Annotated in this window: 49 protein-coding genes (1 of these 49 only partly in view); 21 read left to right on the top strand and 28 right to left on the bottom strand. The window is 65.5% G+C overall.

Features of this window, described 5'->3' with window-relative positions:
• A protein-coding gene (locus ACQE2J_RS09185) for a M24 family metallopeptidase (RefSeq protein ID WP_205683369.1) crosses the window boundary here: on the bottom strand, window positions 1–454 show its 5' portion. The gene continues 875 nt to the left of window position 1, outside the view; the window shows 454 of its 1329 coding nt (coding positions 1–454); it begins with the start codon at window positions 452–454; its stop codon lies beyond the left edge, outside the window.
• Window positions 455–672: 218 nt separating this feature from the next.
• Between ACQE2J_RS09185 and ACQE2J_RS09180 the strand changes: the two genes are divergently transcribed.
• Together ACQE2J_RS09180 and ACQE2J_RS09175 are read left to right on the top strand one after the other, a co-directional pair.
• Complete coding sequence (locus ACQE2J_RS09180; protein ID WP_135541194.1) at window positions 673–1158, top strand: Lrp/AsnC family transcriptional regulator; 486 nt, start codon at window positions 673–675, stop codon at window positions 1156–1158.
• A complete protein-coding gene (locus ACQE2J_RS09175; protein WP_135541196.1) occupies window positions 1155–2546 on the top strand; it encodes an aspartate aminotransferase family protein in 1392 nt (463 codons plus the stop codon). Before ACQE2J_RS09180 ends, ACQE2J_RS09175 begins: the two co-directional genes overlap by 4 nt.
• A gap of 79 nt (window positions 2547–2625) precedes the next feature.
• On the opposite strand, the gene ACQE2J_RS09170 is transcribed toward ACQE2J_RS09175, so the two are convergent.
• The 3 genes from ACQE2J_RS09170 to ACQE2J_RS09160 all read right to left on the bottom strand — a co-directional run bounded on the left by ACQE2J_RS09170 (window position 2626) and on the right by ACQE2J_RS09160 (window position 6832).
• Window positions 2626–3693, bottom strand: a complete 1068-nt coding sequence (locus ACQE2J_RS09170) for an IS110 family transposase (protein WP_426937298.1) — start codon at window positions 3691–3693, stop codon at window positions 2626–2628.
• Window positions 3694–4024: 331 nt separating this feature from the next.
• A complete protein-coding gene (locus ACQE2J_RS09165) occupies window positions 4025–5314 on the bottom strand; it encodes a YibE/F family protein (protein ID WP_426937477.1) in 1290 nt (429 codons plus the stop codon).
• Window positions 5315–5446: 132 nt separating this feature from the next.
• Window positions 5447–6832, bottom strand: a complete 1386-nt coding sequence (locus tag ACQE2J_RS09160) for a glycine--tRNA ligase (protein ID WP_135541199.1) — start codon at window positions 6830–6832, stop codon at window positions 5447–5449.
• 360 nt (window positions 6833–7192) lie between these two features.
• Here ACQE2J_RS09160 and ACQE2J_RS09155 point away from each other — a divergent pair, with 360 nt between their 5' ends.
• Window positions 7193–8995 carry a DEAD/DEAH box helicase gene (locus tag ACQE2J_RS09155; protein WP_425119576.1) on the top strand — a complete coding sequence of 601 codons (1803 nt, stop codon included), beginning with the start codon at window positions 7193–7195 and terminating at the stop codon, window positions 8993–8995.
• Window positions 8996–9103: 108 nt separating this feature from the next.
• Here the strand turns inward: ACQE2J_RS09155 and ACQE2J_RS09150 are convergent, their stop codons facing one another.
• From ACQE2J_RS09150 to ACQE2J_RS09135, 4 genes are all read right to left on the bottom strand, one after another.
• Window positions 9104–9880, bottom strand: coding sequence for an isoprenyl transferase (locus ACQE2J_RS09150; RefSeq protein WP_426937476.1), 777 nt, complete (start codon window positions 9878–9880; stop codon window positions 9104–9106).
• Entirely contained in the window at window positions 9877–10605 is a 729-nt protein-coding gene (gene recO / locus ACQE2J_RS09145; RefSeq protein ID WP_135541205.1) for a DNA repair protein RecO, read from the bottom strand. Before recO ends, ACQE2J_RS09150 begins: the two co-directional genes overlap by 4 nt.
• A gap of 137 nt (window positions 10606–10742) precedes the next feature.
• Complete coding sequence (gene leuA, locus ACQE2J_RS09140; RefSeq protein ID WP_135541207.1) at window positions 10743–12503, bottom strand: 2-isopropylmalate synthase; 1761 nt, start codon at window positions 12501–12503, stop codon at window positions 10743–10745.
• A gap of 245 nt (window positions 12504–12748) precedes the next feature.
• On the bottom strand, window positions 12749–13963 hold the full coding sequence (locus ACQE2J_RS09135; RefSeq protein ID WP_426937475.1) for a DUF6636 domain-containing protein: 1215 nt from the start codon (window positions 13961–13963) through the stop codon (window positions 12749–12751).
• A 60-nt stretch (window positions 13964–14023) separates the two neighbouring features.
• Between ACQE2J_RS09135 and ACQE2J_RS09130 the strand changes: the two genes are divergently transcribed.
• Window positions 14024–14890: a L,D-transpeptidase family protein gene (locus tag ACQE2J_RS09130; RefSeq protein ID WP_426937474.1), complete on the top strand. Its 867-nt coding sequence runs from the start codon at window positions 14024–14026 to the stop codon at window positions 14888–14890.
• A 6-nt stretch (window positions 14891–14896) separates the two neighbouring features.
• Window positions 14897–15463, top strand: coding sequence for a hypothetical protein (locus tag ACQE2J_RS09125; RefSeq protein ID WP_135541213.1), 567 nt, complete (start codon window positions 14897–14899; stop codon window positions 15461–15463).
• A 56-nt stretch (window positions 15464–15519) separates the two neighbouring features.
• Here ACQE2J_RS09125 and ACQE2J_RS09120 read toward each other — a convergent pair whose 3' ends face one another.
• On the bottom strand, window positions 15520–16188 hold the full coding sequence (locus ACQE2J_RS09120) for an NAD(P)-dependent oxidoreductase (protein WP_135541215.1): 669 nt from the start codon (window positions 16186–16188) through the stop codon (window positions 15520–15522).
• A gap of 146 nt (window positions 16189–16334) precedes the next feature.
• On the opposite strand from ACQE2J_RS09120, the gene ACQE2J_RS09115 reads away from it, so the two are divergent.
• Together ACQE2J_RS09115 and ACQE2J_RS09110 are read left to right on the top strand one after the other, a co-directional pair.
• On the top strand, window positions 16335–17201 hold the full coding sequence (locus ACQE2J_RS09115) for a DUF817 domain-containing protein (RefSeq protein WP_135541217.1): 867 nt from the start codon (window positions 16335–16337) through the stop codon (window positions 17199–17201).
• 104 nt (window positions 17202–17305) lie between these two features.
• Complete coding sequence (locus ACQE2J_RS09110) at window positions 17306–19999, top strand: penicillin acylase family protein (protein WP_135541219.1); 2694 nt, start codon at window positions 17306–17308, stop codon at window positions 19997–19999.
• 49 nt (window positions 20000–20048) lie between these two features.
• Here the strand turns inward: ACQE2J_RS09110 and ACQE2J_RS09105 are convergent, their stop codons facing one another.
• Window positions 20049–21248 (bottom strand): alpha/beta hydrolase family protein, encoded by a 1200-nt coding sequence (locus ACQE2J_RS09105; RefSeq protein ID WP_426937473.1) that lies wholly within the window; start codon window positions 21246–21248, stop codon window positions 20049–20051.
• A 125-nt stretch (window positions 21249–21373) separates the two neighbouring features.
• On the opposite strand from ACQE2J_RS09105, the gene msrB reads away from it, so the two are divergent.
• Window positions 21374–21805 carry a peptide-methionine (R)-S-oxide reductase MsrB gene (gene msrB, locus ACQE2J_RS09100; protein ID WP_426937504.1) on the top strand — a complete coding sequence of 144 codons (432 nt, stop codon included), beginning with the start codon at window positions 21374–21376 and terminating at the stop codon, window positions 21803–21805.
• Entirely contained in the window at window positions 21798–22388 is a 591-nt protein-coding gene (locus ACQE2J_RS09095; protein WP_426937472.1) for a GNAT family N-acetyltransferase, read from the top strand. Before msrB ends, ACQE2J_RS09095 begins: the two co-directional genes overlap by 8 nt.
• A 2-nt stretch (window positions 22389–22390) precedes the next feature.
• Here ACQE2J_RS09095 and ACQE2J_RS09090 read toward each other — a convergent pair whose 3' ends face one another.
• Complete coding sequence (locus tag ACQE2J_RS09090; RefSeq protein WP_426937471.1) at window positions 22391–22867, bottom strand: MarR family winged helix-turn-helix transcriptional regulator; 477 nt, start codon at window positions 22865–22867, stop codon at window positions 22391–22393.
• A 135-nt stretch (window positions 22868–23002) separates the two neighbouring features.
• Here ACQE2J_RS09090 and ACQE2J_RS09085 point away from each other — a divergent pair, with 135 nt between their 5' ends.
• Entirely contained in the window at window positions 23003–23260 is a 258-nt protein-coding gene (locus ACQE2J_RS09085; protein WP_426937470.1) for a hypothetical protein, read from the top strand.
• 139 nt (window positions 23261–23399) lie between these two features.
• On the opposite strand, the gene hemQ is transcribed toward ACQE2J_RS09085, so the two are convergent.
• From hemQ to hemE, 3 genes are all read right to left on the bottom strand, one after another.
• Complete coding sequence (hemQ, locus tag ACQE2J_RS09080; RefSeq protein WP_135541226.1) at window positions 23400–24110, bottom strand: hydrogen peroxide-dependent heme synthase; 711 nt, start codon at window positions 24108–24110, stop codon at window positions 23400–23402.
• Window positions 24111–24191: 81 nt separating this feature from the next.
• Complete coding sequence (gene hemG / locus ACQE2J_RS09075) at window positions 24192–25595, bottom strand: protoporphyrinogen oxidase (RefSeq protein WP_426937469.1); 1404 nt, start codon at window positions 25593–25595, stop codon at window positions 24192–24194.
• 4 nt (window positions 25596–25599) lie between these two features.
• Window positions 25600–26646: a uroporphyrinogen decarboxylase gene (gene hemE / locus ACQE2J_RS09070; protein ID WP_426937468.1), complete on the bottom strand. Its 1047-nt coding sequence runs from the start codon at window positions 26644–26646 to the stop codon at window positions 25600–25602.
• A gap of 160 nt (window positions 26647–26806) precedes the next feature.
• Between hemE and ACQE2J_RS09065 the strand changes: the two genes are divergently transcribed.
• Window positions 26807–27421, top strand: a complete 615-nt coding sequence (locus ACQE2J_RS09065) for a DUF3000 domain-containing protein (protein ID WP_135541232.1) — start codon at window positions 26807–26809, stop codon at window positions 27419–27421.
• A 17-nt stretch (window positions 27422–27438) separates the two neighbouring features.
• Window positions 27439–28590, top strand: a complete 1152-nt coding sequence (locus ACQE2J_RS09060; protein WP_240689975.1) for a ribonuclease D — start codon at window positions 27439–27441, stop codon at window positions 28588–28590.
• A gap of 104 nt (window positions 28591–28694) precedes the next feature.
• On the opposite strand, the gene dxs is transcribed toward ACQE2J_RS09060, so the two are convergent.
• Window positions 28695–30635, bottom strand: a complete 1941-nt coding sequence (dxs, locus tag ACQE2J_RS09055) for a 1-deoxy-D-xylulose-5-phosphate synthase (RefSeq protein ID WP_425119591.1) — start codon at window positions 30633–30635, stop codon at window positions 28695–28697.
• Window positions 30636–31025: 390 nt separating this feature from the next.
• Window positions 31026–33710, bottom strand: coding sequence for an aconitate hydratase AcnA (gene acnA / locus ACQE2J_RS09050; protein WP_135541238.1), 2685 nt, complete (start codon window positions 33708–33710; stop codon window positions 31026–31028).
• A 310-nt stretch (window positions 33711–34020) separates the two neighbouring features.
• Here acnA and ACQE2J_RS09045 point away from each other — a divergent pair, with 310 nt between their 5' ends.
• Window positions 34021–34215 carry a hypothetical protein gene (locus tag ACQE2J_RS09045; RefSeq protein WP_135541240.1) on the top strand — a complete coding sequence of 65 codons (195 nt, stop codon included), beginning with the start codon at window positions 34021–34023 and terminating at the stop codon, window positions 34213–34215.
• Window positions 34216–34284: 69 nt separating this feature from the next.
• Here the strand turns inward: ACQE2J_RS09045 and ACQE2J_RS09040 are convergent, their stop codons facing one another.
• Entirely contained in the window at window positions 34285–35628 is a 1344-nt protein-coding gene (locus ACQE2J_RS09040; protein WP_135541242.1) for a class I SAM-dependent RNA methyltransferase, read from the bottom strand.
• Window positions 35629–35635: 7 nt separating this feature from the next.
• Window positions 35636–37540: an APC family permease gene (locus ACQE2J_RS09035; RefSeq protein ID WP_425119592.1), complete on the bottom strand. Its 1905-nt coding sequence runs from the start codon at window positions 37538–37540 to the stop codon at window positions 35636–35638.
• A 136-nt stretch (window positions 37541–37676) separates the two neighbouring features.
• Here ACQE2J_RS09035 and ACQE2J_RS09030 point away from each other — a divergent pair, with 136 nt between their 5' ends.
• Together ACQE2J_RS09030 and ACQE2J_RS09025 are read left to right on the top strand one after the other, a co-directional pair.
• The gene (locus tag ACQE2J_RS09030; RefSeq protein WP_425119593.1) at window positions 37677–38351 is read left to right on the top strand and encodes a potassium channel family protein; all 675 of its coding nucleotides are present in this window, start codon (window positions 37677–37679) and stop codon (window positions 38349–38351) included.
• Complete coding sequence (locus tag ACQE2J_RS09025; RefSeq protein ID WP_425119594.1) at window positions 38348–39025, top strand: potassium channel family protein; 678 nt, start codon at window positions 38348–38350, stop codon at window positions 39023–39025. Before ACQE2J_RS09030 ends, ACQE2J_RS09025 begins: the two co-directional genes overlap by 4 nt.
• A gap of 74 nt (window positions 39026–39099) precedes the next feature.
• On the opposite strand, the gene ACQE2J_RS09020 is transcribed toward ACQE2J_RS09025, so the two are convergent.
• Genes ACQE2J_RS09020 through dut form a run of 3 tightly spaced genes read right to left on the bottom strand, consistent with a single transcriptional unit; the run spans window position 39100 to window position 40776 of the window.
• The gene (locus ACQE2J_RS09020) at window positions 39100–39477 is read right to left on the bottom strand and encodes an OB-fold nucleic acid binding domain-containing protein (RefSeq protein ID WP_425119595.1); all 378 of its coding nucleotides are present in this window, start codon (window positions 39475–39477) and stop codon (window positions 39100–39102) included.
• A gap of 6 nt (window positions 39478–39483) precedes the next feature.
• The gene (locus ACQE2J_RS09015) at window positions 39484–40296 is read right to left on the bottom strand and encodes a DUF3710 domain-containing protein (RefSeq protein WP_425119596.1); all 813 of its coding nucleotides are present in this window, start codon (window positions 40294–40296) and stop codon (window positions 39484–39486) included.
• 6 nt (window positions 40297–40302) lie between these two features.
• A complete protein-coding gene (gene dut / locus ACQE2J_RS09010; RefSeq protein WP_425119597.1) occupies window positions 40303–40776 on the bottom strand; it encodes a dUTP diphosphatase in 474 nt (157 codons plus the stop codon).
• Window positions 40777–40840: 64 nt separating this feature from the next.
• Here dut and ACQE2J_RS09005 point away from each other — a divergent pair, with 64 nt between their 5' ends.
• Window positions 40841–41296 (top strand): DUF3093 domain-containing protein, encoded by a 456-nt coding sequence (locus ACQE2J_RS09005; protein WP_135541256.1) that lies wholly within the window; start codon window positions 40841–40843, stop codon window positions 41294–41296.
• Between the two features lie 95 nt (window positions 41297–41391).
• On the opposite strand, the gene ACQE2J_RS09000 is transcribed toward ACQE2J_RS09005, so the two are convergent.
• A complete protein-coding gene (locus ACQE2J_RS09000) occupies window positions 41392–41691 on the bottom strand; it encodes a DUF4193 domain-containing protein (RefSeq protein ID WP_135541258.1) in 300 nt (99 codons plus the stop codon).
• A gap of 284 nt (window positions 41692–41975) precedes the next feature.
• On the opposite strand from ACQE2J_RS09000, the gene ACQE2J_RS08995 reads away from it, so the two are divergent.
• On the top strand, window positions 41976–42203 hold the full coding sequence (locus ACQE2J_RS08995) for a hypothetical protein (RefSeq protein ID WP_135541260.1): 228 nt from the start codon (window positions 41976–41978) through the stop codon (window positions 42201–42203).
• A 64-nt stretch (window positions 42204–42267) separates the two neighbouring features.
• Here the strand turns inward: ACQE2J_RS08995 and ACQE2J_RS08990 are convergent, their stop codons facing one another.
• Window positions 42268–43380 (bottom strand): ferrochelatase, encoded by a 1113-nt coding sequence (locus tag ACQE2J_RS08990; protein WP_425119598.1) that lies wholly within the window; start codon window positions 43378–43380, stop codon window positions 42268–42270.
• A gap of 258 nt (window positions 43381–43638) precedes the next feature.
• On the opposite strand from ACQE2J_RS08990, the gene sepH reads away from it, so the two are divergent.
• A complete protein-coding gene (sepH, locus tag ACQE2J_RS08985; RefSeq protein WP_425119599.1) occupies window positions 43639–44763 on the top strand; it encodes a septation protein SepH in 1125 nt (374 codons plus the stop codon).
• Here sepH and cydC read toward each other — a convergent pair.
• The 3 genes from cydC to ACQE2J_RS08970 are packed head-to-tail and all read right to left on the bottom strand — an operon-like array spanning window position 44738 to window position 50895.
• Window positions 44738–48298, bottom strand: coding sequence for a thiol reductant ABC exporter subunit CydC (cydC, locus tag ACQE2J_RS08980; protein ID WP_426937467.1), 3561 nt, complete (start codon window positions 48296–48298; stop codon window positions 44738–44740). The two genes, sepH and cydC, sit on opposite strands and share 26 nt — an antisense overlap.
• A complete protein-coding gene (gene cydB / locus ACQE2J_RS08975; RefSeq protein WP_135541268.1) occupies window positions 48295–49317 on the bottom strand; it encodes a cytochrome d ubiquinol oxidase subunit II in 1023 nt (340 codons plus the stop codon). Before cydB ends, cydC begins: the two co-directional genes overlap by 4 nt.
• A gap of 12 nt (window positions 49318–49329) precedes the next feature.
• The gene (locus ACQE2J_RS08970; protein WP_425119631.1) at window positions 49330–50895 is read right to left on the bottom strand and encodes a cytochrome ubiquinol oxidase subunit I; all 1566 of its coding nucleotides are present in this window, start codon (window positions 50893–50895) and stop codon (window positions 49330–49332) included.
• Between the two features lie 245 nt (window positions 50896–51140).
• Here ACQE2J_RS08970 and ACQE2J_RS08965 point away from each other — a divergent pair, with 245 nt between their 5' ends.
• Together ACQE2J_RS08965 and ACQE2J_RS08960 are read left to right on the top strand one after the other, a co-directional pair.
• The gene (locus tag ACQE2J_RS08965; RefSeq protein ID WP_135541270.1) at window positions 51141–51503 is read left to right on the top strand and encodes a BlaI/MecI/CopY family transcriptional regulator; all 363 of its coding nucleotides are present in this window, start codon (window positions 51141–51143) and stop codon (window positions 51501–51503) included.
• Between the two features lie 18 nt (window positions 51504–51521).
• On the top strand, window positions 51522–52415 hold the full coding sequence (locus ACQE2J_RS08960; protein WP_425119601.1) for a M56 family metallopeptidase: 894 nt from the start codon (window positions 51522–51524) through the stop codon (window positions 52413–52415).
• Window positions 52416–52462: 47 nt separating this feature from the next.
• On the opposite strand, the gene ACQE2J_RS08955 is transcribed toward ACQE2J_RS08960, so the two are convergent.
• Window positions 52463–54574, bottom strand: coding sequence for a DNA gyrase/topoisomerase IV subunit B (locus ACQE2J_RS08955; protein WP_135541274.1), 2112 nt, complete (start codon window positions 54572–54574; stop codon window positions 52463–52465).
• Window positions 54575–54701: 127 nt separating this feature from the next.
• Here ACQE2J_RS08955 and ACQE2J_RS08950 point away from each other — a divergent pair, with 127 nt between their 5' ends.
• Window positions 54702–55547, top strand: coding sequence for an N-acetylmuramoyl-L-alanine amidase (locus tag ACQE2J_RS08950; RefSeq protein ID WP_425119602.1), 846 nt, complete (start codon window positions 54702–54704; stop codon window positions 55545–55547).
• Window positions 55548–55690: 143 nt separating this feature from the next.
• Here the strand turns inward: ACQE2J_RS08950 and ACQE2J_RS08945 are convergent, their stop codons facing one another.
• Window positions 55691–57199: an RNA polymerase sigma factor gene (locus ACQE2J_RS08945; protein WP_426937466.1), complete on the bottom strand. Its 1509-nt coding sequence runs from the start codon at window positions 57197–57199 to the stop codon at window positions 55691–55693.
• Window positions 57200–57270: the final 71 nt, after the last annotated feature.

Below are 57270 nucleotides of genomic sequence, written 5' to 3'. Positions count from 1 at the left end.
AGTCGAAGGGGTGGATATGGGGGCGCTGCACATAGCGCTCGGGGTAGCCGACGATGTCCTCCGGCGGAAGCCAGGAGGTGTGTGAGGCCCCGCGCGCGTCCATGTCGCGCATGAACAGCGTCATCGGACCCGACGAGGGCACGAAGAGCAGCTGCGGGGTATAGAAGGACCAGGCGTTGTAACCGGTGAGGTAATAGATGTTCGCAGGGTCGGTGACGATGAGTGCGGCCAGGCCCTGATCGACCATCCGGTTGCGCACCGACGCGATCCGGCCGAGGTACTCCTCGGGACTGAACGACAGCTCGTCGGCCCCGATCGTATCGACCTCGCCGGGAACCGGCTGCGGGCGAGCTCTGACCTCCTGGCCTGCCTGCCCCTGTTCGGCACCGGGCCGCATACCGTAGACATCCGGGCGATTCTCTTCGCCGCCGTAGAACAGCTCACCCTCATTCATGACACCAGTGTGGTGACCTGTCTCACAGCCTGTCAATCACTGTCGACGCGCGTGTTGTCGGCATCGATCGAGCTGCGGGTGGTCGATGGCGATTTTCGACATTTCTGACGAATCGAGAATCAATCTTTTTCACTTTCGACGAAATTCGCATCTCGCACGGCGCATTTCAGTCGAATCGGTGATAGATTGGGCTGAGACACACATCACGGAGGTGAAGAATGGACCAGTTCCTGCCGAACGGCAGCGGTTCCCGACTGGGAAATCTCGACGAGAAATCTAAGGCGATCATCGTCGAACTGCAGCACGACGGAAGGAAATCGTATTCGGCCATCGGCAAATCCGTGGGATTGTCCGAGGCCGCTGTGCGTCAGCGGGTCTCAAGGCTCATCGACTCCGGAGTCATGGAGATCGTCGCCGTGACCGACCCGCTGAGTCTCGGTTTCGCCCGGCAGGCGATGGTGGGGCTGAAGATCCGCGGAGACATCACTGCGGTCGCCGATCGGCTCCACGACTACGACGAGATCGACTATCTCGTCGTGACTGCGGGGTCGTTCGACCTCCTCGTCGAGATCGTGTGTGAGTCGGATCGGCATCTGATCGAATTCGTCAACGAAGAGCTCCGCTCGATCGATGCCGTCGTGGATACGGAGCTCTTCATGTACCTCTCACTGGAGAAGCAGAAATACAATTGGGGGACACGATGACAGAGAATGTCACCAGGGCTGGCACTCCTTATCAGGAGGCCATCCGCAACAACGTGTGGATGCATATGTCACCACACCAGGCACTGTTCAACGGTGGTGAAGCGCCGGTCATCGTACGCGGCGAAGGCCACCACATCTTCGACGACAAGGGGAAGAAGTACCTCGACGGTCTCGCCGGCCTGTTCACCGTCCAGGTGGGCCACGGTCGCGAGGAGATCGCGAAGGCGATGTACGACCAGACGCTCAAGCTGCCGTTCATGCCGCTGTGGTCCTACACCCACCCGCAGGCCATCGAGGTCTCGGAACGTCTGGCCAACTACGCGCCGGGCGATCTCAACCGCGTCTTCCTCACCTCCGGCGGTGGAGATTCGGTCGAGTCGGCGATGAAGCTGGCGAAGAACTACTTCAAGCTCGTTGGCAAGCCGGGCAAGCACAAGATCATCTCGCGTGCCACGGCCTACCACGGCACACCGCACGGTGCGCTGTCGGTGACCTCGCTGCCGGGCCTGCGCGAGCAGTTCGCTCCGCTGGTGCCCGGCGCCCACAAGGTGCCGAACACGAACTTCTACCGGGCTCCCGAGCACCTCGCCCATGACGAGAAGGCCTTCGGCCGTTGGGCCGCCGACCGCATCGGCGAAGCCATCGAGTTCGAAGGCGCCGACTCCGTTGCCGCCGTCTTCCTCGAACCTGTGCAGAACTCCGGTGGCTGCTTCCCGCCGCCTCCCGGATACTTCGAGCGGGTCCGTGAGATCTGCGACGAGTACGATGTGCTGCTGGTCTCGGACGAGACGATCTGCGCCTACGGTCGCGTCGGCGACATGTTCGCCTGCAACGACTTCGGCTACGTCCCCGACATCATCACCTCCGCCAAGGGCATCACCTCCGGCTACGCGCCGCTGGGTGCGATGATCGCCTCCGATCGTCTCTTCGAGCCCTTCGGCCCGGGTGGGGATGAGACCTTCTACCACGGCTACACCTTCGGTGGACACCCCGTCTCCTGTGCCGCGGCCATGGCGAACTTCGACGTCTTCGAGACCGAGAAGCTCAACGATCATGTGCATGAGAACGCCGCCGCGTTCAAGTTCACGCTCGAGAAGCTCAAGGACCTGCCGATCGTCGGCGATGTCCGCGGTGAGGGATTCTTCTACGGGATCGAACTCGTCAAGGACAAGGACACCAAGGAGTCGTTCACCGAAGAGGAGTCCGAGCGGATCCTCAAGGACTTCGTGTCCGCGAAGATGTACGACAGCGGTCTGTACTGCCGTGCCGATGACCGTGGAGACCCGGTCATCCAGCTCTCGCCCCCGCTGACGGTGGGCCAGAGCGAGTTCGACGAGATGGAGCAGATCATCCGCGGCGTCCTCACCGAAGCCTGGACCAAACTCTGACCCCCTAATTGCTACCCGACGGCGGCCCAGCAACCTCGCGCGAGGTTGCTGGGCCGCCGTCGGGATCCTTCTATGTCTGTCAAGCGGCTTGGCCGATCGAGTTCGTGGCCTCGAGAATGCGATACACAGAACGGGCCAAGTGACGCTTCATGCACCGGATGGTCTCCTTCTTCGTCTTCCCCTCGCCAAGCCGTTTAGCCATGTATGCCTGGGACCTCTTCTGGTGAGAAAGCCGCGTGATGGCCACCATGTACAACGCAGAATTCAACCGACGATCACCACTGCGATTAAGCCGGAACCTCACCACATTCCCCGACGACGCCGGTATCGGGCTGACCCCCGCCAGCTTCGCAAACGCAGCCTCTGAACGCACCCGCCCAGGATGCGACCACGCCAGGTAGAACACAGCCGCGGTGATCGGACCAATCCCCGGCTCAGCCAGCAACACCGCAGCCGGGCTGTCCTTGACCAAAGCTTCGATCCGGGTGGCGTAGTCCTTGATATCGGCATCGACTTCGACGACGCGTTTGGCTAACCGAATCGCTTCCCGACGAGCCTCGGTAAGTGCCACAGACTCGTTCCTGATCCGCCACTTCGCAACCGCGTGGATCTTGACGACCGACAGTTTCCGACGCGCATCCATACCGAGGTCATGAGTACGCAACAGCGCGGTGAGCGCATTGACAGTCCGGGTCTTCTCCCGGGTCATGGACTCCCGCGCCTTGACCAGGATCTGCAGTCCCTGACGCGGCCCATCAGCCTGCCGGGGGAACCGCAGCCGCGACTCATCCATCGACAGGACCGTGCCAGCGATCCGTCGGGCATCGATCCGGTCATCCTTGCCCGTGGCATGCCGGTCACGAGCATTCATGCTGGCGGCCTCGGCGACTGTGTACCCGTTGTCGGCAACATGGTCGGCAAGGATCGCCCCGTAAGTGCCGATACCCTCGATCACCCACAGGGTGTCGAGGTCCCCGCCGGTACGGCGACCGGCCCACAGCAGCGCCCGTTTCAGGCCAGCTTTCGTGGTCGGGAATGCAGCAGTGTCGACGTGCTCACCAGTGTTGGTGAGGACACTGTAGACGTGGTTCTTCGCGTGGGTGTCGACGCCAACGACAAACGCGTATAAATGCGAGATGATAGTCATGACGGTTCGTGATTCTCCTGTGTCAGAACGGATGAGGTCCGACCGTCGAACGGTCGGCTCCGGTCCGGGAGATAGTCACGTCGAAACACTACTGTGATGAGTCACGTTCGGTCAGGAACGGACAACCTTCTGATCAAGTTATCGATGTGGGCCGAGCCGGTGCCGACCGCCCACCGATCATCAGACAGATCCCGACGAGGACATCGTTCGAGTCAGTAGTTCTGCGGGTCATGATGATCGATGGGACGGTCAGTTCCTACTCTGCCAGCCAGTCCCAGACCAGCCACTATCAATACTCACAGTAGTTCTGGAGGGTGGAGGAAGGGGCTGCTCAGCGGCCGCGGTCGCGGAGACGGGCCTCACGGCGAGTCATCGGGGCCTGCGACTCGATTCCGCTGACCGACGTTCCGGGTGCGACCGCCTCCTCCGCCGGTTCGGAGCGCCGCGGCGGACGCAGGCCGGAACGGACGACGAGGACGCCGAGTCCGGTCGTCAGCGGGATCGCGACGACCAGTCCGATCGAACACACGAGGATGCTCACCACTTCCACGGACATGTCACCGAGGGTGAACGTGTCGAACAGCGACTGGTCATGGGCGGAGACGATGATGAGCGTCATCAGTGCCGACCCGACATACGCGAAGGTGATCGTGTAGACCGTCGAGGCGATGTGGTCGCGCCCGATGCGCATCGCCCGCGCGAAGAGCTGCGCCGGCTTCATGGTCGGAGCCGCCGTTGCCAGCTCCCACACCGCCGATGCCTGAGTGATCGTGACATCGTTGAGCACCCCGAGACCGGTGATGAGGATCGCGCAGACGATGATGTCGGTCATCGCCAGGTCCGTCGTATCGACGAGGAGGTACCCGTCTTCCGAATAGGCGATGCCCAGATTCGCCCACGACGTCATCCACGCGCCGAGGAGGCCGGTGATGATGATGCCGAGCACCGTGCCGAACAGCGCCGTCGACGTCCGGGCGGAGATTCCGTGGGCAAGATAGAGCGCGACGACCATGATCGCACTCGCTGCGACCAGGGCCACCAGCAGCGGAGGTCTGCCGTCGAGCATCGCCGGCAGCATGAAGACGAACAGCACGGCACCGGCGAAGCCGAGTCCCAGCAGCGCCCTCAAGCCCCGGATACCGGCGACGAGGAGGACGACGATCGCATAGATGATCGCCAGTGCCAGCATCGGCACGTTCCGGTCGAAGTCGATGAAGACGTAGTCGGCACCCAGTTCGGCGCGGTCCGGTGAGTCGGTGAAGTCGAGGACCTTGAGCGTGTCACCGACCTCAACGCCGGCCTTGACGGCGTCGGGAGTGACGTAGAGGCTGCCTTCGCGGCCGTCGGCTTCGACGGTGTAGGTCGTGCAGTCGGCGCGGACCATCGGGTCCGTCTCCCCCGCCTCGCAAGCGGTGGCGTCGACGGCTGTGACAGTCGCCTCGGTATGGGAGGTGCCTTCGGCGGAGTTCGTCGTCGGCCCGCCTCCGGGCAGATCCGTGTCCGGGTTCCCGGGCCACAGCAGCACGATTCCGACGATCGTGGCGACCACGAGCGGGATGAGGCAGGCGATCATGATCCGGCGAACGCGCGGCGAGGCCTTCGGCTCGGACTGGACAGTCATATGCATGGCGGACCTTCGTTGGGTGGCGAAGCTTGAGGCGAGGCAGTGATGAGACCGGTGGTGAGGGGAGCCCAGATGGGAAGGGCCCGGGCGGCAGAGCTTTCTCCGCCGCCCGGGCCCTCCGCAGACAGATCAGGCTCCGGCGAGGTGGTCGGCCAGGTACTTCTCGACCTGATCGATGCTCACGCGCTCCTGGCTCATATCGTCGCGCTTGCGGATCGTGACCGCCTGGTCATCGAGGGTGTCGAAGTCGACGGTGATGCACAGCGGCGTGCCGATCTCGTCCTGGCGCCGGTAGCGGCGTCCGATGGCACCGGCATCGTCGAAGTCGATGTTCCACCGACGGCGCAGTCGGGCGGCGAGCTCCTTCGCCTGCGGCGAAAGCTTCTCGTTGCGGCTCAGCGGCAGCACCGCGGCCTTGACCGGAGCCAGCCGCGGGTCGAGCTTGAGCACGATTCGCTTGTCCACGCCGCCCTTCGTGTTCGGCGCCTCGTCCTCGGTGTAGGCCTCGACGAGGAACGCCATCATCGACCGCGTCAGGCCGAAGGAGGGTTCGATGACATACGGGGTGTAGCGGTCGCCGCTGGCCTGGTCGAAGTACTGCAGCTTCGTTCCGGACAGCTCGGTGTGGGTGCCGAGATCGTAGTCGGTGCGGTTGGCCACTCCCATGAGCTCGCCCCATTCCGAACCTTGGAAGCCGAAGCGGTATTCGACGTCGATGGTGCCCGATGAGTAGTGGGCCCGGTCGTCCTCGGGCACATCGAGGCGGCGGACGTTGTCCGCGGAGATGCCGAGGTCGAGGAACCAGTTCCAGCAGTCTTCGACCCACTGCTTGTAATAGTCGTCGGCTTCGTTCGGGTGGACGAAGTATTCGATCTCCATCTGCTCGAACTCACGGGTGCGGAAGATGAAGTTGCCGGGGGTGATCTCGTTGCGGAAGGCCTTGCCGATCTGGCCGATGCCGAACGGCGGCTTCTTCCGGGCGGCGGTGAGCACGTTGTTGAAGTTCACGAAGATGCCCTGCGCCGTCTCCGGACGCAGGTAATGCAGGCCGGCTTCGGAGTCGACGGGGCCGAGGTAGGTCTTGACGAGTCCGGAGAACTCCTGTGGTTCGGTCCACTGCCCGCGGGTGCCGCAGTCGGGGCAGACGATCTCGGCCATGCCGTTCTCCGGGGCCTTCTTGTGCTTCGCTTCGAACGCCTCGAGCAGGTGGTCCTCACGGTGGCGCTTGTGGCAGTTGAGGCATTCGACGAGCGGGTCGACGAAGGTCTCGACGTGGCCGGACGCCTCCCAGACGCGCTTGGGCAGGATGATCGAGGAGTCGAGGCCGACGACGTCCTCGCGACCGCGCACGAAGGTCTGCCACCACTGGGACTTGATGTTGTCCTTGAGCTCGACGCCCAACGGACCATAGTCCCATGCCGAGCGGGAACCGCCGTAGATCTCTCCTGCCTGGAAGACGAATCCTCTGCGTTTGGCCAGGGCGATGACGGCATCCAACTTGGACTGTGCCACGATTTTCTCTCCTTGATTCAGTTCGCCGACGGCCGGCTGCCGTGGCTCGCAGGTACTACCCTAACCGGTCGACGGCGCCCCTCCTCAACGTCGGCTCTCCACGGGGAGTTGAGTCCGGGAGGCGACTGATCTCACATCGGTTCGGCCCCTTCCGTGCCGCCTCGGCGAGGGTGCAGCATGTAGACTTTGAGTACACCCAAACCTTTCTCCGTACGGACGTCTTGCGCGTCTGTCCAAGCGAGTCCTTGGATCTATTACGGTTTCGGCCCGGATTGCTCACGATGATTGCATAAGCGGCCGCAGGGTAGATCGCCACTACAGTCATCTGCGATCAAGTGTGTGCCGACGTGAGAGAGACAACTCATGACCGATGTGTCCACAACCGACGAAACCACCCCGAAGTTCTCCGAACTCGGACTCCATCCCCTCGTGCTCAAAGCCGTCGAGGCGCAGGGCTATGAGACCCCGACCCCGATCCAGGCCGAGACCATCCCGGCCCTGCTGTCCGGCCGTGACGTCATCGGTCTGGCCCAGACCGGTACCGGTAAGACCGCCGCGTTCGCGCTGCCGGCCCTGTCCGACCTCGCCGAGGCGGGGCGCGCCGCCGATGGCCCGTTCGCTCTCGTTCTCACCCCGACCCGTGAGCTGGCGATCCAGGTCGCCGAGGCGTTCACCTCCTATGCCACCGAGCTGGCCGACTTCTCCGTGCTGCCGATCTACGGCGGTCAGGCCTACGGCCCGCAGCTGGCGGGACTACGCCGCGGAGCGCAGATCGTCGTCGGCACCCCAGGCCGCGTCATCGACCACCTCAAGCGCGGTTCGCTCAAACTCGGCAGCCTTGAGCACCTCATCCTCGATGAGGCCGACGAGATGCTCAAGATGGGCTTCGCCGAGGACATCGAGGAGATCTTCAGCCAGGTCGGTGACAACCGCCAGGTGGCACTGTTCTCCGCGACCATGCCGACGTCGATCCACCGGATCACCGGCAAGTACCTCAACGATCCGCAGGAAGTCCGGATCGCTTCGAAGTCGCAGACCGGCGCGAACATCCGCCAGCGTTACTTCATGGTCCAGCATTCGCACAAGCTCGACGCCCTGACCCGCATCCTCGAGGTCGAGGAGTACGAGGGCATCATCATGTTCGTGCGCACCAAGCAGGCGACCGAGGAACTGGCCGAGAAGCTGCGCGCCCGCGGGTTCAAGGCCTCGGCGATCAACGGCGACATCCCTCAGCAGGCTCGTGAGCGGACCGTGGAGATGCTGCGCTCGGGCAAGGTCGACGTCCTCGTGGCCACCGACGTCGCCGCACGCGGCCTCGACGTCGAGCGCATCACCCTCGTCGTCAACTACGACATCCCGCATGACACCGAGTCCTATGTCCACCGCATCGGCCGCACCGGCCGCGCCGGACGTTCGGGCGAGGCGATCCTCTTCGTCACTCCGCGCGAGCAGCGTCTGCTCGGATCCATCGAACGGGCGACCAAGCAGAAGGTCGAACCGCTGGTTCTGCCCAGCGTCGAAGAGCTGACGAACACCCGGGTGGAGAAGTTCACCAAACGCATCGATGATGTGCTCGCCACGACCGAACTGAGCGAGCTGACTGCCGTCATCGAGCAGTACGAGCTCTCCCGTGATGTCCCGGCGACGAACATCGCCGCGGCCCTGGCCTCGCTCGTGCTCGAGTCGAACACCCTCAAGGCCGAACCGATGCCAGAGCCGGTGCGCGGCAAGCCCGGCCGGGACCGGGACGGCGGCCGCGACGGAGGCCGTCCGGCCCGCGGCGGCCGTGCCCGCGATGAGAACATGACGACCTACCGTCTGGCCGTGGGACGCAATGAGCGACTCCAGCCCGGTGCTGTCGTCGGTGCGATCGCGAACGAGGGCGGAATCACCTCGAAGCAGATCGGCCACATCGACATCCGGTCGAACCACACTCTCGTCGACCTGCCCAAGGACCTCGACCCGTCCGTGCTGCGCAAACTCTCCCACACCGAGATCCAGGGCCGCCCCATCGACATCCGTCCGGATTCGGGCCGCCCGGCGCGTCCGTTCAAGAAGCGCAACTTCGACAAGCAGCCCGGCGACGGCCGCAACTTCCGCAACGATCGCCGAGGCGGGAAGAAGTTCGGAGCTCGCAGCTCCGATCGCTCCCGCGACCGTTTCTGACCCCGGTCTGACGCCCCTGTCGCACTGAGTGCATCGACGGCCCCGCAGCAGTGTGCTGCGGGGCCGTCGATGATTCACGAATGCCAGCGGGCACCCGCAGACAGCTGCTTAGGCCGTTGGAGTGTCGACTGCTCCGCCGAAACGGCGGTCACGGCGCGCGTACTCTTCGATCGCGGCCCACAGCGTGCGCCGGTCGACATCGGGCCACAGCACGTCTTGGAAGACCATCTCGGCGTAGGCGGACTGCCAGAGCAGGAAGTTCGAGGTCCGCTGCTCCCCCGAGGAGCGCATGAACAGGTCGACATCGGGCACTCCGGGCGCGTAGAGCCGCGACCGGATGGTCTTCTCCGAGACCTTCCCCGGTTTGAGCTTGCCGGCAGCCACCTCGGCGGTGATCGCATTGATCGCGTCGACGATCTCCGATCGGCCACCGTAGTTCACGCAGAACTGCAGCACCAGGCCAGTGTTGTGCTTGGTCATCTCGGCGGCGGACTCGAGTTCGTCGATGACCGATCGCCACAGCCGACCGCGCCGTCCCGACCACACGATCCGCACACCGAGGGCGTTGAGTTCGTCGCGACGGCGACGGATGACGTCACGATTGAAGCCCATGAGGAAGCGCACCTCGTCGGGTGAGCGCTTCCAGTTCTCCGTCGAGAACGCATACGCGGACAGATACTCCACACCGACCTCGATGGCTCCGTGGACGACGTCGAGCAGCGAAGCCTCGCCGGCCCTGTGCCCTTCCGTGCGCGGCAGTCCCCGCTGATTCGCCCACCGACCGTTGCCGTCCATGACGATGGCCACGTGCTCAGGCACGAACTTCGCATCGATGCGCGGAGGACGCGCTCCGCTGGGGTGGGCCGGTGGTGCGGGATAGCTCATGTGCTCTCCAGAACTCTCAGTGATCGGATATTGCGCTCGAGGTGCCAGGACACCCAGTCGGAGACGAGCTTCGACCCGTCGATCTGATCGTGCAGGTCGGAGGCCTCGGCCCGTTCCCAGTCACCGGAGAGCAGCGCGGCCATGTGCTCGAGCGCATCGGTGTCGGGCAGCGCCGCCCCGGACGGGCGGCAGTGCGTGCACACGGCACCGCCGAGGGACGCGGAGAAAGCCCGGTGCGGTCCGGGCCGACCGCATTGTGCGCAGTCGAGCAGGCTGGGTGCCCATCCGGCCACCGACATCGCGCGCAGCAGGTAGGCGTCCAATGACAGCCGCGGCGGGTGTTCGCGATTGCACAGGGAGCGGATCGCGGAGACGAGGAGGAGGAAATGGGTGCGCGATTGGGGTTCGACCTCGGTGATGCTGCGGGCGGTTTCGGCCATCACCGAGGCGGCCGAATAGACATCGTAGTCCGTGGCGATTCCCCGTGCGAAGGGTTCGATGAGTTCGACCTGAGTGACGATGTCGAGGCTGCGCCCGACATGGCACTGGACGTCGATGAGCATAAAGGGTTCGAGTCGTGAGCCGAACCGCGATTTCGTCCGACGCACCCCCTTGGCGACGGCGCGCACGAGGCCGTGGCTGCGGGTGAGCACGGTGACGATGCGGTCGGCTTCGCCGAGCTTGTGCCCTTGGAGCACGATGCCTTCATCACGATAGTTGTGCACCCGCCCATTATCGCAGAGCGCGGCGGGGATTCCTCCCCGCCGCGCTCTGCGACCGCTGTGAGATGGGCCCGGAAGGCCGCCGGAGCCTCAGTCCCGCAGCCTCCGAGGCTCAGCCTCAGGCCCGGGGCTCACCCGTTTCAGGCCTGACGGTCCCGAGCGGCGCGGTTGACGGCCGAGACGACGGCTTTGAGCGAGGCCTTCGTGATGTTCGGGTGGAGCCCCGCACCCCAGACGACACGGTCCTCGACGGCGAGTTCGACGTAGGCGGCGGCCATGGCGTCGGCACCGGAGCCGATCGCGTGCTCGGTGTAGTCCTGGAGTCTGATGTCGACGTCGAAGTTCTCGACGAGGATCTTCACGAGCGCATCGATCGGGCCTTTGCCGTGACCTTCGTAGGTGCGTTCCTGACCGTCGACGATGAGGTCGACCTCGACGCGTTCGGACGGGCCCGATTCGCCGACGGTGCCCGAGTCCGTGCGCAGGCCCACGATCTGGAAGCGGCCCCATGCCTTGTCTTCATCGTCCGAGGGCAGGTACTCATAGTTGAAGATCTTGCGGATCTCCTCGGCGTTGACCTCGCCCCCGCCCTCGGTGTGCATCTGCACGGCGCGGGAGAATTCGACCTGCATCCGACGCGGCAGGTCAAGACCGTACTCGCTCTTGAGCAGGTAGGTCACGCCGCCCTTGCCGGACTGCGAGTTCACGCGGATGATCGCCTCGTAGGAACGGCCGAGGTCCTTCGGGTCGACCGGCAGGTAGGGCATGTCCCATTCCATGAGGTCGACGGGTGTGCCCTGGGCGTTCGCCTTCTTCTCCCGATCGGCGAAGGCCTTGTTGATCGCATCCTGGTGCGAACCGGAGAACGAGGTGAACACGAGGTCGCCGCCGTAGGGGTGGCGTTCGTGGACACCGATCTGGTTGCATTCGGTGACGGTGTGGATGACCTCGTCGATGTCGGAGAAGTCGAGTTCCGGATCCACGCCCTGGGTGTAGAGGTTGAGCGCGACGGTCACCAGGTCGAGGTTGCCGGTGCGCTCCCCGTTGCCGAACAGGCAGCCTTCGATGCGGTCGGCGCCGGCCATCATGCCCAGTTCTGCGGCTGCGACACCGGTGCCCCGGTCGTTGTGCGGGTGCAGTGAGACGGCGACATCGTCGCGGTAGGGAATGTTGCGGCAGAACCATTCGATCTGGTCGGCGTAGGTGTTCGGGGTGCCGCGTTCGACGGTGGCGGGCAGGTTGACGACGGTTTCGCGCCCGGCGGCCGGCTGCCACACATCGAGCACGGAGCCGACGATGTCGAGAGCGAATTCGGGTTCGGTGTCGACGAAGATCTCCGGCGAGTACTGGTAGCCGAAGTCCGCGTCACCGAGCAGCGACTCCGCATGCTTCATCACCGCCTGGGTGCCCTGGAGCGCGATGTCACGGGTCTGATCGAAGCCGTCGCCGTCGAAGCCGAAGACGACTTTGCGGAAGACCGGAGCCGTCGCGTTGTAGAGGTGCACGGTGGGCATCTTCGCGCCGACGAGGGACTCGACGGTGCGTTCGATGAGATCCTCACGAGCCTGTGTGAGAACGGAGATCCTGACATCGTCGGGGATCGCGTCCTGTTCGATGATCTCGCGGACGAAGTCGAAGTCGACCTGGCTGGCGGCGGGGAATCCGACCTCGATCTCCTTGAAGCCGAGCTTGACGAGGAGGTCGAACATCTTGCGTTTGCGGTCCGGGGTCATCGGGTCGATGAGGGCCTGATTGCCGTCGCGCAGATCCGTGCTCAGCCAGCGGGGGGCCTTGCGGATGAGCTGATCGGGCCAGGTGCGATCGCGCATATCGAGGGCGATGCGGTCCTGGAAGGACTTGTATTTGCCGAACGGCATGGGAGAAGGCTTCTGCAGTTTCATGATTCCTCTATCTCAGTTTCTCAACGCTTGACCAGCATAGGAAGACTCCGCGACGAGTGTGCTGTATGTTCAGGACTCGTCGCGGCAAGGAAGGAGGAGGATCCTGTGAGCCACGTGCCCACCGTAATCCGATCCTCGCCGTCCGTCACACCTTTGTCCACATCCTAAGACCACCGAGGCGGTCGCCGTGTTCGCGGATCCGGTCGCTAAGACCACCGAGGCGGCCCCGACCCGGTCGCATTCCCTCACTTGAGGAAGTCGACCGAGGCGCGGCGAACGTTGAATCCGACTCCGGAGTCGTCGGACTTGCATTCCATGCCCTCTTCGGTCGAGGTGCAGGTCATTCCCTCGGCAGAGACCGAATCGCCGTATCCGAGAACGCGTGCGGCGCCTTCGGACTCGGGCGCTTCGACACAGGAGAATCCTGCCCCTTCATTGTTCGCCACGACGATGTCGCCCCAGTCGTCGAGTCGGCAGTCATCGGGTTTCGCCGGAGGCGAGTAGTCGTAGTCCTTGATCATGCACCTCGCTCGTTCGGAGTCGATGGTGCAGGCGATGTTGCCCGACGGGGACGTGAAGGATTCCTCGGCCACCGGGGGTTCGGAGCTGCCCGAGTCGGTGGGTTCGGGTTCGTCGGTCTGGCCGATCGACGGCTGATCCGTGGGAGCAGCCGAGGTGTCTTCCGAACCCTGGGTGGCGTCCCAGGCGATATAGCCGACGATGCCGAGGGCAAGGACCAGGGCGATCGCAGCGAGCACCCACAGCCAGGCGGGGACTTTCTTCGTCTCGGGCCGCTGCCCGTAGGGCCCACCGGGTCCACCGGGTCCGCCGTATCCGCCCGGGCCCCCAGGTCCGCCCTGGCCACCGGGCCCGCCCGGTCCGTAGCCGCTTCCTGCGGCATCGGCCGGCGCGGCAGCATAGGCGGGAGCGTATCCGGCCGGGGCAGGCTGCGGTCCGCTCGAAGACGGCGCCGGTCCGCCGGGGGGCGTCGCCGCAGTCGGCTGCGCAGCCGCACCCGCGTGTCCGGCCGCCCCGAATTCCTGTCCCCACTGACCCTGCTGCGGGTGAGCTTCGGTCTCGTATTCGGGTCCTGACGGTGCATCGGAGCTCGGCAGCGGGTTCCACTGCTTCGGCGCCGAGGCGGCTTCGGCAGCGGCGATGTCCTCGGAGTTCGCTTTGCGCGGCGCGGCCGGAAGCCCACCGGTTTCGTATCCGTCGGCAGCGGCGAGCTGGCGCAGCTCTTCGAGGCTGAGGACCTCGGTGGCGTCGGTGCCGTCGGATTCGACCATCGACCGCAGCCTCTGCAGTTCGGTCGGAGTCAGTGCTTGGGTGGAGCCATCCGCGGCCGCGGACTCGTCCTGGCCGATGAACAACTGCGTTGTGATCGACTCGGGAGACTCCTCGGCCGGTTTCCGGCGCCCGGGGCGCGGAGGATGGTTCGGCACGGGTGGAATGCTCATGAGGTCATTTTCGCATAGTCACTACCCGGGAGTTCTCATGTGGCATGAGATGATGGCCTCATGTCCAATGGTGTCCACCGGCGCGCGGGCGTGTCTGCGATCCTCGCCTTCGCCCTGCTGCTCACCGCTTGCGGCGCTGATTCCGATGGCGGCGGCGAGTCCGATGCGACCGTCGATTCCACGGCTCTGGCCGCCCCGGCACAGCAGACGAGGGTCGGCGATTTCGCGGCCCCCGCGCAGGTCTCCCCGACCGGTGGCGACGCGAGTCACGCCTCGAACGCCTCCGGGTCGACCACGGATTCTGCTGCGGCCAGCACCGAGTCGAACGGTCCCGCCCATGAGGTTCCCCTCCCGGGGCTCGCGCAGGAGTATGCGGACCAGATCCCCGAGGAGACGTCCCAGGTCCTCGTCGCCACGTCGGCCGATGCGCGCTCGGAGACGTCGACGCTGAGTTTCTATGAGTTCGAGGGCAAGAAGTGGAAGAAGCTCAAGACGTTCACCACGCACAACGGCAGCAACGGCTGGCTGAAGGACCGCCATGAGGGCGACAAGACGAGTCCCATCGGCGTGTTCACTCTCAGCGACGCGGGCGGGTTCAAAGCCGACCCGGGCACGAAGCTGCCGTACACGCGAGACAGCCGTCTGCCCTCCTCGGCGACGGTGGCCTATGGTGCGGACTATAAGTCCGTGTTCGACTACATCATCGCCATCGACTACAACCGCAAGCCGGGGACTCCGCCCACGGACAAGACCCGTCCGATGGGCTGGGACAAGGGCGGCGGAATCTGGCTCCACCTCGATCATGATTCCGGCACCAATGGCTGTGTGACCCTCGATGAGGCCGATCTCAAGTGGATCCTGCGCACCATCGATCCCGCCGATCACCCGCGCATCGCCATGGGCCCGGCGACCGAGCTGAAGAAGTAGCAGCCGGTGCCTCGCCTCGTCATCTCCCTCGTCCAATCGATCAACGGCTCGTTCGCGCAGGACGGCTGGTCGACCGGGGTGTCGACCGACACGGATTTCCGGAACTTCATCGCTCTGCGTCGGCGCGCCTCGGCGCTCATCATCGACCGACGCACCGCTCTCAATCCCCAGCTGCCGGTCATCAACGCCCCAGGCAAGGCCCTCGAGCACACGCCGGTGCACGTGCTCACGGAGTCGGATCCGGCCCCTCTGGCCCGGCAGTTGGCCGAGATCGGTGTGGACTACCGTGCCCAGCAGTTCACCCCGGGCACCATCGCCGAGGTGGTCGCCTCCTTGGCCACGCGCGCGGACACTCCGGCCGGTGAGGAGCTCATCGTCTGTGAGTCAGGCCCGAACCTCGCGTTCCGCCTGCTCGAACACCACCCGGGCGCTGAGCTGCTGCTGAGCATCAGCCCCCGGTACATCCACACCGAGGGCAGTCATTTCTCCCGTCTGCCGGCACAGATCGATCTGCGGCTCATCGATGTCCGTGACGAGGACGATCAGGTCTTCCTCCGCTACCGCCGCGCCTGACTCGAGACATGTCGGTCGCGCCCGACCCAAGACAACACAGTCTGCCGCGGCGAGTCTCATCCGTTCTCCCCACCGTGGTCCGGGCCGATCTCCGTGCTCACCTCGAAGCGGTCGGCACCGTCCACGATCGCGGCCGCGGCCGCGGCCACTTCGGCGAGTCCGATGGTCTCCACTCCCCCGGTGAGGTCGTTGCGGTCGTCGCCGCCGATGGGTGCCATGACCCGCAGTTCTCGGAAGTCCACCGTCGTCGATTCGGCGGCGGCGACCTCGATGAGCATCTTCTGCGCTGCCCCGAATACGCTGATCCCTCCGGAGCCGGGCAGGGCCTCGACGCTGGCGACGCCGTTGAACGCGAGATGAGTGAGGCGACCGGTACCCCGGTCTGCCGCCAGTCGCTCGGAGATCGCGCAGGCGGTGAAGTGTCCGCGCAGGTAGGCATCGTAGTCGGTGTCGAACTTCGCGAGGCCGCGGTCGAGTACGGGTGTGTCCATGTACCACCCGCCGATCGCGGCGACGACGGCATCGACCGGTGGTGTCTTCGCGTCGGTGAGCTCGCTGATGACCTTGTCGGCGTCGTCCACCCACCGGGGCACCACCAGCGGCTGATAGCTCGTCTCGGCGGTGGGAGGCCGGCGCACGATCCCGGTGATGCGGTGGTCGGAGCTGAGCAGCTTCGCGAGTCCCGTGCCGACGTGACCGGAGGCGCCGAAGAGGAGAATATGCATGATGCGAGTCTAAGTCGCAGCCGACATCGGGGGCCATCGGCTCGCCTCCCGGTCGGATCGGTCCCGATCTCGTCACGATAGGCTTGCCGTAGACGTCTCACCCGTGACCGCATCCCTTCCCGATCCTCTTCCCCACCGAAGGACCCATGGCCGCACGCAGCGAACTCACCCGCCTCGAAGCCTTCCTCGACGCCTTCGCCGACCGGCTCCTCCCTCGCGCACCCGCCGGCATTCGGGAGTTCCTCGCCTTCGGGATCAAACAGGCGTGGGCGTGCCTGTTCGGCGGACTCATGCTCATCGCCATCATCGGCACGTCCTGGCTCTATCCCGAGGACGCGGCACTGGCCGGCAACGACTTCCTCGTCATCCTCGCCGTCATCATCCAGATCGGCATGCTCGCCGCACGCCTGGAGACCGGGCGCGAACTCGTCGTCATCATCGTCTTCCACATCGTCGGCACGGGCATGGAGATCTTCAAAACCGCGGTCGGCTCGTGGAACTACGCCCCCGGCGGGTTCCTCCACATCGGCGCCGTCCCCCTGTTCACAGGCTTCATGTACGCCGCCGTCGGGTCCTATCTCGTCCGCGTCTATCGACTGTTCGACTTAAGCTTCACCCATTACCCGCCGAGGTGGCTCACCGCAGTCATCGCCGCCGCCATCTACCTCAACTTCTTCACTCATCACTTCATCATCGACCTCCGCCTGCTCCTCGTGGTTCTCACCGTCGTCGTCTTCTTCCGCTGTCGGATGCATTTCAGCGTTCACCGCACGACACTGTCGATGCCGGTGCTCCTGGCCTTCGTCCTCGTCGCCTTCTTCATCTGGTTGGCTGAGAACATCGGCACCGCGGCCGGGGCCTGGCTGTATCCGAGCCAGGACGACGGGTGGCATCTGGTGCCGCTGACGAAGCTCGTCGCCTGGTTCCTGCTCATGATGATCTCCGTCGTCCTCGTCACCTTCGTCCACAAACCGAAACCGCCTGAGACCGAGACGCCCGAGGCACACGGCTGACCGTCCCGCGACCGACACTCCTGTCGAAAACGTCGATACCCCCGGTCAGGACGGTCGACACTGATACTGTGAACCGAAGGATCTTGGACGGCCGAAGGAGACTCATGGCGGCGCCCGATGCGCAGGACGAGAAGGAATCGAGCGCATTGCTCAAGGTGTTCCGCCCATCCGGCGGTTCGCATCTGTCAGTCAGCACCCGTGTACTGGTGCGTGTGCTCGCCGGCATCCTCGTCCTCGCGCTGCTGCTGACCGTCATCGGTGTCTTCCTCGTCCGCCGGTCCTTCCCCACCACCGACGGTGAGATCTCCCTGCCGGGGCTCGACGCCGCGGTCACCGTCCAGCGTGACGAATCGGGTGTTCCCACCATCGAAGCCGAGACCGCCCACGACCTGTTCGCGGCTCAGGGCTTCGTCCACGCTCAGGACCGTTTCTGGGAGATGGACTTCCGCCGCCATGTCACCTCGGGGCGTCTGTCCGAACTCTTCGGCAGTTCCCAGTTGGGCACCGACACATTCATTCGCACCCTGGGCTGGCGGGAAGTCGCCGAAGAGGAAGTGAAGAGACTCGATCCGACGACCCGGGCCTACTACGAGGCCTACGCGGACGGAGTCAACGCCTACCTCAAGGACAAGTCCCCCAGTCAGGTGTCCCTCGAGTACACCGTCCTCGGGCTGCAGTCGGGAGCGACCACGATCGAGAAGTGGACTCCTGCCGACAGCGTCGCCTGGCTCAAGGCCATGGCCTGGGACCTCCGGTCGAACCTCGAAGACGAGATCGACCGCACCATACTGACGTCCGCACTCGATCAGCAGCAGGTCGAGGATCTGTTCCCCGACTACCCGTATGCCACCCGTCCGACGATTCTCGGCGGCGTCGCCGGACACAAAGCCGCGAAGAACGGAACCCGGCGGGGTGAGGCTCCCCCGACCGCCGAAAAGCCATCAGTCGGTTCGGGCGAGGCAGGTACCGACGACGAGGAGGCGCAGGCCGGGGGCACCGTCCCCGACGTCCCGACCTCGACCGACGACCTCCTCGATCTGAGATCGACGGTCGCCTCGCTGCCGCAGCTGCTGGGCATGAACAGCGACGACATCGGATCGAATTCCTGGGTGATCTCCGGAGAGCATACGAAGTCCGGTTCCCCGCTGCTGGCCAATGACCCGCATCTGGCTCCGGCGATGCCCTCGGTGTGGTACCAGGTCGGTCTGCGCTGCAAGAAGGTCACTGAGGACTGTCCCTTCGACGTCTCCGGCTTCTCCTTCTCCGGTCTCCCCGGCGTCGTCATCGGCCACAACCAGTCGATCGCCTGGGGACTGACGAACCTCGGCGCCGATGTCACCGACCTCGTGGTGGAGAAGATCCGTGACGGACGAGTCGTCCACGACGACGGCGATGAGCCGGTGCGCGTGCGCAAGGAGACGGTGAAGATCGCGAACGAAGACCCGCGGGAGATCACCATCCGCTCCACCCGCAACGGACCGCTCGTGTCCAAACTCGACAGCTCCTATCGTCGTGCCCTCGACGCTTCCACGGGTGCCGATGCGACGAACCCGAAGTCCGGTCCCGACGATGAGCACTACGGTCTCGCCCTCGACTGGACGGCTCTGCGCCCGGGCACGACCGCCTCGGCGGTGTTCGCGATCAACAGGGCGACGAACTGGAAGGAGTTCCGGCACGCGGCCTCCCTGTTCGATGTTCCGTCCCAGAATCTCATCTACGCCGACGTCGCCGGCAATATCGGATACCAGGCCCCGGGGATGATCCCCCGCCGTGGCACAGCAGATGGGACCGTGCCGCGCCGCGGATGGAAATCCGATGAGGACTGGCAGGGATGGGTCGACTTCGAGGACCTGCCGAGCCTGTACAACCCCGAACGCGGCTGGATCGTGACCGCGAACAATCCGGTTGCCGCCCCCGGTGAGACCGTCGAGCTGGGCCGCGACGTCGACTACGGCGACCGGGCACGGCGCATCACCAAGCGCATCAAGGACGCGGTCAACGAGGGCAGGAAGCTGCGGCCGGTCGATATGTCCGCCATTCAGGGCGACGACCTCAACCCGTTCGCCTCGAAGCTCGTGCCCGCGGTGCTGAAGATCGACGCCGATGGTGATGAGGACATCGCCCGGGCGCAGAAGATGCTCAAGGAGTGGAGTGGCAAGGACGCCGCCAACAGTGCCGGAGCCGCCTACTTCAATGTGCTCTCCACGACTCTCCTCGACCAGGTCATCGCGGACAAGCTGCCCAAGGGGGTCTCCCCCAGCGGCGGTTCACGCTGGTACCTCGTGATGTCGAATCTCCTCGAGGATCCCGATTCGCAGTGGTGGTCGGGCAAGGGCGTCGACGGTCGGGACGAAGCACTGCGCAAGGCGATGAAATCCGCATGGTCGACGACGGAGGATCTGCTCGGGTCCGAACCCGCGACCTGGCGGTGGGGAATCCTGCACCGGCTGACGATCCGCAACGCCAGCCTCGGCGAATCGGGGATCGTCCCGATCGAGAAGCTGTTCAACCGCGGACCTTATGAGGTCTCGGGCGGTTCGGGCGTCGTCCAGGCCACCGGGTGGGATGCTTCGGTCGGCTATGAGACGAACTGGGTCCCGTCGATGCGTCAGACCGTCGACCTGTCGAACTTCGACGCGTCGAATTGGATCAACCTCACGGGTGCTTCGGGGCACGCCTTCCACCCGCATTACGACGATCAGACGAACGACTGGGCGGCCAACGTCAACCGTCCCTGGCCGTACTCGAAGCAGGCGGTCGCTGCGGCGGCCGAAGACACGCTCACGCTCAGGCCCTGAAGCGCACGCTCTGCTGAGGATCCGGTCCTCGGCTGGCCGCTCTCTGCGATCAGGGCTTCGGCAGGATCTTCGCCTCGAGGAAGTTCGCGACATCGTCTTCCCAGCGCACCGGGTCGATGTTCCATTCCTTCGTGTGGTGGGCCTTGCTGTAGGTCGGCATCGTCACCAGGTCCCGGCGTACCGAGGCCAGGGCGTGTGAGGGGCCCGAAGGCACGAATTCGTCATCGTCGGAGTGGATGAGCAGGACGGGGACGTCGAGTTCAGCCGCCCGTGTCACCCAATCCATGCGGTCGAGGTCGAGCGGGGTCTCCAGTCCGGTGATCGGGCGTGCCCACGGCTGAGTGATCATCTCGAGGGTGAGTTTCGCGATCGGGGTCGGCAGCAGGTTCTTCTTCGCCTGTCCGTCGAGTACGTTCACCCAGTCGACGACGGGCCCGTCGAGGACGAGGGACGTGACGTAGCGCCGGTTGCGTCCGCGCGAAGCCGCCTGCAGAGCGATCGCCCCGCCCATCGACCAGCCGAAGAGGACGACGTTCTTCGCCCCGCGCGCCACGGCGCAGTCGATGGCCGCGTCGACGTCGATCCATTCGGTGTCGCCGAGGCCGTAGCGGGAGGTGGTCTCCACCCGCACCTCGGCGTCGTTGCGGTAGGACATGGCGATGGCAGGCACTCCGAGAGTGTTGAGCACCGGGGCCGCACGCAGACCCTCGGCGCGAGTGCTGGCGCGACCGTGGATGAGGATCGCCCAGGTCTCCTGCGGTTCCGGGTGATCGGTGGGCAGCAGCCAGGCGGGCAGACGCCCCGCATCGGAGCGGATCTCGATGTCGTCGAAGTTCACTCCTGCGGCCACCGGATCGGGGTAGACGATGCCGGTCCAGCGTCCGCGCCACGCGCGGCGGATGTCTCCGCGGGTCACGGAGAGGATCTCGCGTGAGACGGTGCGAGAACGCGGATCGTATTCGACGATGTCGCCGATCACTGCGTGGCCCGCGCCCTGGTTGAAGTAGAGGCCGTAGGTGCCGGGCACCGTCGTCTCTTCGTCGGCGGGCAGATGGATGCGCATATTCGGAGGGAAACCGTCGATGTGCAGGATGTCGAGTTCTTCCGGCGCGTTCTCCGGAACCACGATCCTGCGGGCGAAGTAGGCGGCCAGTCCCGAGGACGCCACGGAGATCAGCGCGCCCAGTCCGGCGCCGACTCCGACAGCAGCCACCAGCAGGCGGGCGGGGAACTTCGTCTCGCGGGTCATGTAAACCTCCTGACTTCATTGTTGCCTAAGGAATGAGCAGGAGCCAAACGCTGTTGTCCCCAGCAGGGGCGAAGATCCTCTCCGCCCATGCGAACAGCAGCCGTCGACGATCACTGGAGGTCATGATGTCACAGGCACCGAACAGCAATACGGGAACCGCGCCCGAGGAGGTCCGCTGGCAGGACGTCCTCTCCCCGGAAGAATTCGCGGTGCTCAGGCAGGGTGCGACCGAACGCCCCTTCACCGGCGAGTACAACGAGGAGACCGCGGCAGGAATGTATCAGTGTCGCGCCTGCGGGGCCGACCTCTTCCCCTCGGACACGAAGTTCACCTCCCACTGCGGGTGGCCGTCGTTCTACGCACCGCTGGCCGAGGACCGGGTCCGCTACATCCGCGACACCACTATGGGCATGGAGCGCATCGAGGTCCGGTGCGCGAACTGCGATTCCCATATGGGACACGTCTTCGAAGGTGAGGGGTATGACACCCCGACCGACCAGCGCTACTGCATCAACTCGATCTCGCTCAAGCTCAACAACGCCGATGCCCATGGCTGAGGCGGCAACGGAGTCACAGATCGCCGAGGCGGCTGAACCGGTCCGTGCCACGGCGACAGAGCCTGTCACCACCGCGGCGGTCGAGCCGGTCATCAGGACATTCGCTCAGCTGCGGGCCGAGGAGCTCTACGGGATCATGCAGCTGAGGTCCCGTGCCTTCGTCGTCGAGCAGGAGTGCGTCTTCCTCGACCCCGACGGAGTGGACACTCTGCCGGAGACGCTGCACATCTTCTACCCCAGGTCGGCTTCGACGATGGCCGACACCCACGGTGCCGCCTTCGGCCGTGACCTGGCTCCATGGGCCTATGCTCGCCTGTTGCCGGCCGATGTCCCCGACGGGCCGGCCGCGCGGCCGGGAGCCCGCAGCATCAGTCGGGTTGTCACTCTCCCCGAGGCACGTGGTCAGGGATGGAGCCGCAGACTGCTGGCAGACATCGTCGATGCTTGGGCGAATTCGCCGCTGACGCTGAATGCGCAGTCGCATCTCGAGGGTCTCTACGGTTCTTTCGGGTTCGCCCCCAACGGTCCGCGATTCCTTGAGGACGGGATCGAACACACTCCGATGGAACGCCCCGCGGACTGAACTCAGCCGGCGTCATCCTCGGCGGCGTCGACGGAGGCGATGATCTTCTGCATCACCGCGTGAAGATCACGCACTCCGTCGACGTCCATGCCGAGCTTGTCCATCATCTTTCCGGGAATGGTCTGTGCCGTCTCCCGCAGTCGCAGCCCTGTGGGTGTGAGTGTGACCTCGACGATCCGCTCGTCATGTTCGCTGCGCATCTTCGCCACATAGTCAAGCGCCTCGAGCCTCTTGACCAGGGGCGAAACGGTGGCCGGTTCGAGACGCAGCAGTCCGGCGATCTCACGCATCGTGAGCTTCTCGTGCTGCCACAGCGCAAGCATGACGAGGTACTGCGGGTGCGTGAGGTGGATCGGTTCGAGCACTGACCGGTACGCGCCGATCACTCCGCGTGAAGCCACGGCCAGAGCGAAGCAGATCTGGCTCTCCAATGCCAGGGGATTGTCCATTCGTCCCTGAGCGTCATCGGACTCGAACATCGTCTCTCCTTCGGCCGTCCGTTCGACCGTCCGCGCGGCCTTCAATTAGTGCACTAATGATTAGGGTACACTGGATGCACAGTCGAAATTGTTCAGCAGCCCGCCGCAGCGGTGACTCGTCGATAGGATTCTCTTATGCCGTCCGCCTCGCAGGCTTCTCCCGACGATTCCGACAGACACCCGCGCAGTCACCGCACATCGCAGCGCGGAGTCGGCTGGCTCAACAACTTCTTCCGCAAGATCGTCGGTCCCGCACAGGTCGACAACACGCGCCCCGGTGGGTATTTCGAGGATGAGACCCTGCGCCACAAGCAGCTCGAGGACATGGGCCTGGAGATGCGCACCGACGCCAGCGGACATTCCTACGTAGTGAAGAAGAAGACCGCCGACTGACCCGGCAGCCGTTGACCGCTGCGAACGTGCAAGGGCCGCCGCATCTGCGGCGGCCCTTGAGCGTGTCACCTCCGGCCGAGGTCGGTGACTCCCCCGGTTCGGTCGGAAGTCGGCTGGACCCACTCCCGACCGCGAGCGGTCACCGCCAGTCGGAGATGATGTCGACGAGCTCCCGACGCGGTCCCGTGTAGAACGGGATCTCTTCGCGCACGTGCAGCCGAGCTTCGGTATTGCGCAGATCGCGCATGAGGTCGACGATGCGGTGCAGCTCGGGGGCTTCGAAGGCGAGCAGCCACTCGTAGTCGCCGAGGGCGAAGGACGCGATCGTGTTCGCCTTGACGTCCTTGTAAGAGGCGGCGGCCATGCCGTGGTCGCGCAGCATCTTCGACCGTTCGGCGGGATCGAGAACGTACCAGTCGTAGGACCTCACGAACGGGTAGACGCAGATGTAGTCGCCGGGGACCTCGTCGACGAGCAGCGCCGGCAGGTGGCCCTTGTTGAACTCGGCCGGACGGTGGATGCCCACGACCGACCAGATCGGTTCGAGGACTCCGCCGAGCAGACTGCGACGGATCACCGAGTAGGCGGCTTGGACGAGTTCGATGGTGGGCGCGTGGTACCAGAACATGACATCGGCGTCGGCGCGCAGGGCGGAGACGTCGTAGATGCCGCGGACGACGAGACCCTGCTCCTTCAGCGGCTCGAGTCCGGTCAGCAGCTCCTCGGCGAGTTCGCCGCGGTCGGCGTCACCGAGCTCACCGGCCGAAGCGTAGACGGAATAGGCGATGTACCTCGTCTCGCTGTTCGCTTCTTCGATCTGGGCATCGGTCGGCTGAGTGTGGTCGCTCATTCCTGCTCCTTCTGTGATCTGTTCGTTCTGTATCGGTGGGTCAGTGTCAGTCGGTGAAGTTCAGTGGCGCGGATCCGTCGGTCACGGCCCGTCGGCCTGCCGGGTCCGCTGGCGCTGTGCGACCGCCTCGGCGCGGGCGATGCAGGCGGGGATCCCCACTCCTGCGAATGCCGATCCGGCCAGGTCGAGGCCGTCCAGCTCGGCGATCTGCTCATCGAGGCCGGCGATGCGCGCGGCATGGCCGGGCAGGTACTGGGGCAGCGCGGAGTTCCACCGCTGGGCTTCGGCGGCGAGGACCCGTGCACTCGAACGAGAGGTGATCGACTGCCAATCGGCGAAGGCCCGGTCGATGAGTTCCTCATCCGACGCCGTGGACCAGACCTCGGGTCCGTCGCCGAAGCGTCCGATGCTCATTCGCACCAGCGCGGTGCCGCGTGGGATGTGTGCGGCCGTCCACGGCCATTTGTTCGACACGAACGTCGAGGCCTTGATGAAGGTGTCCTCGGTCGCCGGCACGAGGAATCCCGACCCTTCCAGCTCGGTTCCGTCGAGGTCGACCAAGGCCGCCACGAGCGCTGTCGAAGCGTAGGGAATGCTCGCGAGAGTCGCTGAAGCGTCGGGAGCCGTTTCGGTGAGGAGCCCGGCGCTGATGTGGGCCGGTGTGGCCAGGACCAAGCCGTCGGATTCCACCTCGAAACCGTCGCCGGAGACCGTCCACGTGCCGGCCCCACGATGGATTCGCGTGACCCCGGCACCGAGGCTCACCGTCCCACCGTTGGTCTCGAACGCTTCGCGCAGGGCGGGGATGAGGCGGTTGATGCCGCCTTCGAAGCTCATGAACACCGGTTCATGCTCAGTCCCGGACCTCGCGTTCGCCTCGCGGGCGGCGAGGAGTTCGGCGACGAGGTCGAGCACCGAGGTGCCCTCGACCGCGGCGGGCAGGAGCGCGGGCACCGTTTCGGCCAGAGACAGATCCCGGCAGCGGCCGGCGTAGACCCCGCCGAGGAGCGGATCGACGAGCGAGTCGACGACGGCATCGCCGAGGCGCGCGGACAGGAAGTCTCCCAACGAGACATCGTCGGTGTCGATCGCGCCAGTGAGCGTTTCGGCCGCCAAACGGTCGGCCGCCTCGGCGCCGATGAGGGATTCGACTTCTGCGGCGTCGGCGGGCACCCCCATGATGGTGCGCTTCGGAATCGCATGCAGCTGCCCGCGGTTGAGCACCTGGGAGCTGTGGCGGGTGGAGGGGAAGACCGTGTCGAGGCCGAGTTCGCGGGCCAGGCCTTTGGTCTCGGGTCTGCGGTTGAGGCTCGCTTCGGCACCGGAGTCGATGCCGATGGGCACAGCACCGCCGAGGGTGGTCGGCCTGAGGCACCCGCCGAGGCGATCGGCCGCCTCGAGCAGCGTGACTTCGTGGTCGGCGGAGAGGCGGTAGGCGGTGACGAGCCCGGAGACGCCTCCCCCGACGACGGTGATGTGCTTCATCGGATCAGCTGCGGCGACCGAGGATCTCTGCCGAGACTCGGTGCACGAGGTCGACGATGCGACCGGGCACCTCGGGGTCGGTGTCCGGCAGCACTCCGTGGCCGAGGTTGAAGACGAATCCGCCGTCGAGTTCCAGCCCCTTCTTCACGATGGCCTCGACTCGCGGAGCCAGTGCTTCCCACGGGGCGAAGAGGAGTGCGGGGTCGAGGTTGCCCTGCAGCGCCCGTCCGGACGGGACTCGGGTGGCGGCATCGGCGAGGTCGACGCGGAAGTCGACGCCGACGGCCGTCGATCCGGCCCGCGACATCGAACTCAGCAGCTCGCCGGTCTGGACGCCGAAGTGGATGCTGGGAACCTCGTGAGCCGCCAGTGCTGAGAACACCGAGGTGGAGTGCTCGAGGACGTGGTCTTCGTAGTCTGCACGGCTGAGATAGCCGGCCCAGGAGTCGAAGAGCTGGAAGGCCTTCGCACCCGCCTGCAGCTGGACGTCGATGAAAGTGGTGGAGATGCGGGCGAGCTTCGCCAGCAGTGCGGAGAAGGATTCGGGGTCGGAGGCCATGAGCGACTTCGTCTTCTCATGGTTCTTGCTCGGGCCGCCTTCGATGAGGTAGCTGGCGAGCGTGAAGGGGGCTCCGGCGAAGCCGATGAGCGGGGTCGCCTCGCCGAGTTCGGCAGTCACCCGCTGGATCGATTCGGTGATGTCGGGAATGTCGGCGACATCGAGTTCGGGCAGGGCGTCGATGTCGGCGCGGCTGCGCACCGGGTGCGCGATGACCGGTCCGACGCCGGGGACGATTTCGACGTCGACGCCTGCGGCCTGCAGGGGAACGACGATATCGGAGAAGAAGATGGCCGCATCGACACCGTGGCGGCGCACGGGCTGGAGGGTGATCTCGGAGACGAGTTCGGGGTCGCGGCAGGCATCGAGCATCTTCGTGCCTTCGCGCAGCTTCCGATACTCGGGCAGAGAGCGGCCGGCCTGCCGCATGAACCAGACGGGAGTGTGCGGCACCGGCTCCGAACGCAGGGCGGCCAACAGGGGTGATGTCATGACCCCATCTTCCCATTCTTCGCCAGACGATGACCAACTGCGCTCCGGTTTCAAGACACCGCGTCTTAACCGTCGTCGCGGTTCGCGCGAGCCGAATCTCCGGGGGTCGCCTCGGCGTGGGCGATTCCCCCGCCCGGTGTGCTGATCTATCGTGTCAAGTGTGGTCAACACCTCACCTCTCAATCGCATTCCGGCGGAGTTCTCGGCCGTGACTTCGGTGCTGCGTCAGGCACGCAGCACGAACAATGTGTCGATCTCCGAGATTCCGGCGCCGGCACGTCTGGCGCCTTACTCCTATGCGCTCGGTGCCGAAGTCAGCGCCGACGAGACCTTCCTGCGGGCCAGCGGCGAGACCATCGACGAACTCGCCACCGGCCGCATCGTCGTCCTCTTCGACCCGGCCGCACCCGAGGAATGGGAGGGCCGCTTCCGCGTGGTCTCCTATATTCGGGCAGAGCTCGAACACGAACTCGGCAATGAGACGATGCTCGGTCACGTGGCGTGGAGTTGGCTCGAGGACGCCCTGGAAGCCAACGACTGCCAGGTGCTCGCCGCCGGCGGGACGACGACCCGGGTGCTGTCGGAGAGCTTCGGCACCTTGGCCGATCGTCCGGCCACGATAGACTTGGAGCTGCGCGCTTCGTGGACACCCGTGATTGACGAGCCGGATCTGATCGGCAATCACTTCGAAGCCTGGATCGATCTGCTCAGCACAGTCGCCGGACTGCCACCACTTCCTGAAGGAGTCACTGCCCTGCCCGGGCGCCGTCGATGACATCTGAACTACCGCTTTTGGAAACACCCGCGAATGGCGTCCCCGACGTTGTCGACACCCCGGACGGACTCTCCTCCTCGGTCGCCAGCCTGGCTGCCGCCGATGGGCCGATCGCCATCGATGCCGAACGGGCCTCGGGCATCAGATATGGGCAGCGAGCGTTCCTCATCCAGCTGCGTCGCGAGGGTGCAGGCACGTTCCTCCTCGATTCCGAGACCCTCGGAGACCTCAGCGATCTCAATCCCGCGTTCGGCTCCGACGAGTGGGTCATCCATTCGGTGACTCAGGATCTTCCCTGCCTGCAGGAGCGCGGCATGCGCCCGGCGGCGCTGTTCGACACCGAGCTGGCCGCACGGCTCCTCGGCTGGGAGAAATTCGGTCTGGCGGCGGTCGCCGAACGCACTCTGGGTGTGCGTCTGGCCAAAGAGCATTCGGCCGCCGACTGGTCCACCCGGCCCCTGCCGAAGGCGTGGCTGAACTATGCCGCCCTCGACGTCGAAGTGCTCCTGCCGATCCGTGACATCCTCCATCAGTCGCTGCTCGAGGTCGATCGCTGGGAGTACGCACGCCAGGAGTTCACGCACCTGCTCGACTTCGAACCGAAGCATTTCGACGAACCGTGGCGGCGCACGCACGGCCTGTCGAAACTGCGTTCACGCCGCGATATCGCCCGGGTCCGCGAACTCTGGCGGGCGCGCGACGCCATGGCCTTCGAGTCCGATATCGCCCCGAGCAAGGTGCTGCGCGACCGTGACCTCGTCGCTCTCGCCCAATCCGGAGTGAAGTCCAGCGATGACATCATGACGAAGTGGCGCCGACTCTCCCGTGCCGAGGCGGCCCGCCTCTTCCGCGCCTACCGCAAGGCCTCCCGCCTCACCGCCGAAGAGCTCCCGCCGAAGCAGGAGGGCGGACGGCAGCGACGCAGCCCGTTCAGCCATACCGATCTCAAGGACCGTATCGCGGCACTGAAGGCGGCGATGGCCGAACTGTCGAAGCAGCTGACGATCCCCCACGATGTGCTGCTCCAGCCGGCCCTGGTGAAGTCCCTGGCCGCTCAGCCCGTCGTCGATGTCGCAGACTTCCTCGCCGAGGCGGGCGCGCGCCCCTGGCAGATCGAGCTGAGCACTCCGGTGCTCTCGACGACCCTGGCCGGCCTCCCCCGACCCTGAGGGCGACCTCGTCTGCTCCCCTGGAAGCAACTGCGATCGCTTCCCTGAGGACGACTGCGACCGCTGCCCTCCGATCGACCGTGTCCGCTGCCTGAGTGGAATCGTCACACCGCGCGGCGGGAACTCTGATCGGCACGGTCGGCTACCTCGGCGGGCAGGGCGCCGACGATGTCGGAGACGATCGTGTCAGCGTCGAGTCCCACGTGTGCGAGGATCTCTTCGCGCGTTCCCTGCGGCAGGAATTCGTCGGGCACCCCGAGTTCGAGGACCCCGATCCGCGAGTCCGCCTCGCGCAGGTCGGATCTGATCTGCGAACCGATGCCGCCGATCTTCACCCCGTCTTCGATCACAACGACGAGGCTGTGCTGTGCCGCGAGGTCGATGACGGAATCGGGCACGGGCAGCACCCAACGGGGGTCGACGATCGTGGCGGTGATGCCTCGATCGGCCAGCTTCTCGGCGACGTCCTCAGCCAGCAGGGCGAAGGGACCGACGGAGACGATGAGCACATCCGGTTCGGAACCGGCGGGCCTGTCACGGAGGACATCGACGCCATCGCCGAGCCGCCTCAGCGCGGGGATGTCGGCTCCGACGCCGCCGCGCGGGAAGCGCAGGACCGTCGGCCCGTCGGTGACGGCGACCGCTTCGCTCAGCTCTTCGACCAGTCGAGCGGCGTCCCGAGGTGCGGCGAGTCGGAGGCCGGGAACGATGCGCAGCATGGCGATGTCCCAGATGCCGTGGTGACTGGCCCCGTCGGGACCGGTGATGCCGGCGCGGTCGAGGACGAAGGTGACGCCCTGGCGGTGGAGGGCGACGTCCATGAGCATCTGGTCGAAGGCACGGGTGAGGAATGTCGAGTAGATGCATACGACCGGGTGGAGCCCGCCGTAGGACAGGCCCGCCGCCGAGGCGACCGCATGCTGTTCGGCGATGCCGACGTCGAAGACCCTGTCAGGGAATTCCTCGGCGAATTTCGCCAGTCCCACCGGGGTGAGCATGGCCGCGGTGACGGCGACGATATCGTCACGCTCCTCGGCGAGTTCGCAGATCTGGGTGCCGAACACCGAGGTCCACGACGTCGACTTCGACGGTGTCGCCTTGCCCGTGACCGGGTCGATGATGCCGACGGAGTGGAATTGGTCCGTGTCGTCGTTGACCGCCGGGTCGTAGCCGTGCCCCTTCTGCGTGATCATGTGGACGATGACGGGGCCGCCGTCGTACTGTTTGGCCAGCTGCAGGGCCTTTTCGACCGAGGACAGATCGTGGCCGTCGACAGGGCCCAGATACTTGATGCCGAGTTCGTCGAACATTCCCGTCTGCGGCGGGCTGACCATGTCTTTGAGTCCGCGTTTGACACCGTGGATCGCACTGTAGGCCGCGCGGCCGGGCGCACCGGACTGACGCAGCGTCTCTTTGCCCCAGCTCAGCAGCTTCTCGTAGCCGGAGGTCGTGCGCAGCTCGTCGAGGTGGGCGGCGAATCCGCCGACGGTCGGGGCGTAGGAGCGGCCGTTGTCGTTGACGATGATGACCAGCCGCCTCGGCGGGGTCGACGTGTCGGCGGCGATCGTGTTGAGCGCTTCCCAGGCCATGCCTCCGGTCAGCGCCCCGTCGCCGATGACGGCGACGACGTGGCGGTCCCTCTCACCGGTGAGTTGACGGGCTTTTGCGATGCCGTCGGCCCAGGACAGGGAGGCCGAGGCGTGGGAGTTTTCGACGACGTCGTGGTCGCTCTCTGCCCGGCTCGGGTAGCCGGAGAGTCCCTCACGCTGGCGCAGGGTGGAGAATTCCTCGCAGCGGCCGGTGAGCAGTTTGTGCACATAGGTCTGGTGGCCGACGTCGAAGATGATGGTGTCCCGTGGGGAGTCGAAGACTCGGTGGATGCCCATGGTGAGTTCGACGACGCCGAGGTTGGGGCCCAGATGTCCGCCGGTGCCGGCCACCGTGGTCACGAGGTAGTCGCGGATCTCTTTGGTCAGCACCTCGCACTCGCCGGCGTCGAGCCGGGCCAGATCGCTCGGCGAGTGGATCGTTTCGAGGAAGGTCATCTCACTTCTCACATCATCGTTGACGGGCGGACTCCAATCGCCACATTCTATCGCGCACCTCCCGGAGCGCCCCACCCCACTGCGGATACTTCCTCGCGCCGCGTCCATCTCCTCCCACTGGCCATGCATCATGCACCGCCGCCCGCCCCCGCTCTCCCCGCCGACGGCAGGGCATCCCTCACCCTCAGCGGGACACCGCCCCGGTGCACCACGATGTTGAGACGCTGACGGTGAGGGATGCTCCGCCCACCGTTGCCCGTCGCCCAGGGACGACGAAGGCCGGTGGGAAGAATCCCACCGGCCTTCGTTCACTGCAGGCTGCCCTGTACGTGGCGGTCGCAGCGAGTCACTGACTCACTGAGACCGAGCGCCCGGGCGCATCTCCTGCGATCAGGCGGTTGCCAGCTGACGCAGAACGTACTGCAGGATGCCGCCGTTGCGGTAGTAGTCGGCTTCACCCGGGGTGTCGATGCGCACCACGGCGTCGAATTCGACCTTCGTGCCGTCTTCCTTCTCGGCGGTGACCTTCACGGTCTCGGGGGTCTTGCCCTCGTTGAGTTCCGTGATGCCTTCGATGGAGAAGGTCTCGGTGCCGTCGAGGCCGAGCGACTCGGTCGATTCGCCGGCGGGGTACTGCAGCGGCAGCACACCCATGCCGATGAGGTTCGAGCGGTGGATGCGCTCGAAGCTCTCGGTGATGACCGCTTCGACTCCGAGCAGCTTCGTGCCCTTGGCGGCCCAGTCACGCGAGGATCCCGATCCGTATTCCTTGCCGCCGAGGACGACGAGCGGAGTGCCGGCGGCCTCGTAGTTGACGGAAGCGTCGTAGATCGTCGTCTGCGGTCCGCCCTCCTGCGTGAAGTCGCGGGTGAAGCCACCCTGGACTCCGTCGAGGAGCTGGTTCTGCAGGCGGATGTTCGCGAACGTTCCGCGGATCATGACTTCGTGGTTGCCGCGGCGCGAGCCGTAGGAGTTGAAGTCCTTGCGCTCGACACCGTTCTCGACGAGGTACTTGCCGGCCGGGGTATCGGCCTTGAAGGAACCTGCGGGCGAGATGTGGTCGGTGGTCACCGAGTCGCCGAGCTTCGCGAGCACGCGCGCACCCTTGATGTCCTCGACGGCCTCGGGCTCGAGTCCCATGCCGTCGAAGAAGGTGGGCTTGCGCACGTAGGTCGACTTGTCGTCCCACTCGAAGATCTTGCCCTCAGGGGTGTCGAGCTGCTGCCAGCGCTCGTCACCGTCGAAGATCCGGCCGTATTCGTTGTCGAACATATCGGTCGAGATCGACGAGGCGATGACCGACTCGACCTCCTCCGGCGCGGGCCAGAGGTCCTTGAGGTAGACGTCGACGCCTTCGGAGTCCTTGCCCAGCGGCTGGTTCTCGAAGTCGAAGTCCATCGTCCCGGCCAGCGCGTAGGCGATGACCAGCGGAGGCGAGGCGAGGTAGTTCATCTTCACGTCGGGGCTGATGCGGCCCTCGAAGTTGCGGTTACCCGACAGGACAGCGGTGACCGAGAGGTCGTTGTCCTGAATGGTGTCGGAGATCTCCTGGTCCAGCGGACCCGAGTTGCCGATGCAGGTGGTGCAGCCGTAGCCGACGATGTAGAAGTTCAGAGCCTCGAGATCCTCGATGAGCCCGGCCTTCTCGTAGTAGTTGGTCACGACCTTCGAACCCGGAGCGATCGAGGTCTTGACCCACGGCTTGGAGTTGAGTCCGCGCTTGCGGGCGTTGCGGGCCAGCAGGCCGGCGGCCATCATCACCGAGGGGTTCGAGGTGTTCGTGCACGAGGTGATCGAAGCGATCGCCACAGCGCCGTTGGCCAGCTCGAACTGGTCTCCGTCACCGGTGGTGACGTCGACGGACTTCGACTCCTCGCCGGGTGCGGCGTAGTTGTGGATGTCCTTGGCGAACTGGTTCTTGGCATCGGAGAGTTCGATGCGGTCCTGCGGGCGCTTCGGTCCGGAGATCGAGGGCACCACGGTGGACAGATCGAGTTCGATGTACTCGGAGTACTCGACTTCGTTCTCCGGGTCGTGCCACAGCCCCTGGGTCTTGGCGTAGTCCTCGACGAGCTGGATCTGCTCGTCCGAGCGGCCGGTGAGCTTGAGGTAGTCGATGGTGACCTCGTCGATCGGGAAGATCGCGGCGGTCGAACCGAACTCGGGGCTCATGTTGCCGATCGTCGCACGGTTGGCCAGCGGCACCTCGGCCACACCCTTGCCGTAGAACTCGACGAACTTGCCGACGGCACCGTGCTGACGGAGCATGTCGGTGATCGTGAGCACGACGTCGGTCGCGGTCACACCGGAGGGGATCTCACCGGTGAGCTTGAAGCCGACGACGCGCGGGATGAGCATCGACACGGGCTGGCCGAGCATTGCTGCCTCGGCCTCGATGCCGCCGACGCCCCAACCGAGCACACCGAGGCCGTTGACCATGGTGGTGTGCGAGTCGGTGCCGACCAGGGTGTCCGGGTAGGCCCGGAGGACTCCGTCGACCTCGCGCGGCATGACCACGCGAGCCAGGTGCTCGATGTTGACCTGGTGGACGATGCCCATGCCCGGAGGCACGACCTTGAAGTCTTCGAATGCGGTCTGGCCCCAGCGCAGGAACTGGTAGCGCTCACCGTTGCGCTGGTATTCGATGTCCATGTTCAGTTCGACGGCGTCGGCGGTGCCGAAGCGGTCGATCTGCACCGAGTGGTCGATGACCAGCTCGGCCGGAGCCAGCGGGTTGACCTGATCCGGCTTGCCGCCGAGCTCGACGACCTTCTCACGCATGGTGGCGAGGTCGACGATGCAGGGCACACCGGTGAAGTCCTGCATCACCACGCGGGCCGGGGTGAACTGGATCTCGGTGTCCGGCTCGGCATTGGGGTCCCAGCTGCCGAGCGCCTCGATGTGCTCCGAGGTGATGTTTGCGCCGTCTTCCGTGCGCAGAAGGTTCTCCAGCAGCACTTTGAGGCTGAAGGGAAGCTTTTCCGATCCCTTGACCTTGTCGAGGCGATAGATCTCATAATCCTTATCGCCCACGGTCAGGGTGCTCTTCGATTTGAACGTATCGACGTTGCTCATCGTGATTCTCCTGTTTCATCCGATACTCATCCAAGAAACCGGACCGTTCCGAGTCTGCGGGCAGGCCCTTGCGCCGCGCACCGATTTACGCGACACATATGTTTCCAAAAGTATCTTGACGTCAAGATAAATTCTATCTCATTCGAGGGGCTTTGACCACTGTGGCACACGGAGGTTCGAACCCTCCGGTCGGGTTTTCCCCTCACTCATCTGCGGTCATCACCAGGGACGCCGCCGTGGCGCGGTGCCTAATGTGAGAACCGCGTCGAGGACATCGTCGCATACTCGCATCAGCACCGAGGAGACCCCCATGGACCCGTTCACGCTCGGCGCCGGATTCGGCTTCGGCGCACTGCTCGTCGGCATCATCTTCGCCGTGATCTGCAATTCCTTCGCCAGGGAGAAGGGCCGATCCGCCGGCTGGTGGGGACTGTGGGGATTCCTCACGACGTTCATCGCCCTCATCGTCCTCGTGCTCCTCCCCCGCCGGACCCCGGCCGGATGATCCCTCGCCGAGGCGGCTCCACCACTGACCGCGGCCCTCATCGAGGCGGCGCTGCCGGGGACGTCGACCTCACCTCCGGAGGACGGTGACCGTCTCCAGGTGTGAGGTGAGCGGGAAGAGATCGAAGCCGGTGAGGCTCTCGATCGCGAATCCCCCGCCGGTCAGCTGCGCGAGGTCGCGGGCCAGCGTCGCCGGGTCGCAGGAGACATAGACCAGAGTCCGCGCCGAGGATCCGATGAGCGCCGAGGTCACCGCCTTCCCTGCCCCTGCCCGCGGCGGGTCGAGGATGATGACATCGGATTCGGGCAGGCGGGCCCGATCGACGTCGAGGGTGAGGAACCGGGCGTCGAGATCGGCGGCGTTCGCACGTGCGTGCTCGATCGCCGGTCCGACCCCTTCGACTCCGAACAGCGGTGCTCCCGTCGCCCGTGCCGCGGAGATGCCGAGCAGACCGACTCCGCAGTAGAGGTCGGTGAGCGACTTCACTCGGTCGGGCAGCGCGGCGCTGACTTCCGCGCTGAGCAGTTCGGCCGCATCCCGGTGCACCTGCCAGAACCCGTCGGCGGCGACGGTGAAGTCCCGTCCCGCGACCGTCTCGGTGAGGTTCCGGCGGCCGCGGACGATGGTGAGCTCGGCGGGAGGACGCCTGCGGCCGCGTCCGCGCCCCCTGCGCTTGCCGTGATCGGGCCCGGCCGCCTCGGCGAGCAGAGAGAAGGAAGCGGGCAGCCACGCGTCGATCTCGGCGAGGACCTCAGCGGTGGGGCGCCCGCGGACGATGAGTGCTCCATGGTCTCCGGACCAAGCGAATTCGAGCCTGCGTGCCCCCGGTGCACGCAGCGCTGCGATGTCGAGGTCGTGGAGCGCTCCGGCGGCCAACGGCGGAGTGTTCACGGGAATGACATCGTGTGAACGGGACGCGAGCATTCCCGGCCGGCCCTCGGCGTCGACGGCCAGTTGGACGCGGGTGCGCCAGTCGGTGCCGTCGGTCTCGTGCGGTGCCGGCCGGACCTCGACCTGCCGATCGATGTGGCCGATGCGCGCCAGCTGGTCGGTGAGCACTTCGGCTTTGAGGGTCCGCGAATGGGCGATGTCGACATGTGCGTATTCCATGCCGCCGAAGCCGGTCGCTGCTTCGTCGGCGGCACCGGCCGGACCGCCGGCCTGTCCGTCGAACCGGTAGGCGGCACGACGGTCAGCGACACGGTGGGGTGAGGCTTCGAGCACCTCGGTGACTTCGGCGCGGAGGAATCTCGCGGCCGGTCCCGCGGCGGTGCGTGCCCGGACCCTCTCACCGGGCAGGGCACCCGAGACGAACACGACCTGTCCGTCGTGGCGGGCGATGGAGGTGCCTCCGGCTGCCGGGGACTCGATGTCGAGGGTGAGATCCTGGGCGGGAACCGATGTGTCGCTCATGAGTGTTCTATGCCTGCCTGTACAGAGAGGGGTCGGGGCCGTCTCCGCCGTATTGGCGGGAGAACGACCTCAGCCGCCACGGCACGGAGACCACGACGACGTTGGGGACGAGGAGCAGGCGGGTGCGCAGCTTGAGCGCGACCTGGTTGTGCAGGATGTGCTCCCACCAGCGGCCGACGACGAACTGCGGGATGTAGACGATGACGAGATCTCGCGGAGACCGCCTGCGGATGGCGAGGATGTGCGCAAGCATCGGACGGACGAGTTCGCGGTACGGCGAGCCGAGGACCGTCAGCGGCACCGGCAGCTCCATCGCGTTCCACCGCTTCTGCAGATCGGCTGCGGCATCCTCATCGACGGCCACGGTGACGGCCTCGAGCTGGCTCGACCGTGTGACTCGGGCATAGGAGAGGGCGCGCATGGTGGGTTTGTCGATCTCGCTGACGACGACGATGGCGTGTGTGTTCGACGGGATGGTCCGCGAATTCACATCGGCGTCCGGGGCGAGCTCCCGGGCCACGCGGGAGTAGTGGCGGTGGATGGCACCCATGATGAGGTAGAGACCGGCCATCGCGAACACGGCCAACCAGGCACCGGCGAGGAACTTCGAGACGATGACGACGAAGAGGACTCCGGCGGCCAGCACGCACCCGACTCCGTTGACGGCCCGGTTGAAGTGCATCCGCATCCGGGTCTTCGAGTCGATGACCAAGCGCAGCCGCTTTCGCCAGTGCAGGACCATGCCCGCCTGTCCGAGGACGAAGCTGGCGAAGACCCCGACGAGGTAGAGCTGAATGAGCATCGTCGCCGAGGCGCTCGTGGCGATGACGAGGACGATCGCGGCCCCCGCGAGCAGGAGGATGCCGTTGGAGAAGGTGAGCCGGTCACCCTTCGTCGCCAGCTGTCGGGGCAGGAATTCGTCGCGCGCCAATCGGGAGGCCAGTCCCGGGAAGCCTTCGACGGCGGTGTTCGCGGCGGCGATGAGCACGAGGGCGGTGATGAGCACGACGATGTAGAACATCACGGGTGCGTTATCGAAGATCGCATGTGCAAGCTGAGCGAGCACGGGTTCCTGCTCGTATTCGGCACTGATCGGGCTGCCGTCGCCGCGGACGAGGTAGAGGTGCGGGTCGTCGACGTATTTGATGCCGGTGGCCGAGGCCAGGTAGGTCAGCCCGGTGAGCATGAGGGCGGCGAGCAGGCCGGACAGCAGCAGGGTGTTGCCGGCGTTCTTGCCGCGCGGCTTCTTGAACGCCGGCACCGCGTTGGCTACGGTCTGGACACCGGCCAGGGCAACGGCTCCCGAGGAGAAGGCGCGGAGCACGATGAGGACCGTGGCCAGTCCGAGGGTCGCCTGGTCGCCGACGCTGCCGTGGACGACCGTGTAGTCGGCGGTCTGGGCGTGCGGGGTGTCGCCGAAGCCGACCCTGATGAGGCCCACGCACATGGTGAGGAACACGGCGCCGAGGAACAGGTAGGTCGGCACGGCCAGGAGCATCGGCGTCGCCCGGGATCCACGCAGGCCCGCGAGGCAGATGAGCAGGATGCCGACGATCGCCACCGGCACCCGATAGGGCGCGAGCGGCGGGAAGGCCGTCGTGATGTACGCGGCGAACACCGTCATCGATACGGCCAGGGTGAGCACATAGTCGACGAGCAGGGCCGCGGCGACGACGAGCCCGGCACCGGAGCCGAGGTTCTTCGAGGCCACCTCGTAGTCGCCTCCGCCGGAGGGGTAGGCCCTGACATTGATGCGATAGCAGGCGACGATCACGAGGATGACGATGCCCACGGCCACGCCGATCCACGGGGCCACCGTCAGGGCCACGAGTGAGGTCAGCGACAGTGCCAACAGGATCTCATCGGGAGCGTAGGCCACCGATGAGAGCATGTCGGAGGCGAAGACGGGCATTGCGATGCGCTTCTTCAGCGCCGGCGCACGCCTGTCCTCACTGCGGAAGGGCCGTCCAACGAGTAGTCTTTTGACGGCATCAGAAAAACTGCTGGCCACGGCAACCAATGGTAGATCACTGCGGAGAGGAAAACCGATGCACTTCGTGATTATGGGCTGCGGCCGGGTCGGGGCCTCCCTGGCCAAAGCCCTTGATGCGAATGGACACTCCGTCGCGGTCGTCGATCGGAACCCGGACGCGTTCCTCAAACTCGGTCGCGATTTCAGCGGTTCGACGATCACCGGCATCGGCTTCGACCGAGAGACCCTGTCCCAGGCGAAGACTGCCGAGGCCTTCGCCTTCGCTGCGGTCTCGAGCGGGGACAATTCGAACATCCTCGCCGCGCGTGTCGCCCGCGAGACCTTCGCGGTGACGAATGTCGCGGCCCGCATCTACGACCCGGCTCGTGCGCAGGTCTTCGAACGCCTCGGCATCCCGACCGTGCCGACGGTGCGGTGGACGGCTGAGCAGGTGATGCGCAAGCTCGTCCCGCAGGGTTCGATCACCGAATACCGTGAGCCTTCGGGCAATCTCGTCCTCGCCGAGGTGCATCTCGATCCCGGTTGGGTGGCCCGCCCGATCAAAGAGATCGAATCACGGACGAAGGCACGGGTCGCCTACGTCACCCGCTTGTCCGAGGGCATCGTCGCTCACGAAGATCTGCTCATCCAGGACGGGGATCTCGTCCATCTCATGTGTCCGGTCGACCGCCTCGGCGAGATCGAGCGGATCCTCGATCAGCCCGTGGCAACCGTGGAGGAAGAACAATGAGGGTCGTCATCGCCGGAGCCGGTTCCGTCGGTCGTTCGGTCGCCAGGGAGCTCATCGACAAGGATCATTCCGTTCTGCTCATCGATCAGAACAAGGACGCTCTCGGGCTGGAGCGGATCCCCGGAGCCGAATGGCTGCTCTCCGACGCGTGTGAGCTCGCCGGCCTGGCCGAGGCGGGGCTCGAGGAAGCCGATGTCGTCGTGGCCGCGACCGGAGACGACAAGACAAACCTCGTGCTCTCGCTGTTGGCGAAGACCGAGTTCGGGGTGCCCCGGACGGTGTCGCGGGTGAATAATCCGAAGAACGAATGGCTCTTCGACGACAACTGGGGCGTCGATGTGGCGGTGTCGACTCCGCGACTGATGACCGCTCTCGTCGAGGAGGCGGTGGAGGTCGGCGGACTCGTCCACCTCATGAGCTTCGAACGCGGCCAGGCGGGTCTGCTCGAGTTCACGGTGCATGAGAACGCCGCGCTCGTGGCCGAACGCATCGGCGGGATCACGTTCCCGCTGGATACGGTGTTGGTGGCGATCATCCGCAATTCGCGAGCGTTCGCTCCGAGTGCCGATGACGTCATCGAGGCCGGGGACGAACTGTTCTTCCTCTCCTCCCCCGATCAGGAAGGCGCGCTGCTCGAGCTGCTGCGGGCGACGGCGGCGTCGACCGAGGACTGAGACAATCGGCTGGGAACTGAGCTGGCCGTCCGAGTTGTGGCCGGCCCAGTCGTCCGGTCCGTCTCGAGGCTGGGTCAGTCGTCCGAGTCGTCGCGTGTCTGCAGCAGTTCGTAGACGGGGTTGTGCGCGGTCAGCACACCGTCTTTGCCGCAGAATCGGCCCTCGAGGACGACCAGTGCGCCGGGTCGGATGCCGCTGATCTCCCGACGTCCGAGGAACTGGGCGCGGGCTTCACCGGTGCCGTCGGCCACGGTGATGTCGAGACGGGGGCTGTCGCCGCTGCACGACTGGGTGGTGGCTGAGACGACTCCGGCGATGCGCGAGGTCTTCCGAGCCTCCAAGTCTTCGACCGGGACGGCTCCGGGGATCTGGCTGACGAAGCGCAGATCGGCGCGGGCTTCGGCATCGCGGGAGCCGAAGTCACGCACGAGGCGGCTGATGAGATCCAGCATCCCGGTTCAGCGGACCTCTGTGATCTCGGGACCGCGCTCGAACGGGTTGAGCTCGTCCTCGTCCTTCTCCTCCTCGTCGTCGTTTCCGACCTGCGGCGCGGTGAGGGCGATGAGTTCTCTGGGAGCCATGGCTTCTTCACCGCGGTCGACGACGACTCCGCGCAGGAGAGCGGAGAGTTCGGCGCGGATCTCATCATCGGTCACGGCCTTGCCGGAGAACACGGCGCGGATGAACCAGCGCGGTCCGTCGACGCCGGCGAAGCGCATGGCGCGTTTGCCGGGGCGACCCGATTCCGTCTTCGCGGGGACCTCGATCGCCAGTTCCTTCCCGAGCGAGGTATGCAGCTCGGTCGATTCTCCGCCCTGACCGGTCACGGACTCGGCGAGCTGCTGGCGCACGGTGTTCCACAGTCCTTCGGAGCGTGGCGTCGCGAACGCCTGGAGCTGGATTCCTCCACCGTCGTGGATGAGAGTGACGGCGAGGACGCGCTGCGAATCATCGTCGGTGTCCAGTCGCACCTGCATGCCGTCGACGACGGGCACCTTGAGGGCGCCGAGGTCGAGGCGATCGTGCTCCGGGTAGTCCTCGGAGATGTCGAACGGTCCCTTCTCGGACCGGTCGAAGGGTGCGGACTTCTCCAGCAGCGCCTCTTCTTCGTCGAGGTCTTCCTCCGGCTCTCCGTCCTCGGTTTCGAGGTCGGTCGCCTCGGTGTCTTCGGCGGTGAGTTCCTCTTCTTCTTCGTCGTCGACGGCTTCTTCTGCGCGGACATCGTCATCGGTCGTCGGTGTGGTCTTCTTGAACCGGGAGAACAGTCCCATGAGTCCTCACTTCTCCTTTTCGCTGAGGCCGGCGTCGATACCGCCGGTGGAGCCGAATCCGCCGGCTCCGCGGTCACTGGCGTCAAGGGTGTCGACGATCTCGAAGTCAGCCTGTGCCACTGCTTGGATCACGAGTTGGGCGATGCGGTCACCCCGGGCGATGCGCAGCGGGGTCTTCGCGTCGAGGTTGATGAGCGGCACCTTGATCTCGCCGCGGTATCCGGAATCGATGGTTCCGGGCGCATTGACGATGGTGACCCCATGCTTGCTCGACAGTCCCGAGCGCGGGTGGACGAACGCCGCATAGCCTTCGGGCACGGCGATCGCTATTCCCGTCGGCACCACACGGCGTTCGAAGGGTTCGAGGACGAAGTCGACGGTCGAGCGCAGGTCGGCTCCGGCGTCGCCCGCGTGCGCGTAGGCGGGGGCGTTCATGCCCGCGTCGAGGAGCTGGAGGTTGATCTTCAGGGTTTCCGTCACAAAGATGCACTCTAACGCTCCAGCCTGAGCGCGGCCAAACTTTTCGCTGTGGGACAATGGGGACATGGCAACAACGCAATCCGGCACCCAGGTGATCTTCCAGGAGAAACTCCGTCCGTCGATCGGCATGTGGTTCTTCATCGTGGTGGCCGCGGCATCGACCGCGCTCATGGTCGCCCCCGTCTGGCCCGTGGGCACCATCATCCTGCCCATCATCAGCTTCGCCCTCTTGGCATGGTGGCTGACCTCCCTGACCGTGACGATCATCGTCACGGAGCAGCAGCTGTTCGTCGGCGAGGCCCATATCGACCGGAAGTTCGTTCCGAGTGCGCAGGCCTTCGACGGCGAGGCGGCCCGCCAGGCCCGCGGCGTCGACCTCGATGCGCGAGCATTCCTCAAGATCCGCCCCTGGGCGAAGGCGGTCGTGCGGATCGATCTCGATGACGATTCGGACCCCACTCCCTACTGGCTCGTGTCCACGCGCCGCGCCGACGATCTCGCTGCGGCCCTCAACGGCTGAACGGACTGCAGGCATCTCATCTGCCGCAGAGTCAGAAATACGCAACGCGCCCTTCATTGCGAAGGGCGCGTTGCGTATATCTGGAGAGAAGCGAATCAGCCTGCACAGTCCGTGCAGATCGGCACGCCGCCCTCTTCGGTCGCAAGCTGCGAACGATGGCGGACCAAGAAGCATTCCATGCAGGTGAACTCGTCGTTCTGTTTGGGGAGAACACGAACGGAGAGCTCTTCGTTCGACAGGTCCGCGCCCGGAAGTTCGAAGCCTTCGGCGACCGCGGTCTCGTCTTCATCGATCTTGCTTGCCTGCGCCTGTGAGCGCTGAGCCTTGAGCTGTTCGATCGAATCGCTCTTGATCTCATCGTCTTGCTTGCGAGGTGCGTCGTAGTCTGTTGCCATATGGCCTCATCGCTCTCTGTCCAGGGGGTGCCGAAGAGGATCATCGTATCCTCCGCGTGACGTGTCCCCAGCATTGTGCACTGTATGCTTGCCGTTGGCAAGATGGAATGCGTACCCTATACGGTGATTCTCATCACCAGTTTGTCGACACATGTCGATCACACATAGAGTTCTCGAGAAGCTCTGCAAGAATGCTTGTGATGGACAGCACCGACAGTCCGCTCTGCCGGTAGAACACCGGGTTCGTCCCCACCGGAGGCGACCCCAGGAAGGACGGATCCACAATGAGTGAATTCGCTGATCAGCTCGATACTCGAATCGATGATGTCCGTCATCGCATTCACGAGGCCCGGTCCGCCGGTGACGACTTCCTCGTCGAAAATCTCATCGACGACCTGCAGAACCTCATGGAACTCGCCGATCGCAACGACGTCGATACCGGACCTATCGCCGAGGTGATCCAGGCCGAGACGGGCGCTCTGCCCGTCATCCCGAGCCCGGAAGACGCCTGAGGATCTGAGAACGAAGAACCCTCCCCCACCGAATCGGTGAGGGAGGGTTCTTCATGTTCTGGAATCAGTTCGCGTGCGCCCAGTTCGGGACCGTGGCGCGTTCGATACGACCGCGACAGCACTCGATGCTGCACGCTCCGCTGCCGGGCACCAGCGCCACCGTTCCGGGCAGCGCGGGGGCTTCGACCTCTTCACCGCGCAGCTGTGCGACTCGCTCCATGACGAGGTCGACGAGACCGGACACGAACGCTTCATGAGTGCCGACGGTGGCGGCGCGGGTGAACGCGAACCCGAGTTCGTCCGCAGTCTCCTTCGCTTCGGTGTCGAGGTCGAATGCGACCTCCATATGGTCGGAGATGAAGCCGATGGGCACGAGCACGACACCGCTGACCCCCTCCTCGGCGAGTTCGGCCATCCGGTCGTTGACGTCTGGTTCGAGCCAGGGCACCTCCGGCGAGCCCGACCGGGAGCAGTAGACGAGTTCGGCGGGAATGCGCTCGGATTCGTCCATGCGACCCATGAGGTGGTCCATGAGCTCTTCGTGCTGGGCGAGGTAGCCGTTCGTCGTCGCCGCCGACGCATCCTGCATGACGTTCGGAATCGAGTGGGTGACGAAGAGAATACGGTGTTCGGCCGCGTCGAGCTCACCGACCTGCTTCTTGAAGTCCGTCAGGGCCTGCCTCAGGCAGGCGGCACAGGCGTCGGCATAGCCGGGATGGTTGTAGAACTGGCGGATCTTGTCGATCGAGACTGTGAGCCCCTCCCCGGCGAGCGTGTCGATCGTCTCCGCGAAGTCCTCACGGTACTGCCGGCATGAGGAGTACGAGGAGTAGGCGGAGGTGTCGATGGAGAGGAACGAGGAGGCACCGTTCTGGGCGAGGGCGCGCACCTCATCGGTGAGATAAGGATCCCAGTTGCGGTTGCCCCAGATCAGCGGGGTGTCGATTCCGCGGCGGTCGAGTTCGGCCCGCAGCGCGGCGAGCAGAGCCTTGTTCTGGTCGTTGATCGGGGACTTGCCTCCGAAGCCGAAGTAGTGCTCCCCCACCTCCTCGAGTCGCTCCTCCGGGATCCCGCGGCCGGCGGTGACGTTGCGGAGGAAGGGAACCACTTCTTCTGGGGCCTCGGGTCCTCCGAATGACATGAGGATCAGGGCATCGATGGGTGCAGTCTTATTCACGGTTTCGATTTTACAGGCTGTAGAGCGTCTCGGCCCGATGTCCGCAGAGTGAGCGCGCCCCACTCACGGAGCAGACGCCGCGCCGGCGCGGCCCGCCTCGCCGGCGGCAAGTGACGCTCCTGCGTGTCAGAATTCACAGTTTCACCCGCACGGATCCCGAACCGGCCCGTGATTTCGCGACTCGCGTGCAAATCTGCCCGGCGCGAGAGGCCGAACGTGACACGATTCAGATGAGACGCGACAAAGGAGCTTAAGGCAATGCGTGAACTGATCTTGAACGGAGTCGACGCAGATGGCACCCATCTGCTGTTGAACGACGAGAACGGGCTTCAGTACCGAGTCGTCCTCGACGAGGCTCTCACCGCCGCGGTGCGCAGGGAACGCACCCCATCCAAGTCCGATGCTCCCGTACGGCCCAAGGACATCCAGGCCATGATCCGCGGCGGCATGGACGCCGAAGAGGTCGCCGCCTCCACCGGCGCCGACATCGACTACGTGCGCACCTATGAGAGCCCGGCCATGGCCGAACGCGAACGTACCGCCTACCTGGCCAGTCGTCATCCGATCTACTCCGATCACGATCCCAACGGTGATCCGACCCCGCTCATCGAGCTGTGCCGGGAACGTCTGGCGATGCGCGACGTCAACATCGACACGATGGAATGGGACTCCTGGAAGCAGCAGGACGGCAACTGGTACGTCCAGCTCACCTTCACTGCCGCCGACCGCGTCCGCACCGCGAGCTGGCACTACTACCGCCGCTCGCTGACCCCGATCGACGACGAAGCCAAATGGCTCGCCGATTCCGGTCCGACCGACACCGGCCCGATCCCGAACTATGGGTCCGGAGCCGAACGGCAGGTCACCACCGAGGAGGTCGACGTCTTCCCGCAGTCGGGCGCGTCTGAGTCGATCGCCTCAGACGGACCCGTGCGGCCGACGGCCGGTTCGGCGCCGTCCCAGCAGGCCCGCGACCACCAGGCCGAGACCGGGCGGATCCTGGAGAACCTGCGCAAGCGTCGCCATCATGAGGCGGAGGAGGAGCCGCGCACTCGTCTGCGTGCGGTCACCGAGGATCCTGAGACGCACCCCCAGGGCGCTCACACTGCTCCCGGCCAGCCCGAGGCTGCCACCGATGATGAGGTCTTCGCTTTCGAAGATCCCGCACCGGCGGAAGACGACCCGCAGGAGCCGACCGAGAAGGTCGGCGTCTTCGACGACGAGAATCAGCTGTCCCTGCTCAATGAGCCCGGTGTCAGCGACCACTCCGATCAGCACAAGGATGCGTCTGCGGCCAAGGAAGCGAAGCCGAAGGCGAAGAAGAACTCCCGCGCGTCGATCCCGAGCTGGGACGAGATCATGTTCGGCTCGAAGCGGGACTGACTTCGGCCCTGCCGTCTTCCGGGGCGTTCCGGCCCAGATCGACGACCGTGTCCCCGACGTTGATGAGTCGACGGTCGTGAGTGACGATGACGACGGTGCGTTCCACGAGGCTCCTGCGCAGATCGTCGATGAGGTCCCTCGCGGTCTCATCGTCGAGGTGTGCCGTCGGTTCGTCGAGGACGATGACACCGGCTCCGGTGAGCAGGGTCCTCGCCACCGCAAGGCGCTGTCGCTGACCTCCGGAGACTTCCGTACCGTGATCGCCGACCCAGCGGTCGAGGCCGGCGGCATCAGCCCATTCGCCCAGCCCTGCGGCACGCAGAGCCTCGAACATCTCCGCGTCAGCGGGCAGGCTCGGCCGGGCCAGCGCCAGGTTGCCGCGCACGGTGGAGCGGAAGACGTGCGCTTCCTGCGGACACCAGGCTAACTGCCCGACCAGGTCTTCGGGTGAGCGCGTGAGCATATCGTGGCCCTCACCCTCGCTGTCGCGGGCGGTATAGGACCCGGACCAGGGGTCGAGGAATCGCAGCAGCACGCTCAGACTCGTCGTCTTCCCGGTGCCGCTGTCTCCGCACAGAACGGTCCAGCTGCCGCGTTCGGCCTGCAGATGAAATCCCTCGAGCACCGCCTGCTCATCCCACCCCACGGTGATTCCGTCGAGTTCGAGTGACTCGATTCCCGCCCGAGCGCTCACGGTCCGCGATGGCGCTGCCGATGATTCTGCGTCTGCGGTGTCGTCCTCGCGCTCCGGCTCTGAAGCCCGCGGCTGCCGGGCCCTCGTGCCGCGCTGTGCAGCCGGCAGCGCGTCGAGTGCCGCGGCCAGTCCCGGCAGCTGCCGGAATGCCTCGAGTGCGGAGGCGAACACGTCGTTGAGCCCGAGCGCCATGAGGGTCAGGACTGCGAGGATCTCCGTCGGAGTCTCCGACGTCACTGCCAGCACCAGAGCTGTGGCGAAGGTACTCAGCTGCAGCCATACCTGGGCCAGTCCGAAATTCCGTGCCGAGGCGGCCTGTTTCGCGGCCAGTCTCTTCTCCGAGGCGGCCAGCAGGCCGAGGACGCGGTCATCGGCCCCATTCGTATGCAGATCGTCTTTGGCGCTCAGCGCCCTGGTGAGCAGGGAGAGGATCCGGTTGTGGTCATCGCGGATGCCGCGTGCCAGTCTGCTCTCGGCACGGATGACGATGATCGGGACGATGATGAGATCGATCCCGGCGAGCAGCAGGATCCACGGCAGCGCGCCGAAGTCGAGCAGGGCTGCGGTGATGCTCACACCGATGACGACCATCGCGGACACGAGCGGCGGGAACAGGGTGCGTGGGACGAGGTCGCGCACATCGTCGGCGTCGGCGACCATGGCCCGCAGGGCGGAGTCCGAGGTGCGCAGTCTCCGGTCGCTCATGCCCACGGATTCGAAATGCTCCCACACGGTGGTGCGGAGTCGGGTGAGCGCGGCGAAGATCGCCGAGTGCAGCCGCAGGCGACTGACATAGAGGAGCACTGAACGGCTGAGGCCGAAGAACCGGACACCGACGATGGCGACCATGAGCAGCATGATCGGCGGCTGGTACGAGGCTTCGACGATGAGCCAGGCCGAGACCGCGGTCAGGGCGATGGCCGCCAGGCTCGAGGCACAGGCCGTGAGGGCGGCGAGCAGCATCGACGGAGTGAACAGCGGCAGGCTCGAGGAGAGGATCGACCATCGCCTCCGCAGCGCAGCCGGCCACGGTTCCGAGGCGGGCGGGATTTCCGAAGCAGACTCCTCGCCGAGTTCTGAGTCGGGCTCCGAACCGCGCTTCGAGACCGCCTCCCCTGCGGACTCCGGTCCCCGCGAGGACGAGGATTCACTGACGCCGTCGCCACCGGCGCAGACCGCCTGCGGCGAATCCTGGATGCTCGCGTCCGCTTCGGCGACCGTACCTCTGGCACCGGTGCGCACGTGCGCCTGCGCTTCGGCATCTGTTCTCTCTGCCGCCGGGGTCTTCTCCGGGCGGATCTCGGTCTCGGCCAGAGCGCGAACCCGCTCGTCATGGCTGGCCAGGACGACACGATGGGTGGCGGCCGCCTCGGCGATCATGGCGATGACGATTTCGGCATTGTCGGCGTCGAGGTGCGCGGTCGGTTCGTCGAGGACGAGGATATCGGCTCCCCCGCCGAGGCGGTGCAGCACCCGCACCAACGCGAGACGACGCTGCTGGCCGGGGCTGAGCGCGGCCGTCTGGGTGGACAGTTCCGTGGGCAGACCGGCGGCGGCCAAGGCGGCCCGTGCCTGTTCACGATCGAGTCCGAACAGGCCGAGTTCGGCACCGATGGTGGCGGAGAACATCCGCGGCGCCTGCGGCACATAGGCCGCAGACACAGGTGCGACGGTGGTCCGGGCCCCGGCGGGCAGGCTGCCGACCAGGGCGCTCAAGACGGTGGTCTTCCCCGCGCCCGAGCGTCCGCTGATCGTGGTCACTCCCGGGGCGGTGTCGATGGTGCCCGACCAGGAGACGAGTGTGCCGTCACCGTAGATGACGTGCTGGCTCGATGACTCGCCGATGGCCGACACCACCTCGCCGGGCACCGGTGCAGCGCCGGGCACCTGTCCCTCGTCACGCACCGGCGTCTCACTCGCCGCCTGTGCTTCGGCAAGCAGCCCCTGCGCCCGTCCGCGAGCTTCGCGCCCGTTCTCGCTGGCATGGAACCCGGAGCCGAGTTCACGCAGAGGGATGAAGCATTCGGGGGCGATGAGGAGGATGAAGAGCCCCGCACTGAGATCCATCGTCCCGTTGACCAGGCGCAGCCCGATGACCACGGCGACCAGCGCCACCGAGATCGTGGCGATGAGCTCGAGCGCCAGGCTCGAGAGGAAGGCGATGCGCAGCGTCGAGAGGTTCGCATCGTGGTAGCGCTGCCCGAGCTCGCGCAGACGGCGCGCATGATCACGGGACCGGCCGAGACCGATGAGGACGGGGAGCCCCTCGGCGAGTTCGGCCAGATGATCGGACAGACGTTCCAGAGCACCGAGCGTCTCACGCGTCGATTCGGCCGTGTACCGACCGATGAGCACCATGAACACGGGCACCAGCGGCAGGCACACGGCGATGATCACCGCCGAGAGCACATCGCTGAAGACGATCCGCACAAGCAGGACGACGGGGACCACGGCGGCGGCGCTGAGCGCGGGCACCACCGTGGTGAAGTAGTCGTCGAGGTCGTCGATGCCGCGGGTGACCGTGACCGCTGTCGTGGTCTTCGGCCGTCCGCGGCCGCGCAGCAGGGTGCCGAGGATCCCCGCGCGCAGATCGCGTTTCGATTCGGCGGCCAGGGAAGCGCCCAGTCGCCTGTCCAGCCACAGCCCGCCGCCGCGCAGCAGCGCACCGAGGATGCCGAGGACCACCCACAGTCCCGGTGCGCTGTGGCCGACGATGGCACGCACGAGCGCTTCGGCGACGAGCACGATCCCTGTTGCCCGCGAGAGCGCGGAGCACACCGAGAGCACGAGTCCCCGCCGACCGTTCGGCAGCTCGAGCAGGATCGACAGGGGTGAGCTCACGACCGGATCGCCACCGGCACCTTGTGTGCTTCGGGGATGTGGGTCTCAGCGATGCGACCGAGGAACATCCGGTAGCTGAAGATCTGATAGCCGATGATCACCGGGAGAATGACCACGGTGACGATGAGCATGACGGTCAGGGTGTAGTCCGAGGACGAGGCCGTGGCCACCGTCAGCGAATTCGCCGCATCGAGCGTCGACGGCAGCACATTCGGGTACGCTCCGGCGAAGACCGAGCCGAGTCCGGTCAGCAGGTAGATCCCGTGGAGGACGAAGGCGCGCTTCTCAGCACCGGCCCGCACCGCGAAGAACGCGGTGATGAGAGTGATGAGCCCGATGAGCACGGGGACGATGAGCCAGGTGCGGTGCGTGACGGACAGAGCGAACCAGATGACGAACGGGATCGCCGCAGGCAGCATGGCACGCGCGGCCCACCGCTGAGCCCGGGCCCGGATCTCTCCCTGCGTCTTGAGTCCGAGGAAGACGAGCCCGTGGACGAGGGTGAACCCGATCCCGCCGAGTCCGCCGAGCAGAGCCGGCCAGGACACCCAGGCGAAGGGACCGCCGACGATGTCACCGTGGCCGTTGAGCGGCAGCCCGGTCGTCGTCATTGCCAACATCGCACCGATGCAGAACGCGGTGACGGCCGAACCGACCGCCATCGCCCAGGTCCAGAACGACTTCCACGCCTGTGTGTGGCCCTTTCCGCGGTACTCGATCGACACGGCACGGAAGATGAGGCCGAGCAGGCACAGGGTGAGCGGAATGTAGAGGGCGGAGAACAGCGAGGCGTACCAATGCGGGAACGCGGCGAACATCGCGCCGGCCGCGGTGATCAGCCACACCTCGTTGCCGTCCCACACGGGACCGATCGAGTTGAGCAGCACGCGTCTGCCGCGTTCGCTGCGGGACAGGAACGGCATCATCATGCCGACGCCGAGGTCGAAGCCGTCGAGGAACATGTAGCCGATCCACAGGACGACGATGAGAACGAACCAGATCGTGGCGAGGATTTCCATCGTGATTCTCCCTCAGTAGGCGAACGACAGCACATCATCGCCGTCGTCGGTGATCGTGGGTTTGGATTTGGGCGCCGCGAGCTCCGGCATCGCCGAGGCGACTCCGCCCTTGACATAGGTCGTCAGCAGCCGCAGCTCCACGACCATGAGCACCCCGTACACGAGGGTCAGGCTGATCAGTGAGAACAGCAGCATTGCGGGTGTGACCTCGGGTGAGAGCGCCGCCTGGGTGTACATGAACACACCGTCGAGCTGGGCGGGGTTCGGGGCCACGACGAAGGGCTGACGGCCCATCTCGGTGAAGATCCATCCTGCCGAGTTCGCGATGAACGGTGCCGTGATGGCCAGGACGAAGCCCCGACTGAGCCATTTCGACTGCGGAACCGTGCCCTTGCGAGAGAGCCAGAGTCCGATCGCGCAGACACCGGCGGCGAGAGCACCGAAGCCGATCATCATGCGGAATCCCCAGTAGGTGACGATCATGATCGGCTGGTAGTCGATCGGCTCACCGGCGTGTTCGCCGTATCTCGGGTCATCGGGGATATGGGTGCCGTAGCGCTCCTGGTATTCCGGGAGCAGGGTCGTCACGCCGTGGACCGGGGTGTCGAAGTCGCCGTTGGCGAGGAAGGACAGCAACCCGGGGATCTCGAAGATGTTCTGGACGCCGTCGCAGTCGTTCGACGCCGGGTCGGCGATGGTGAGGACGGAGAATTCGGTGCCGTCGTGGCAGGCCGCCTCGGCGGAGGCCATCTTCATCGGCTGCTGTTCGAACATCAGCTTCGCCTGGACGTCACCGGTGATGGAGACTCCGGCGAAGGCGATGATGCCGACGATGGCGCCGATGCGCAGCGACTTGATCCACACCGTGTGGTCGGCCGCGTCGCGCCCGGGCAGTTCGGGTGTGGACCCGACGATGACCTTGCCGTCGGCGCCGACGGTGTCGATGCCGTCCTTGCGTCGATGGTAGAGGTGGTACCAGGAGATGCCGAGCAGGAACGAACCGCCGACGGCCAGGGCACCGAAGAGCGTGTGCGTATAGGCCGCGATGGCGGTGTTGTTGCCGAGCACGGCCCACACATCGGTCATCACCGGTCGACCGTCGACGAGTTCGACGCCGACGGGGTGCTGCATCCACGAGTTCGCGACGATGATGAAGTAGGCCGAGATCCACGATCCGATGACCGCGCACCACAGCGCCCCGAGGTGGACGGCCCGGTGCAGCCGGCCCCAGCCGAAGACCCAGAGGCCGATGAACGTCGATTCGAGGAAGAAGGCGAGAAGCGCCTCGAGAGCCAAGGGCGCGCCGAAGACATCGCCGACGAAGCGGGAGTACTCGCTCCAGGCCATGCCGAACTGGAATTCCTGGACGAGGCCGGTGGCCACACCCATGATGAAGTTGATGAGGAAGAGTTTGCCGAAGAACTTCGTGCTCCGCAGGTAGACCTCGTTGCCTGTGCGGTGGTAGATCGTCTGCAGGATCGCGACGAGCATCCCGAGCCCCAGCGTCAGCGGCACCATCCAGAAGTGGTAGACCGTGGTGATTCCGAATTGCCATCGTCCGATGAGGACCGGGTCCAATTCCATGGGCTCTCCGTTCAGGTTCGGCAATGTTTCTACGCTGCGTAGAATTCTACACTCCGTAGAACCGGCACCGTCACCGTTTCGTCATTCAAGATTCCCTGTACCAAGTATGCCCCTCCCCTGCCGCGGGAGACCAGTGTCGACCAGCGGGCGCCACACAGCCGCCTGCCTGGAATTCGACAGACTGTAGAGATATACTCTTGTTGTACTGGCCGACGAAGAAGACTGAGGACTTAAGAACTGTGGGAACACTGGGTGAACTCGAACGCAGCGTCATGGACGCCATCTGGGTCCATGACGACGGATTGAGTGCCGCCGAGCTCCGCGACGTACTCTCGGATCGAGAGCTCGCTCTGACGACGGTCCATACTGTCCTCTCCCGCCTGGAGAAGAAGGGCTTCGTCACTCGCGACCGGAGCATTCGCCCGCATCGCTACCTCGCGGTATCCACTCGCGAAGACCACGTGGCGGAGCTGATGACCGAGATGCTCTCGCAGGCCCCGGACCGTCAGGCCGTCCTCGCACGCTTCCTCGGCACCGTCACGGAAGCCGACACCAAGGCGCTGCGCAACCTGCTCGGACGCAATCACTCGACGCAGTCCTGACCCAGATCGGTCACCTCAATGACCATCGTGGGCTTGATTCTGGCCGTGCTGGCGTTTCTGCTGGCATGGCCGATTCCTGCGGCTCTCGCGTGCTTTCGCGGTGATCCGATCTCGGAAGTCGTCCTCTGGCAGGCTGTCGGCCTCTCCGGTGGGCTGTCCCTCATCGGAGCCGCACTCGCTTTCGCCGTTGCTCCCGGAACGACCAGTCTGCCTCAGGGACTCCTCGAACTGCTGCGCGGTGAAACCCATACTCAGCTTTCGCTGGTGGCATGGGTCTTCCTCATCATCGCCGTCCTCCTCATCGGCCGACTGCTCGGCTGCCTGGTTCTGACCTTCTATTCGGCGAGGAAGGCGCGCTTGCGCCACGATGAGATCCTCCACCTGCTCAGCGAGCCCTCGGCGACCTACCCCGATACGCGGATCATCAGCACCGACGAAGTGGTCGCCTACTGTCTGCCGAAAGGACCGCGGAAGGGCACGGCTGTGCTCTCCACCGGCCTGATCAAGGCCCTGGATGAGAACGAACGCACCGCGGTCATCGCGCACGAGCGGGCGCATCTGGACTTCCGGCACGACGTGCTCGTCATTCCCTTCGCCGCTTGGCACCGCGCTCTGCCCTACTTCTCTGCCACGGCGATCGGTCTCAACTCGGTGAATCGGCTCATCGAGCTCATGGCCGATGATCAGGCACGAGAGCGCGTGGATCCGCAGATCCTCGCTCAGGCCGTGCAGTCGGCGGCGGAGATGAACCCCGAGCACCGCGGTGGCCTCTCGGCACAGCGCATCCGCAGGCTCTCCCATCCCTTGGACTCGACACGGATCCCCGTGCGGCTGATGTCGATCGGATTGGCCGCAGTGCTGCTGCTCGTCCCGACCCTTCTCATCCTCACGCCCGCTGCCTTCGGCATCTGATTACGGGCGCGGGCGATCGTCCGCGACGGCGGGCGGACAGCGGCGGTTCAGCTGTCGATGCGCTCGGCGTCGAGGACGGCGGCACCGGAGACGATGAATTCCTTGCGCGGCCCCACGGAGGAGCCCATGAGGAGTTCGAACGTGTTCTCCGCCGCCTCGGCGTCGGCCATCGTCACTCGCCGCAGCGTGCGCATCCCCGGGTCCATCGTCGTCTCGGCCAGCTGGTCGGCGTCCATCTCCCCCAGGCCCTTGTAGCGCTGGATCGGCTCCTTGTACACCTTCTTCTGCTTCTCGAGCTTCTTCAGCAGAGCATGCAGCTCGGCCTCCGAGTAGGTGTAGACGACGTCATTCGGGGTGCCGCGCTTCGTGACGACCTCCACCCGGTGCAGCGGCGGCACGGCTGCGAAGACCCGCCCCTGCTCGACCAGCGGCTTCATGTACCGGAAGAAGAGGGTGAGCAGCAGAGTGCGGATGTGCGCCCCGTCGACGTCGGCATCGGTCATGATGATCACTCGTCCGTACCGGGCCGACTCGAGGTCGAAGCTGCGTCCGGAGCCGGCACCGATGACCTGGATGAGGGCCGAGCATTCGACGTTGGCGAGCATGTCCGCCAGGGTCGCCTTCTGCACGTTGAGGATCTTTCCGCGGATGGGGAACAGTGCCTGATGGTCGGAGTTCCGTGCGGCCTTGGCGGTGCCCATCGCCGAATCGCCTTCGACGATGAACAGTTCGGTGTTCTCCACTCCGTTGTCGCGGCAGTCATAGAGCTTCGCCGGCAGCGAGGAGGCCTCCAGCGCGGTCTTGCGGCGCTGGTTCTCCTTGTGGGTGCGAGCGGAGATGCGCGACTTCATCTCCGCGACGACCTTCTCCAAGAGGACCGCGGCCTGCTGCTTCTCCGCCCGCTTCGTCGACGAGAGCACATCGCCGAGCTGGGATTCGACGGTCTTGGCAACGATCTGCCGAACTGCGGCCGTGCCGAGGACCTCCTTGGTCTGGCCCTCGAACTGGGGCTCGGCCAGCTGCACGGTGACCACAGCGGTGAGCCCGGCCATGACATCGTCTTTTTCGAGTTTGTCCTTGCCGACCTTGAGTTTCCGCGCATTGGCCTCGACGGCCTTGCGCATCGCCTTCAGGCAGGCCTGTTCGAACCCCGCGAGGTGGGTGCCGCCGTGCGGCGTGGCCACGACGTTGACGAAGGTCTTGAGCTTCGTGTCATAGCCGGTACCCCAGCGCAGTGCGATGTCGATGCCGACCTCGCGTTCGACCTCCTTGGATTCGAGGTGCCCCGAGGCGTCGAGCACCGGCACCGTTTCCTTGAAGGTGCCCGTGTTCTGCAGCCGCCACGTGTCGGTGATCGGCGGGTCGATGGAGAGATGGTCGACGAACTCCGTGATGCCGCCGTCGAACTTGAAGATCTCCTCGCGCTCGGCGATGACGGCACCGGTCTCGTCTCGGGCGACACCGCGACGGTCGACGATGCGGATCTCGAGCCCGGGAACGAGGAAAGCGGTCTGCCGAGCTCGTTCGACGAGGTGCTGATAGTCGAACTGGGCCTTGGCCAGGAAGATCTGCGGATCCGCCCAGTACTGCACACGCGTGCCGGTGACACCGCGCTTGGCCTTGCCGACGACGTCGAGACCCGTCGGCTCGTGGAACTCTTCGAAGGGGTTGTCCGGACTCGTGGTCCCGGCGGAGTCGTCGAAACGACCGGGCACACCACGCCGGAAAGACATCTTGTGGACCTTCGACCCGCGCGTGACCTCGACGTCGAGGCGTGCGGACAGGGCGTTGACGACTGAGGCGCCGACGCCGTGGAGGCCACCGGAGGCCGCATAGGAGGATCCGCCGAATTTGCCGCCGGCGTGGAGCTTGGTCATGACGACCTCGACTCCGGTCAGTCCGGTCTTCGGTTCGATGTCGACGGGGATGCCGCGGCCCTGGTCGGTGACGGCGACCGATCCGTCGGGGGCGAGTTCGATGAGGATGCCGGATCCGTGCCCGCCGAGAGCCTCATCGACGGAGTTGTCGATGATCTCCCACAGGCAGTGCATGAGACCGCGGGAGTCGGTCGTGCCGATGTACATTCCCGGGCGTTTGCGCACCGCCTCGAGACCGGACAGGACCGACAGATGTCTGGCGCCGTAGCTTTCGTCTTCCACAGATTTCCTCTCGTTCGATTAAATTCTAATCGTTGCGGGCTCTGCGCCCTATTCCCTGCGGGCCGTGTCGAGATGAGTTTCGCTCATTTCCGGTGCGCGACCGGGTTCGGCTGAGACAATGGGGCTCATGCGTCGTCGCCTTCTCTCTGCCGCCCTCGTCCTGTCCGCCGCACTCTGCCTGCCCGGTCTCGTCGCCTGCGGGGAGGAGACCACCCCCGGTGCGGACACGACGACCCCGGCATCCGGCACGGCCGCAGCGACCGAACCGGCAGGCGTGCGCACGTCCGGCACCGAGGCCGGGGCCGCCTCGGCGAGTGACCCGGCCGAGGTCGACCTCAGCGGGAAGACGATCGCCGTCGATCCCGGCCACAACGGCGGCAATGCCGCCGCCCCCGCGAAGATCAATCGGGCCGTCCCCGATGGTCGCGGCGGCACGAAGCCGTGCAACACCACGGGCACCTCGACGAACTCGGACTATCCGGAGGCCGACTTCACCTGGGCGGTGGCGAAGAAGCTGCGGCACTCCCTCGAACAGGCTGGGGCGACGGTCGTGCTCAGCCGCAAGGACAACAAGGGGGTGGGGCCGTGCGTGGATGAGCGCGGCACCTTCGCCGATGACGCCGATCTGCTCGTGAGCATCCACGCCAACGGCAGCGAATCGAGTTCGGTCCGGGGCTTCCACATCATCGTGGCCGACCCCGGCGAAGACGAGAAGACCGAGAAGGCCTCCGTCTCTCTGGCGAAGTCGCTGGGCTCGGCGATGGGTGAGACTTTCATCCCGAATCAGGCCTACGGGAAGGATGCGATCAGCCGTCGCCCCGATCTGGCGGGCCTGAACAATGCCTCCGTGCCTGCCGTCATCGTCGAATGCGGGGAGATGCGCAACCCCGCCGAGGCGAAGCTCATGGAGTCGAAGTCCGGGCAGTCGAAATACGCGGCGGCGCTCTTCGACGGCATCGTCGACTGGTTCTGACTTCACGGAGGTCGACGGTCAACAGCTTCTGACTTCACCGAGGTCGCCGGGTTCTGGCTTCGCGAACAGGGCCCTCGGACGCCGAACGCCCCGAGGGGCGTCCCCGGGGCGTGCGGTCTCGTGTGGGCGGGCTCAGCCGCTCATCAGTCGAGGTAGTCGCGCAGCACCTGCGAGCGTGACGGGTGGCGCAGCTTCGCCATCGTCTTCGACTCTATCTGGCGGATGCGTTCACGGGTGACCCCGTAGACCTTGCCGATCTCGTCGAGGGTCTTCGGCTGTCCGTCGTTGAGTCCGAAGCGCATGGACACGACACCGGCTTCGCGCTCGGAGAGCGTGTCGAGGACCGAATGCAGCTGCTCCTGCAGGAGTGTGAAGCTCACCGAGTCCGAGGGCACGACCGCCTCGGAGTCTTCGATGAGGTCGCCGAACTCCGAATCGCCGTCTTCGCCCAGGGGCGTGTGCAGCGAGATGGGCTCACGCCCGTACTTCTGCACCTCGACGACGCGCTCGGGCGTCATGTCGAGTTCCTTCGCGAGCTCTTCCGGGGTCGGTTCGCGTCCGAGATCCTGGAGCATCTGGCGCTGCACACGAGCGAGCTTGTTGATGACCTCGACCATGTGCACGGGAATGCGGATGGTGCGAGCCTGGTCGGCCATGGCGCGGGTGATGGCCTGGCGGATCCACCACGTGGCATAGGTCGAGAATTTGAAGCCCTTGGTGTAGTCGAACTTCTCAACGGCGCGGATGAGGCCCAGGTTGCCTTCCTGGATGAGGTCGAGGAACAGCATGCCGCGTCCGGTGTAGCGCTTGGCCAGGGACACGACGAGGCGGAGGTTGGCTTCGAGGAGGTGGTTCTTCGCGATCCGACCGTCGTGGATGATCCACTTGTAGTCCATCGTCTCGCGCGGATCACTGACCTCACCGGCGTCGAGGAGGTGCTCGGCGTACATGCCGGCCTCGATCCGCTTGGCCAGGTCGACCTCCTCGGCGGCGTTGAGCAGGGCCACCTTGCCGATCTGCTTGAGGTAGTCCTTGACGGGGTCCGCGGTCGCACCTGCGGACACGACCTGCTGTGCAGGAGCGTCTTCCTCGTCGGCGTCGGAGACGATGAAGCCGCCGGCTTCGGCGACGGCTGCGTTCTTCTCCTTCTCCTCCGAGTTCTTCGTCTCGGTCGCCTCCGCGGGGCTCTCCTCGGTGGCGAGTGCGTCCGCGGCCGGCTCGACCTCTTCGGTGGTGTCGATGTCTTCGACGGTCTTCTTCGCCTTGGTCGCCTTCTTCGCGTCCTTGGCTGCGGCCGCCTTCGTGGTGGTCTTCTTCGGTGCCGCGGTCGACTTGGCCGCAGTGGCCTTCGCTGCCGTGGTCTTCGTCGCGGCGGATTTCGCAGCGGCCGGCTTCTTCGTGGCGGTGGTCTTGGCCTGCGCGGCCTTCTCAACCTTCGCCGCGGTCGCCTTCGTCGTCGCCTTCTTCGCTCCGGCGGTGGTCGACGCCTTCGTCGTCTTCTTCGCGGTGGACTTCGACGCCGCAGTGGTCTTGGATCCACCGGTCGAGGTCTTGCCGGCCGTTCCCTCCGACTTCTCTGTCACCGTTGTGGTTTCCTTGTCGACTCTCGGCACGTGTTCACCTTTCGCGAGCGTTGAAACTTCCCCATGCATTCGGACAGTACTAAGACCCAAGTCAAGTGGTCCGAGTACGGTCCGGAGCGAACGCAGAGTCCGCCCATCAT

The sequence above is a fragment of the Brevibacterium sp. LE-L genome, from assembly GCF_050214925.1.
GTDB lineage: Bacteria > Actinomycetota > Actinomycetes > Actinomycetales > Brevibacteriaceae > Brevibacterium.
Note: the sequence above shows the minus strand (reverse complement) of the source record. Positions and strands in the feature narration are given on the sequence as shown.

Bases quoted from the DNA above. Each gene is read 5' to 3' on its own strand.
- ACQE2J_RS09180 (WP_135541194.1), top strand. From the start codon at position 673: ATGGACCAGTTCCTGCCGAACGGCAGCGGTTCCCGACTGGGAAATCTC.
- ACQE2J_RS09175 (WP_135541196.1), top strand. From the start codon at position 1,155: ATGACAGAGAATGTCACCAGGGCTGGCACTCCTTATCAGGAGGCCATC.
- ACQE2J_RS09170 (WP_426937298.1), bottom strand. From the start codon at position 3,693: ATGACTATCATCTCGCATTTATACGCGTTTGTCGTTGGCGTCGACACC.
- ACQE2J_RS09165 (WP_426937477.1), bottom strand. From the start codon at position 5,314: ATGACTGTCCAGTCCGAGCCGAAGGCCTCGCCGCGCGTTCGCCGGATC.
- ACQE2J_RS09155 (WP_425119576.1), top strand. From the start codon at position 7,193: ATGACCGATGTGTCCACAACCGACGAAACCACCCCGAAGTTCTCCGAA.
- ACQE2J_RS09150 (WP_426937476.1), bottom strand. From the start codon at position 9,880: ATGAGCTATCCCGCACCACCGGCCCACCCCAGCGGAGCGCGTCCTCCG.
- leuA (WP_135541207.1), bottom strand. From the start codon at position 12,503: ATGAAACTGCAGAAGCCTTCTCCCATGCCGTTCGGCAAATACAAGTCC.
- ACQE2J_RS09135 (WP_426937475.1), bottom strand. From the start codon at position 13,963: ATGAGCATTCCACCCGTGCCGAACCATCCTCCGCGCCCCGGGCGCCGG.
- ACQE2J_RS09130 (WP_426937474.1), top strand. From the start codon at position 14,024: ATGTCCAATGGTGTCCACCGGCGCGCGGGCGTGTCTGCGATCCTCGCC.
- ACQE2J_RS09120 (WP_135541215.1), bottom strand. From the start codon at position 16,188: ATGCATATTCTCCTCTTCGGCGCCTCCGGTCACGTCGGCACGGGACTC.
- ACQE2J_RS09115 (WP_135541217.1), top strand. From the start codon at position 16,335: ATGGCCGCACGCAGCGAACTCACCCGCCTCGAAGCCTTCCTCGACGCC.
- ACQE2J_RS09110 (WP_135541219.1), top strand. From the start codon at position 17,306: ATGGCGGCGCCCGATGCGCAGGACGAGAAGGAATCGAGCGCATTGCTC.
- ACQE2J_RS09105 (WP_426937473.1), bottom strand. From the start codon at position 21,248: ATGACCCGCGAGACGAAGTTCCCCGCCCGCCTGCTGGTGGCTGCTGTC.
- msrB (WP_426937504.1), top strand. From the start codon at position 21,374: ATGTCACAGGCACCGAACAGCAATACGGGAACCGCGCCCGAGGAGGTC.
- ACQE2J_RS09095 (WP_426937472.1), top strand. From the start codon at position 21,798: ATGGCTGAGGCGGCAACGGAGTCACAGATCGCCGAGGCGGCTGAACCG.
- ACQE2J_RS09090 (WP_426937471.1), bottom strand. From the start codon at position 22,867: ATGTTCGAGTCCGATGACGCTCAGGGACGAATGGACAATCCCCTGGCA.
- ACQE2J_RS09085 (WP_426937470.1), top strand. From the start codon at position 23,003: ATGCCGTCCGCCTCGCAGGCTTCTCCCGACGATTCCGACAGACACCCG.
- hemQ (WP_135541226.1), bottom strand. From the start codon at position 24,110: ATGAGCGACCACACTCAGCCGACCGATGCCCAGATCGAAGAAGCGAAC.
- hemG (WP_426937469.1), bottom strand. From the start codon at position 25,595: ATGAAGCACATCACCGTCGTCGGGGGAGGCGTCTCCGGGCTCGTCACC.
- hemE (WP_426937468.1), bottom strand. From the start codon at position 26,646: ATGACATCACCCCTGTTGGCCGCCCTGCGTTCGGAGCCGGTGCCGCAC.
- dxs (WP_425119591.1), bottom strand. From the start codon at position 30,635: ATGACCTTCCTCGAAACGATCCACTCGCCGAGCGATCTGGCCCGGCTC.
- acnA (WP_135541238.1), bottom strand. From the start codon at position 33,710: ATGAGCAACGTCGATACGTTCAAATCGAAGAGCACCCTGACCGTGGGC.
- ACQE2J_RS09045 (WP_135541240.1), top strand. From the start codon at position 34,021: ATGGACCCGTTCACGCTCGGCGCCGGATTCGGCTTCGGCGCACTGCTC.
- ACQE2J_RS09040 (WP_135541242.1), bottom strand. From the start codon at position 35,628: ATGAGCGACACATCGGTTCCCGCCCAGGATCTCACCCTCGACATCGAG.
- ACQE2J_RS09035 (WP_425119592.1), bottom strand. From the start codon at position 37,540: ATGCCCGTCTTCGCCTCCGACATGCTCTCATCGGTGGCCTACGCTCCC.
- ACQE2J_RS09030 (WP_425119593.1), top strand. From the start codon at position 37,677: ATGCACTTCGTGATTATGGGCTGCGGCCGGGTCGGGGCCTCCCTGGCC.
- ACQE2J_RS09025 (WP_425119594.1), top strand. From the start codon at position 38,348: ATGAGGGTCGTCATCGCCGGAGCCGGTTCCGTCGGTCGTTCGGTCGCC.
- ACQE2J_RS09020 (WP_425119595.1), bottom strand. From the start codon at position 39,477: ATGCTGGATCTCATCAGCCGCCTCGTGCGTGACTTCGGCTCCCGCGAT.
- ACQE2J_RS09015 (WP_425119596.1), bottom strand. From the start codon at position 40,296: ATGGGACTGTTCTCCCGGTTCAAGAAGACCACACCGACGACCGATGAC.
- ACQE2J_RS09005 (WP_135541256.1), top strand. From the start codon at position 40,841: ATGGCAACAACGCAATCCGGCACCCAGGTGATCTTCCAGGAGAAACTC.
- ACQE2J_RS09000 (WP_135541258.1), bottom strand. From the start codon at position 41,691: ATGGCAACAGACTACGACGCACCTCGCAAGCAAGACGATGAGATCAAG.
- ACQE2J_RS08995 (WP_135541260.1), top strand. From the start codon at position 41,976: ATGAGTGAATTCGCTGATCAGCTCGATACTCGAATCGATGATGTCCGT.
- sepH (WP_425119599.1), top strand. From the start codon at position 43,639: ATGCGTGAACTGATCTTGAACGGAGTCGACGCAGATGGCACCCATCTG.
- cydB (WP_135541268.1), bottom strand. From the start codon at position 49,317: ATGGAAATCCTCGCCACGATCTGGTTCGTTCTCATCGTCGTCCTGTGG.
- ACQE2J_RS08960 (WP_425119601.1), top strand. From the start codon at position 51,522: ATGACCATCGTGGGCTTGATTCTGGCCGTGCTGGCGTTTCTGCTGGCA.
- ACQE2J_RS08950 (WP_425119602.1), top strand. From the start codon at position 54,702: ATGCGTCGTCGCCTTCTCTCTGCCGCCCTCGTCCTGTCCGCCGCACTC.
- ACQE2J_RS08945 (WP_426937466.1), bottom strand. From the start codon at position 57,199: ATGCATGGGGAAGTTTCAACGCTCGCGAAAGGTGAACACGTGCCGAGA.